Genomic DNA, 57671 nt, shown 5'->3' on the forward strand with positions numbered 1-57671 from the left:
ACGCACAGAAGAAAGCGGACGCCGAAAAGGCTGCGAAGGCAAAGGCCGCGCAGGCGCAGGCCGAAGCACAGGCGAAGAAGGTCGACACCGAGCGCCGCGCGCGTCTCGCGCAGATGCAGGGCATGGCCGGCGGCGAAGGCTCGACGGGCCAGGGCCTCGCGAAGAGCGGCACGGGCAGCGGCGCGGGCGGCAATGCGGCGTCGGCAGGTTACGCGGAGAAAGTGCAACGGCGTGTGCGTCCGAACATCGTGTGGGCCGGCGATACGCAGGGCCTCGAAACGGTCGTGGCCGTGCGCTGCTCGCCGACGGGTACATTGTTGAGCGCAACGATCACACGTGGCAGCAGCAACACCCAGTGGGACGATGCCGCCTTGCGCGCGGTCCAGCGTTCGGATCCGATGCCGCTCGACACGAATGGAAAAACGCCGGCCAGCTTTACGATTACGTTGCGGCCGGCAGGTTGATGGCAGACGCGCGCCCTTGTGCTGCAAGGAGCGCGCCCGGGAACGAATTGTGCAATTCCGGGTCTGTCTGCTGTCGTATTGTGGTAGAAATCCCGTTTTTGGAGAATCCATACAGCATGAGTTTGATGACCAAGTCAGGCCTGAGGGTGCTCCTGGCGTCGTGCCTGATCGCGGCGGGCAGCAGCGCACACGCGCAACTCAACGTACTCGTTACGGGCGTTGGGTCTACCCAGTTTCCGATCGCTACAGCGAATTTCGCTAACGAAGCGAATTCTCCCCAGCAGATCAGTACGATCGTGCGCCAGGATCTGCAGCGCAGCGGCAAATTCACCAACATCGATGCGGGTGCCACACCCGTAGCCGAAACCGATTCCGTCGACCTCGGCAGCTGGAAGGCCAAGGGTGCCGATGCATTCGTATCCGGCAGTGTGAACCACCTGTCGAACGGCCAGTACGAAGTGCGCTTCAAGCTCTACGACACCGTCAAGCAGCAGAGCCTCGGCGGCCTCGTGCTCGTGAGCCCCGAAAGCGGTCTGCGCATGAGCGCGCACAAGATCGCGGACTACATCTACGCAAAGCTGATGGGCTCACGCGGCGTGTTCGCCACGCGTCTGTCGTACGTCATCAAGACGGGCAACCGTTATCAGTTGCAGGTTTCCGATTCGGACGGCCAGGACGCGCACATCGCGCTCTCCAGTCCGGAGCCGATCATTTCGCCGGCGTGGTCGCCGGATGGCACGAAGGTCGCCTACGTGTCGTTCGAGAAGAAGAAGCCGATCGTCTACATTCACGATCTGCCTACGGGTCGCCGGATTATCGTCTCCGACCAGAAGGGCAACAACAGCGCGCCCGCGTGGTCGCCGGACGGTCGTACGCTCGCGATAGCGCTGTCGCGCACCGGCAACACGCAGATCTTCAGCGTCAACGCCGATGGCAGTGGCCTGCGTCGCCTGACACAGGGCAGTTCGATCGATACGGAACCCGCGTTCTCGCCTGACGGCCAGTGGATCTATTTCACGAGCGACCGCGGCGGCGCCCCGCAGATCTACAAGATGCCGGTTCAGGGTGAAAGCAGCGGTGCTGCGCAACGCGTCACGTTCTCAGGCAACTACAACACAAGTCCGCGCGTGAGCCCGGACGGCAAGGAACTCGCGTACATTTCGCGCGTGGGTGGTGCCTTCAAGCTGTATTTGCTGGATTTGCAGACCGGCGCGGCAACAGGGCTCACCGACACGACACATGACGAATCGCCCAGCTTCGCGGCGAACGGTCAGTACATTCTTTACGCCACTCAGGTGAACGGCCGTGGCGTGTTGGCCGCAGTGTCGACCGATGGTCGTACCCGACAGGTCCTGTCCGTTCAGGGCGGCAACGTTCGCGAGCCGTCCTGGGGCCCGTTTATGCAATAACGTTTATGCAATAACACACAAGGAGAGTAAAAAATGATGTCCAAACTTCGTATCGCATTTGCTGTATTGATGCTCGGCGCGCTTGCCGCCTGTCATTCGGGCGTGAAGCTCGATGAAAACGCCAACAAGGGGGGCGCGGTCAGCACTCAACCGAACCCGAACGCGGTTGCCCAGGTGAACGTCGATCCGCTGAACGATCCGAACAGCCCGCTCGCCAAGCGCAGCATCTATTTCGACTTCGACAGCTACTCGGTCAAGGACGACTACCAGTCGCTGCTGGGCCAGCACGCGCAATACCTGAAGAGCCATCCGGAGCGTCACGTGCTGATCCAGGGCAACACCGACGAACGCGGCACGAGCGAGTACAACCTGGCACTCGGCCAGAAGCGTGCTGAAGCTGTGCGTCGTTCGCTGTCGCTGCTGGGCGTGCCTGATTCGCAGATGGAAGCTGTGAGTCTCGGCAAGGAAAAGCCGCAGGCAACGGGTCACGACGAATCGTCGTGGGCGCAGAACCGCCGCGCAGACCTCGTGTACCAACAGTAACGGATGATGAGCAGAATGACGCATCGTTTCTCCTGGCTGCGGGTTACCGCAGCGGCCTGCGTCGCGGGGACGGCCTTGATGGCCGGACCGGCGCACGCTGGCATGTTTGACGACGATCAGGCCCGTCAGGCGATCCTCGATCTGCGTACCAAGACCGACAGCCTGTCGAGTCAGTTGTCCGCAGCACAGCGCACGATCCTCGATCAGTCCAACCGTCTCGACCAGCTGAACCAGCAGGTCGCTACGCTGCGTGGACAGAATGAGGACATGGCCAATCAGCTCGCGACTGTGCAGAAGCAGCAGAAGGACTACTACACCGACCTCGATGGCCGGCTGAAGAAGTTCGAGCCGCAGCAGCAGACAGTCGATGGCGTGCAGGGTGTGGTGCAGCCGGGTGAAACAGACGCGTTCAACGCCGCCTCGCAGCAGTTCCGCAGCGGCGATTTCAAGAACGCGGCTGCGTCGTTCCGCGCGTTCATCGCGAAGTATCCGCAGAGCCCTTATCAGCCGACCGCGCAGTACTGGCTCGGCAACGCGCAATATGCATTGCGCGATTACAAGGGCTCGACGGCGACGTGGCAAGGCGTCGTGAAGAATTACCCGCAGCATCCGCGTGCGCCTGAAGCGCTGCTCGCGATTGCAAACAATCAGCTCGAACAGGGACAGAAGGCAGCCGCCCGCAAGACCCTGGAGCAGATCGTCGCGCAATACGGCAGCTCGGACGTGGCGCAGTCGGCTCAAAGCAAGCTGTCGCAGATCAAGTAAAGACAGCTGCTCGCAGTACAGCGCGTAGTATCGGTATCTGTGTCATGCGACGCGCGCCTCTCGCTGAAAAGCCCGGAGCACCCAGTGCTCCGGGCTTTTCTCTTTGGCGCACCGGGGGCGCGGCAGGTTGACATGTGCGCCCCTCCATCGCTATAATCTCGCTTCTCTTTTGGGTCGTTAGCTCAGCTGGTAGAGCAGCGGACTTTTAATCCGTTGGTCACAGGTTCGAATCCCGTACGGCCTACCAAAGATTTAAAGGGCTCAGCGCAAGCTGGGCCCTTTTTCTTTGCTTCGTGGAAAACAGGCGTGCGCCGCATTTCGTGCGATTGCTCCTCGATACAGCATCTCGCCCTCGGCCCTCTTCCGAACGCCTCCTCGGATACCGCTCTCATCACGTCGCGCTCAAACAGCAACTCGTCGATGTCGTTCAGACTGTACTAAAACCCGGGATACCTGCGCATTGCACAGCCGAAAGCTCCAGCCGGAAAATCCCGGCTGCCACGTGGCGATCCTGCATTCTTCGTCGCGCGGATCTGAGGCGGCCAACCCAGCAACCTGACAACGCTTTCGCCATCTCGATTCGCGCCTTTGCGGTCAGACCGTCGAAGCCACGAGCGGCATCCTCGCGCGCGACCCACGTTGCGCCATCGCCCCATCCAGTCAATACGACAACTGATGTGCATTTCCCTGTTCGCGATCAAATTCCGCCTACGCGCTCTTTCGTAGAATCCGGCGGGATACGCACCTGAGTGCGTGGGTTGCGGGTTGCGAAGACAAGGCGAATTCCGCAAGGGCTCAATGAAAAGCAGGTGAATATGATGAACAAGGGAGTCCTTAAAACCAGGGTGCTGATACCCCTGGGGGGCGCACTGGCCACATGTCTTTCCGGGTGCGGCAAGCTCGACGTGCTCGACCCGAAAGGCAGCATCGGGGTAGCGGAAAAATCCCTGATTGGCACGGCGACCTTCACGATGTTGATCGTCGTCGTGCCCGTCATCCTGATGACACTATGGTTTGCGTGGCACTACCGTGCGAGCAACCATCGGGCGAAGTACGCGCCGAAGTGGGCGCATTCCACGGCGATCGAAGTCGTTATCTGGACGGTGCCGTCCATCATCATCCTGTGTCTCGGGGTGCTGACCTGGAAGACGACGCACGAACTCGATCCCTACCGGCCAATCGAGTCGGCGGTCAAGCCGATCAACGTTGAAGTGGTCGCGCTCGACTGGAAATGGCTCTTCATTTACCCGGATCTCGGCATTGCATCGGTCAATCAGCTGGCCTTCCCGGTCGGTACACCGGTGCACTTCATGATCACGTCCGATTCCGTCATGAACTCGTTCTTCATCCCGCAACTGGGCAGCCAGATCTACGCGATGGCGGGGATGCAGACGCAACTGCACCTGGTTGCGGACGAAGCAGGCGATTACGCCGGCGTGTCGGCCAATTTCAGCGGCAAGGGGTTTTCCGACATGAAATTCCGCGCGCTCGCCACCAGCCCCGAGCAGTTCAACGCGTGGGTGCAAACGGTCAAGGGGTCGTCCAGCCGGCTCGACATGAACGAATACAACACGGTCGCGCAACCGGGCGAGAAGGAGCCTGTGCGCTACTTCTCCTCGATCGACCCGCGACTGTTCCACAACATCATCGCGAAATACAACAACGGCAACGTTCTCGATTTGCAGAACAGCAATTGCAGTACGAAGGGGTAACACATGTTCGGAAAACTGACACTTTCGGCGATTCCGTTCGATCAGCCCATCATCATGGGCGCGGGCGCCCTGATGGCGATCCTCGTCATCGCCACGCTCGTCGCATTGACGTGGTTCGGCAAGTGGAAATGGCTGTGGAGCGAGTGGATCACCAGCGTCGATCACAAGAAGATCGGCGTGATGTACATCGTGGTCGCCGTACTGATGCTCGTGCGCGGCTTTGTCGACGCGGTAATGATGCGCCTGCAACTGGCGCTCGCCTACGATTCGCCGGGCTACCTGCCTCCGCATCACTACGACCAGATCTTCACGGCGCACGGCGTCATCATGATCTTCTTCATGGCGATGGCGCTGATGGTGGGACTGTTCAACCTGATCGTGCCGCTGCAAATCGGTGCCCGTGACGTAGCCTTCCCGTTCCTGAACTCGCTGTCCTTCTGGATGACGGCGATCAGCGCCATCCTGATGAACCTGTCGCTGGTGATCGGTGAGTTCGCACAGGTCGGCTGGCTCGCGTATCCACCGTTGTCGGAGCTGCAGTTCAGTCCAGGCGTGGGAGTCGACTACTACATCTGGAGCCTGCAACTGTCGGGCGTCGGCACGCTGATTACGGCAATCAACTTCTTCGTGACGATCATCCGCATGCGCGCACCCGGCATGTCGCTGATGAAAATGCCCGTGTTCACGTGGACCGCGCTGTGTTCGAACGTACTCATCATGGCGACGTTCCCGATTCTCACCATTGCGCTGGCGCTGCTCGGTCTGGACCGTTACCTCGGCATGCACTTCTTCACGAACGATGCCGGCGGCAACGCAATGATGTATCTGAACCTGATCTGGGCATGGGGTCACCCCGAGGTCTATATCCTGGTTTTGCCGGCGTTCGGCATTTATTCCGAAGTCATCGCAACGTTCGCAAAAAAGCCGCTGTTCGGCTACCGGACAATGGTGTACGCATCCTGCGTGATCACGGTGCTGGCGTTCCTCGTGTGGCTGCATCACTTCTTCACGATGGGCTCCGGCGCGGACGTCAACGCGTTCTTCGGCATTATGACGATGGTCATTGCCATTCCGACCGGCGTGAAAGTATTCAACTGGCTGTTCACGATCTATCGCGGCCGCCTCGAATTTTCTGCTCCGGTACTGTGGACGATCGGCTTCATGATCACGTTCACGATCGGCGGCATGACGGGCGTGATGATGGCGATTCCTGGCGCGGACTTTGTGCTGCACAACAGCCTGTTCCTGATCGCTCACTTCCATAACGCGATCATCGGCGGCGTGGTGTTCGGCTATCTGGCGGGGGTCCATTACTGGTTTCCGAAAGCGTTCGGCTTCAGGCTGAACGAGAAGCTCGGCAAGTGCGCATTCTGGTTCTGGTTCGTCGGCTTCTACGTGTCCTTCATGCCGCTCTATGTACTCGGCTTCATGGGCATGACGCGGCGTCTGAACCACTATGACAACCCGGCATGGCAGCCGTGGCTGATCGTCGCCGCGTGCGGCGTGGTGTTGATCGCGCTCGGTGTGGTGTGTCAGGTCGCCCAGGTGGTAGTGAGCGTGCGTAACCGCAAATTGCCGGAATACCGCGACCTGACGGGCGATCCATGGGGTGGCCGTACGCTTGAATGGGCCACGTCGTCGCCGCCGCCTGTCTACAACTTCGCGACCATTCCCGTGGTCCATGAACTCGACGCGTTCGCGCACATGAAGGAACACGGGCAGGGCCTCGGCAAGGATGCGGTATACGGTGCAATTCATATGCCGTCCAACACCAGTGCAGGGTTCCTGATCGGCATGTTCAGCCTTGTGCTGGGTTTTGCCGGTGTATGGCACATCACATGGCTCGCGGTCGTTGCGCTCGTTGCCATCATGGCTACCGTAATCGGTCGCAGCTTCGGCGACAACGACGGCTACACCATTTCCGTCGAAACGGTGCGGGCGATCGAAGAGAAACAAGGAGCGGCAATGCATGGGAAACGTGAAAGCGTGCGCGCTGCCGCGGAGGTCATCTGATGCTGCAAAAAACCAATCTCGCCACGCTGGCCGAACAGGAAAGCGAACACGCCCCCTCTCATTCGGTATTTGGCTTCTGGCTGTATCTCATGACCGACTGCGTGCTGTTCGCGTCGTTGTTTGCGGTGTTCGCCGTGATGGCGCATCAATTCGGGGGCGGTCCATCCGGCAAGGATCTGTTTGACATTCCGGGGGTGGCGCTGGAAACCGCGGTGCTGCTGCTGAGCAGCATCACCTACGGTTTTGCGATGCTCGGCGCGCACAGGCGCAAGTCGGGTGTCGTGCTGGGCTGGCTGGCCGTTACGTTTGTGCTCGGTCTCGCGTTTCTCTGGTTCGAACTGAATGAGTTTTCGCACATGATTGCCGAGGGCGCCGGTCCTGGCCGCAGTGCGTTTCTTTCGTCATTTTTCACGCTGGTCGGCACGCACGGCTTGCATGTGACGGTTGGCCTCATATGGATGATCGTGCTGGCCGTGCAGATCGTCCTCAAGCCCGAACTGTCGGAACGGGAAATTACGCGACTCACGTGCCTGAGTCTCTTCTGGCACTTTCTCGACATCGTGTGGATCTGTGTCTTTTCATTTGTCTATCTTGGGAGCGTGCTCTAAATGGCGCATACGCAATCGCTGCATGAAGAAGAGGGGCACGGCAGCCTTTCTGGCTATATCACCGGATTCGTCATCGCTGTGCTGCTAACGGCGGCGTCGTTCGGACTGGTCATGCGCGGCGCTTTGCCGCCGCAGTCGGCGATGCTTGTGCTGGCCGTGCTCGCACTCGTGCAGATCGTCGTCCATCTGGTGTTTTTCCTGCACCTGAACACGTCGTCCGGTCAACGCTGGAACGTGATGGCGCTGTGCTATACCGCAGTGGCCTCGGTCATCCTGATCGGCGGCACGGTATGGGTGATGCACAACGTCAGCATGAACATGATGTCCCGCTAAAGCCGCGCGTCTGGCTACCGCCGCTCAAAATAAAACGCCTGACGCTTCAACGAGAATTGCCTTGATGCTGGACAGGCGACCGGGAACGCCTGCCCTTCCCGGTCGACGAGGCACAATGCGAGTGCCAGACGCGCAGGCAGCGTGTGCCAGCGCGTTTGCGCGCATGCCCACAGCGAAAACGGCTGGCGCAAGCTGGAACACGGTGCTCCACGGCCCGTAACAGGGGCCCGCGCCGTCCGGTCACCGTGATTCCCTGGAATGATCCTTGCGGCGGCGCGCGCCGTCACCTATAACTTCCGAAGATATCGCTTTCCCGGATCTGCCCGTCGCGCACCGTCGGGCATTGTTTTGTGCGTCGCCCAGTATGCGTTTGCTGTCGTCAACAACATCGTTATAAAAGCAGACATGAACGGATCGCGGCGTTTGACCGGCTTGCCGGTCACGCAGGGTTGGGTTCACGCCGCGCATCGGTTGACCGATCGAATTAAAACAGGCCGTTCAACACAACCGAAACAAGCGAGGACACCGTGGATCTCGAAACCGTACGCGTATTCATCATGACCCGTGGCATCGACTTCGGCACGAAGGTGCTCGGAGCGATCGTGTTGTGGATTATCGGGCGCTGGGTCATCACGCTGATCACCGGGCTGCTGCGCAAGGTTCTCGCGCGTAACGGGCGCGTCGATCCGACGCTCGCGCACTACCTCGCCTCGATTCTCGGTGCCTTGCTGAACCTGCTGCTGATCCTCGCCGTGCTGCAGGTGTTCGGTGTGCAGACGACGTCGTTCGCCGCGCTGCTCGCCGGCCTCGGTCTTGCAATCGGCACGGCGTGGGGCGGTCTGCTCGCGCACTTCGCGGCGGGCATCTTCATGCAGGTGCTGCGGCCTTTCAAGGTCGGCGACTTCGTGACCGCCGGCGGCGTGACGGGCACGGTCAGCGAGCTTGGCCTCTTCGGCACGACGATCGTGACGCCGGACAACGTCACGACCATCATCGGCAACAACAAGATCTTCTCCGACACGATCTCGAACTACAGCGTGTTGCCCGTACGCCGTGTCGAACTGACGGCGAAGGTCGCGAACGGCGTCGATCCCATCGATGCGGCGAACCGCCTGCGCGCCGCGATCGCGAAGGTTCCGAACGTGGCGGAGACGCCCGCGCCGGATATCGAAGTGCTGTCGTTCACGCCGGAAGGGCCGCTGCTCTGCGTGCGGCCGTATGCGCATACAAACGACTACTGGCAGGTCTATTTCGACACGAACCGCGCGATCATCGAGACGTTCAGGGAAGCCGGCTATCCGACGCCCGAGACGCCCGTGGTGCGCCGCACGGCGACCTGACCGAACGCGCCGCCGGACGTACGCAACGCCGCCCCGTCGGGCGAGTGCGAGGGTCCAGGGGCGCAAGGCCAAAAAAACGGCGTCGCGGTTCACACTGCGACGCCGTTCCTTATTCCCACCGCGCTCGGCTGGCGAGCCGTGGCGTCAATGTCCGCCGGGCTTGCGCGCGGTGTTTACGGTTGAATCCCTGCGCATCATCTTCCACAGCGCGCCCAGCACGACCGGCACGATCGCGGCACCGATACCCACCAGCACGATCACGTTCAGATACTGGCGAATGAACGGAATATTGCCGAAGAAATAACCGAGCAGCACGAGCAGCAGCACCCAGAACAGCGCGCCCGCGAAATTGAAGAGCTGGAAACGTCGCGCGCTCATCGCCGACGCGCCCGCCACGAACGGCGCAAACGTGCGCACCACCGGAATGAAACGCGCGAGGACGATGGTCTTGCCACCATGCTTCTCGTAGAAGTCATGCGTCTTCTGAAGCGCTGCGCGATCGAGAAAGCGGTCGAGCCCCGGTATGTGGGTGTTGAACACCTTCGGACCGATAGCCCGGCCGATCATGTAGTTGACGGTATTGCCAAGCACTGCTGCAACGAGCAGCAGGCCGATCAGCAGCGGCAGGCTCATCTCGCCCGTCGCGCAGAACGCGCCGCCGATAAACAGCAGCGAATCGCCCGGCAGGAACGGCAGCACGACCAGCCCCGTTTCACAGAAGACGATCAGGAAAAGCACGGCATAGACCCACATGCCGTATTGATGGATGAACACACCCAGAAACTTGTCGATGTGCAGGACAAGGTTGAAGAACTGTAGCAGCGTGTCCAAAAAGCGTCCTTTATATGCAGAGTGAGACGGGCAGCGAAACTGTGCCCGAAACGGTGAAATTGACTGCGCCATGATACCGAAAGTGCCCGCCGGGCTGAATTAATTGGGTACGCGCGGCCACACCCGGAGGCTGAAAGAGGCACCGCGCGCCAAATCGCTATAATTTCGACATGTCCGAATTCTCCGAAAATCCCGGCGCGGCCGTGGCGCCCGCTACGTCCGCTTCACCCGTCCCGCGCCCGTTGCGCGCGATCCAGCCCCTGCCCGACCAGCTGATCAGCCAGATTGCCGCCGGCGAAGTGGTCGAGCGGCCGGCTTCGGTGGTGAAGGAATTGCTGGAGAACGCGCTCGACGCCGGCGCGACGACGCTGCGCATCGTGCTCGACGAAGGCGGCGTCAAGCGCATTTCGATCACCGACGACGGCTGCGGCATCCCCGAAAACGAGTTGCCGCTAGCCTTGCTGCGCCACGCGACGAGCAAGATCCGCTCGCTCGCCGAACTCGAAGCGGTCGCAACGCTCGGGTTTCGCGGCGAAGCGCTGGCTTCGATTGCATCGGTGGCGGAGATGTTCATCACGAGCCGCACGGCGAGCGCGCCGCACGCGGTGCGCATCGATGCGCAGACCGGCGCGCTGACGCCCGCGGCCGGCACGCAGGGCACCACCATCGAAGTGCGCGAACTGTATTTCAACACGCCCGCGCGACGCAAATTCCTGAAGAGCGAGCAGACCGAACTCGGTCATTGCCTTGAGATGATCCGCCGCTCGGCGCTCGCGCGGCCAGACGTCGCGATTTCGGTGCTGCATAACGGCCGCGCCATCGAGCACTGGAACGCCACCGATCCGGCGACGCGCGTCTCGAAGATTCTCGGCGAAACGTTCGCGACAGCGCATCTGCCGCTGGATGAATCGGCCGGGCCACTTGCGGTCTACGGATGCGCGGGGCTGCCGACCGCGAGTCGTGGCCGGGCGGACCAGCAGTATTTCTTCGTCAACGGCCGCTTCGTGCGCGACAAGCTGCTCACCCACGCGGCGCGCGCCGCGTACGAGGACGTGCTGCACGGCGACCGCTACCCGTCGTACGTGCTGTTTCTCGATCTGCCGCCCCAGGCCGTCGACGTGAACGTGCATCCGTCGAAGATCGAAGTGCGGTTCCGCGATTCGCGCTCGATTCACCAGTTCGTGTTTCACGCCGTGCAGCGCGCGCTGGCGCGACACGCGGGCGCTTCGCCGGAAACGACTGCGGGCGGTCACGCCGCCCATATCGCCCCGATGCCGATGCCCACGCCGAATCCCGCTTCGTTCGGCTCGACGCCGCTCGGCGGCGGCGGTCTGTCGGACGAAAACGGCGGCAATACGTGGCTGCGCCAGGCGCGCATGACGCAGGGCACGTTGCCGGTTGCTCAACCACTAGCGCTTTACGACGCACTCTTCGGCCGCAGGGACACGGGTGCCGGAACATCGTCGGGCACGACCGCGCTCGAAGCGCGCGACGCGGACGGTAACGGCAATGGCATGTCAGCGTTTTCATCCAGCTTTGCGGCCAGTGGCACGCAGGCGTTCGCACCGGCTTCAAACGGCAGCGACGAGCAGCCGCTCGGCTTCGCGCTTGGCCAGATCCACGGCATCTACGTGCTGGCGCAGAACGCGCACGGGCTTGTGATCGTCGATATGCACGCCGCGCATGAGCGCATCCTGTACGAGCAGTTCAAGCACGCATTGTCCGACCGGACGATTGCCGTGCAGGCGCTGCTCATCCCGCTGTCGATGCACGCCGATCCCGTCGAGATCGGCACCGTCGAGGAAGAACGCGCGACGCTCGATGCGCTCGGCTTCGATCTCGCCGTGCTGTCGCCGAACACGCTCGCGATCCGCGCCGTGCCGGCGCTGCTGAAGGACGCCGACCTGCAGGCACTCGCACGCGCGGTCCTCGCCGATCTGCACGCGTTCGGCGGCTCGCGCGTGTTGACCGAACGTCAGCACGAACTGCTCGGCACGCTCGCGTGCCACCACGCGGTGCGTGCGAACCGGCGTCTCACGCTCGACGAAATGAACGCGCTCCTGCGCCAGATGGAAGCGACCGAACGCGCGGACCAGTGCAACCACGGGCGGCCGACGTGGTATCAGCTGACGCTCTCCGACCTCGACCGGCTCTTCATGCGCGGCCAATGAGCGTGCGCTTCTTCACCCGCTCCCGCGCACGATACGTCCGATGCACTCGCCCATGACATCACGCGAAGCCACGCCCATCGCCTGCCTGCTCGGGCCGACCGCGTCAGGCAAGACGGCGGCCGCGCTGGCGTTCGCCGCGCGGCGGCCGGTCGAGATCATCAGCGTCGATTCGGCGCTCGTCTACCGCGGGATGGATATCGGCACGGCCAAACCCACCGCCGAAGAGCGCGCGCTCGCGCCGCATCATCTGATCGACATCGTCGATCCCGCCGACGCGTATTCGGCCGCCGATTTTCGTGCGGCTACGCTGCGGCTCGTCGGTGAAATCACGGCGCGCGGGCGCGTGCCGCTGCTGGTCGGCGGCACGATGCTGTACTACAAGGCGCTGACGCAGGGGCTGAACGATCTGCCCGGCGCCGACCCCGAGGTGCGCGCGACGCTCGACGCAGACGCGGCCCGGGAAGGCTGGCCCGCCCTGCACGCGCGCCTCGCGGCGGTCGATCCGGTCACAGCGGCGCGCCTTGCACCCAACGATTCGCAGCGCATCCAGCGCGCGCTCGAGGTGTGCCTGCTGACGGGCCAGGCGATGTCGACGCTGCTGGAAACACCGGCGCGCGTCGACGAAGCCGCACGCCCCTGGCGCTTCACGCCGGTCGCGCTGGAGCCTTCGGATCGCAGCGTGCTGCATGCGCGCATCGAACAGCGCTTCGACGCGATGCTCGCGGCGGGCCTCGTCGATGAAGTGCGGCGCCTTCGTGCCCGCGGCGATCTGCATCCCGGGTTGCCTTCGATGCGATGCGTCGGCTACCGGCAGGTCTGGTCGTATCTCGACGGCGAGACGGACTACGACACCATGCGCGACAGGGGTGTCTTCGCGACGCGCCAGCTGTGCAAGCGCCAGCTTACGTGGCTGCGCGCGATGCCAGAACGCGTGATGATCGATTGCTGCGCGCCCGACGCGGCCCAGCAGGCGCTTGCGGCGATTGAAAACATCGTCGGCGATATGGCGGCGCGATGACGGCGTAATAAAAAGCCGCCTGACACACACAGTCAGACGGCCTTTTTTACAGCGGGCAGATCACATCAATCAGATCAGACCACAACAGTCTGCGCCTCGCCTTCCCTGCTCTGACGCACGGTGCCGATCTTCCACACCTGCTCGCCCGCTGCGGACAGCAAGCCGATCGCCTGTGCGGCATCGTCAGCGGACACGATCACAGCCATCCCGATGCCGCAGTTGAACACGCGATGCATTTCCGCGTCCGCCACGCCGCCATGCTTCTGTAGCCAGCCGAAGAGCGGCGGCAACGGCCATGCGCGATGGTCCAGCTCGGCGGTCAGGCCTTCGCGCAGCACGCGCGGAATGTTCTCGACGAGCCCACCGCCGGTAATGTGCGCCATGCCCTTCACGGCCATGGTTTGCATCAGCGAAAGCAGCGGCTTCACATAGATATGCGTGGGCGCCATCAGCGCGTCGGCGAGTGAGCGGCCGTCGAAATCGGCGTTCAGGTCCGGATTCGCGCGCTCGATGATCTTGCGCACCAGCGAAAAGCCGTTCGAATGGATGCCGCTCGATGCCAGACCCAGCACCACATCGCCCGGGGCGATCGTGCTGCCGTCGATGATCTTGCTCTTTTCGACCGCGCCGACCGCGAAACCGGCCAGATCGTATTCGCCGTCCGGGTACATGCCCGGCATTTCCGCCGTTTCACCGCCGATCAGCGCGCAGCCGGCCAGCTCGCAACCCTGCGCGATACCTTTCACGACCGTCGCCGCGGTACCGACGTCCAGCTTGCCGCACGCGAAATAGTCGAGGAAGAAGAGCGGCTCGGCACCTTGCACGAGGATGTCATTGACGCTCATCGCGACCAGATCCTGGCCGACCGTGTCGTGCCTGTTCAACTGGAACGCCAGCCTGAGCTTCGTGCCGACGCCGTCGGTGCCCGAAACGAGCACCGGCTCCTTGTACTTTTTCGGCACTTCGAACAGCGCACCGAAACCACCGATGCCGCCCAGCACGCCGTCGCGCAAGGTCTTTTTGGCAAAGGGCTTGATCGCGTCGACAAGGGCGTCGCCCGCGTCGATGTCCACGCCGGCGTCGCGATACGACAGACCTTGGGCGTCAGGGGCGGATTTCGGTTGATTCATGGGGAAGAGCGAGAAGGTCGGTAAAATGCGATTTTACCCGATGCCGGCCGCCTGGCTGGAATTCATCCATTCGGACGATCCCTGGAAAACCCGCCTTGCAGCAGAATTCGCCTGTTCTGACGCCGTATCAGCGTCAAGCCTTCATCTGGGTCGCCATTGCGCTCGGGCTCGGCATCCTGTTGTGGCTGTTAAGTCCGGTCCTCACGCCGTTCCTGCTCGGCGCGATTCTCGCGTACATCCTGCAGCCGGGCGTCGCGTGGCTCGCGCGCCGGCGCGTGCCGCGCAGCCTCGCCGCGCTGCTGATGATGCTGATCTTCGCGTTGCTGATGACGGCGCTCGTGCTGCTTATCCTCCTCGTCGTGCAGAAGGAAGGTCCGCAACTGAAGCAGCAGGTGCCGCGGTTTTTCTCGCAGGCGCATGACTGGCTGCAACCGAAGGTCGCGCTGCTCGGCCTCACCGACACGCTCGATTTCGCGAGCGTGCGCGATCTGGTGATGGGCCAGCTGGAAGGCAGCGCGCAGACCGTCGCGCTCTACGCGTGGACCTCGATTCGCACCAGCAGCAACGTGATGATCTCGGTCATCGGTAATGTCGTGATGGTGCCGCTCGTGCTGTTCTATCTGCTGTACGACTGGAACGCGATGCTTGCCCGCGTCCAGCTCTTCATTCCGCGCCGCTGGTACGACAAGACAATCCAGCTCGCCACCGACATGGACCACATGCTCTCGCAGTACCTGCGCGGCCAGTTGCTCGTGATGGGCGTGCTCGCCGTGTACTATGCGCTCGCGCTCTTCATCGCGGGCTTCGAGATCGCACTGCCGGTCGGCATCTTCACCGGCCTCGCGGTATTTATCCCGTATATCGGCTTTGCGACCGGCCTGATTCTCGCGCTCGGCGCCGCCGCGCTGCAGTTCGGCGACTGGTACGGCTTCGGCGCGGTGGCGCTCGTCTACGGCGTCGGGCAGATCCTCGAAAGCTTCATCCTGACGCCGCGGCTCGTCGGCGAGCGGATCGGCATGCATCCGCTCGCGGTGATTTTCGCGCTGCTCGCATTCGGGCAACTGTTCGGTTTTTTTGGCGTGCTGCTGGCGTTGCCTGTCAGTGCGATCCTGTCGGTCGCATTGCGCGAAATGCGTGCCGGCTATCTGGCCAGCGCGCTTTACAAGTAACTGACTCCGGTTTTTATTGTGCTTCGTCAACTGACGCTCGATCTCGGCACCCCACCGCCATCGACATTCGACAATTTCTTCGCCGGCACCAACGCCGAACTGGTCACGCGCCTGCGTGAGCTCGAGGGCGCGCTCGCCGTCGGCCCGGTCGCCGACCGGACGTTCTACGTCTGGGGCGAAACCGGCAGCGGCCGCAGCCATCTGCTGAAAGCACTGGTCGAGAACGCGCAACCCGGGCTCGCACGTTTCGCGTGCCCACAAAGCGGCCTCGCGGCGTTCGCGTTCGACCCACGGGTCGCGCTCTACGCGATCGACGACTGCGACGGCCTGTCGGGCGCCCAGCAGATCGCGCTCTTCAACCTCTTCAACGAAGTGCGCGCGCACCCCACGAGCGCGCTGGTCGCGACTGGCAACGCCGCGCCGATGGGCCTCGCGGTACGCGAGGACCTGCGCACGCGGCTTGGCTGGGGCCTTGTCTTCCACCTCGCGCCGCTGCCCGACGAACGCAAGGCGGCCGTGCTCAAGCACGCCGCGCGCGAACGCGGCATCGCCCTCGCCGACGACGTCCCCACCTACCTGCTCACGCACTTTCGCCGCGACATGCCAAGCCTGATGGCGCTCCTCGACGCGCTCGACCGCTTCTCGCTGGAACAGAAGCGCGCGGTCACCCTGCCGCTTTTGCGCACCATGCTCGCATCGCCCGAAAGCGGGGCGGACCCCCGAACGGCTCCGTCGTCATCCGCTTCAAGTAAAATGGGCCCCCATGACTAACCTTGCACTCTTTGACCTCGATCACACGCTCATTCCCACTGACAGCGACCACGAATGGGGGCGCTTCATGGTGAAGCACGGCATGGTCGACGCCGAAAACTTCGCGCGTGAAAACGACCGCTTTTTTGCCGACTACAAGGCCGGGCGGCTCGACATTCACGCGTATCTGATCGCGATGCTCACGCCGCTGTCGAAGTACTCGCGCGCGCAACTGGCCGCGTTCCACCAGCAATACATGCACGAAGTGATCAAACCCGCGATCGTGCCGGCCGCGCTCGAACTCGTGCGCGTGCATCGCGATGCCGGCGACCTGTGCTGCATGGTCACCGCGACGAACGAATTCATCACCGGGCCGATCGCCGAAGTCTTCGGCGTCGACAACCTGATTGCGTGCGAAGCGGAAACCGTCGACGGCCATCCGCATTCGGACTACACCGGACGGCCGACTGGCACCCCGAGCTATAAAGAAGGCAAGATTGTCCGTACCGAAGCGTGGCTCGCTTCGCTCGGCAAGACATGGTCGGATTTTGAGCGCAGCTATTTCTACAGCGATTCGCACAACGACATCCCGCTGCTCGAAAAAGTCACCGACCCGATCGCGACCAATCCCGACGACATCTTGCGCGCCCACGCGCAGGCCAAAGACTGGCGCATCCTCGAACTCTTTCAACCCACGTGATCAAAAAATTCATTCGCAAGCTGTTCGGACAAGATCCGGCACCCGCTGACGCCCCGGACGCCGGTACCGCGCCGTCCGGCGCAGAAGAACCGGCTGGCACCCGCGCTGGCCGCAATGCCACGGGCGCCGCAGCCGGTCCGGCCACGAAGACACGCCGTAAACCGGCGCGCGCCACGGGCGCGAAGGCGGTGTCCGATCCGGACGTGCCCGTCATCATTTCGGCCGACATTCACGGCATCGATCCATCACTGATCTCGAAGAACGCGATCCGCGTGACCGAAGGGTTACAGCAGGCGGGCCACCGCGCGTTCATCGTCGGCGGCGCGGTACGTGACCTGCTGCTTGGCATCGCGCCCAAGGACTTCGACGTCGCGACCGACGCCACGCCCGATCAGGTGCAAAAGCTGTTCCGTCGCGCGCGCATCATCGGCCGTCGTTTTCAGATCGTGCATGTGCAGTTCGGCCAGGAAATCATCGAAACCTCGACGTTTCGCGCGCTGGTCGATCCGCCGGCCGCCGACGCCCCGCCGCCGCGCCGCCTGAAGCGCGACGAACTCGACCGCCGCACCCACGCAGTCGACGCCAGCGGGCGCGTGCTGCGCGACAACGTCTGGGGCGAGCAGCACGAAGACGCCACGCGCCGCGATTTCACGATCAACGCGATGTATTACGACCCGGCTACCGAAACGGTGCTCGATTACCACAACGGCATGGCTGACATGCGTGCGCGTCTCCTGCGCATGATCGGTGATCCGGCCACGCGTTTTCGCGAAGATCCGGTGCGCATGCTGCGCGTCGTGCGCTTCGCCGCGAAGCTCGGCTTCGAGATCGAGGACAGCACGCGCGCACCGATCGTCGAACTGGCCGACCTGATCAACAACGTGCCGGCCGCGCGTCTCTTCGACGAAATGCTGAAGCTGCTGCTGTCGGGTCATGCGCTCGCGTGTCTCACGCGTCTGCGCAAGGAAGGCCTGCATCACGGGCTGCTGCCGCTGCTGGACGTCGTGCTCGAACAGCCGCAGGGCGAGAAATTCATCACGCTCGCGCTCACCAATACCGACGACCGCGTGCGCGCCGGCAAGCCGGTTTCACCGGGCTTCCTGTTCGCCACGCTGCTGTGGCACGACATGCAGCAACGCTGGCAGCAATACGAGGCGAAGGGCGAGTTTCCGGTGCCCGCGCTGCACCGCGCGATGGACGACGTGCTCGACATGCAGACCGAGAAACTCGCGATCCACAAGCGCTTCTCGTCGGACATGCGCGAGATCTGGGGCCTGCAGTTGCGCCTCGAAAAGCGCTCGGGCCGCGGCGCGCTGAAGCTGCTGGAACACCAAAGATTTAGAGCAGGGTATGATTTCCTCCTGTTACGCTGCGAATCGGGCGAACTCGATGAGTCGGTCGGTCAGTGGTGGACGGATTTCATTGATGGAGACATCGCCGCGCGCGAAGCATTGCTCACGCAAGGCGGGAAGGACCGGGCACCCAGAAAACGACGGCGGCGCAGCAGTGGCGCCAGAAGCCGCAAGCCGGGTGACGGAATGGAGGGCGGCACGACCGCAGGAACGCGTGAAGCCAGCGATGCGAGCCCTGAAGGCTCGCACGAAGACTGACCGCTTCCGGCACGCGTCGTCGAACGTAAGTTGCAGGAAGCTATGCCATGACGGTTGCCTATCTCGGCCTCGGCGCGAATCTCGGGGACGCGCGCCAGACCCTGAAAGACGCTGTTGTGTGTCTCGCACAACAGCACACCATTGCCGTGCTCGCCAAGTCGAGCATGTATCGCACCGCCCCGATCGACGCAGGTGGAGACGACTATTTCAACTGCGTCGTGAAGATCGATACGACACTCCCCGTGCGCCATCTGCTCGCGCTGTGCCATACGATCGAGCATCACTTCGGCCGGGAGCGTCCCTTTCATAACGCACCGCGCACGCTCGATCTCGACATCCTGCTTTTCGGCGACCACTGCATGGACGAGCCGGATCTGATCGTGCCGCATCCCCGTCTCACCGAGCGCGCGTTCGTGCTCGTGCCGCTCGTCGAAATCGACCCGACGCTGATCATTCCGCAGCGCGGCCGCGCCGACGCCTTTCTTGAAGCCGTCGCGTCGCAACGCATCGAGAAGATGAATTCGCCCTGTCAGTGCCCGGTGCTTGGCGTGCTGACAGGCAGAAAAGCCGAATCGTCCGGAGGCGGTTGCCGATGAATTCCACGCCGCTCACCGTCGTCGCGCCGGATCTGCGCTCGCCGTTCCGCTATCTCGCGATCGAAGGCCCGATTGGCGTCGGCAAGACGTCGCTCGTGCACCGCCTCGCGGAGCGCTGGTCAATGCATGCGATCTACGAGCGGCCGCAGGAAAATCCGTTTCTCGAACGTTTTTACCGCGACACGTCGCGCTTCGCGCTACAGACGCAGCTTCACTTCGCGTTGCAGCGCGCGCAGCAGGTACGCGACATCGCGCAAGCGTGGTCGGCGGACACGCCGCTCATCGCCGATTTCATGACGCAGAAGAACGACGTGTTCGCGCGTCTCACGCTGCCGGACGACGAATGGCAACTGTATCGTGCGCTCGCTGCGCGCGTCGATGCGTCAGGGCCTGCACCGGACATGGTCGTCTATCTCCAGGCGAGCCCGGAGGTGCTGTTTTCGCGCATCCAGAAGCGCGCGCTGCCGATGGAGCTACAGATTTCCGATGCGTATCTGCGCGCGCTGTGTGACGCTTACAACGAATTTTTCTATCACTATGACGGCGCGCCCGTGCTCACGGTGAACGCTGAACATCTGAATCCGCTCGAATCGGACGCGGACCTTGCACTTCTGATCGGACGCATGGAATCGATGCGCGGTCGCAAGGAATTCTTTGTCAAAGGCACGTCGCTTTAAACGACGCGCTCTCCTTATTCCGACGGACTGTCATGACCTATTTGCAGGAAACGAGCCGCAACGCCGTTACTGTGCCGAAACTGCAGGCAATGCGCGAAGCCGGCGAGAGGATCGCCATGCTCACCTGCTACGACGCAAGCTTCGCGTCGCTGCTCGATCGTGCGGGTGTCGACGTGCTGCTGATCGGCGATTCGCTTGGCAACGTGCTGCAGGGTCATTCGACGACGCTGCCCGTCACGCTCGACGACATCGCGTATCACACGGCCTGCGTGGCACGGGCGAAGCCGTCCGCGCTGATCGTCGCCGATCTGCCGTTCGGCACGTACGGCACACCTGCCGAGGCGTTCGAGAGTTCCGTGAAGCTGATGCGCGACGGCGCGCAAATGGTGAAGCTCGAAGGCGGCGAATGGCTGGCGGATACCATACGCTTTCTGGTCGAACGCTCGATTCCGGTATGCGCGCACGTGGGGCTCACGCCGCAATCGGTACACGCGTTCGGCGGCTTCAAGGTGCAGGGCAAGACGGAAGCGGGCGCGAGCCAGTTGTTGCGCGATTCGCGTGCCGTCCAGGACGCAGGCGCGCAACTGATCGTGATCGAAGCAGTGCCGACGCTGCTCGCATCGGAAGTCACCAAACAGCTGAAAATTCCGACGATCGGTATCGGCGCGGGGCTCGACTGTTCGGGTCAGGTGCTGGTGCTGCACGACATGCTCGGCATTTTCCCCGGCAAACGGCCGCGTTTCGTGAAGGACTTCATGCAGGGCCAGACGGGGATTTTTGCCGCGGTCGAGGCGTATGTGCGGGCGGTGAAGGACGGCTCGTTCCCGGGAACCGAACATACGTTTTGACGGTGATGGCGGGTGCGGCTGGTTCGCATCCGCCTGGCAAGCCGTTACGCTTCTCGTTCCGGGATTTGGCGCTCAGCCTGCCAGCCTCGCCGCCACCGCTCCACGCAGCGCATTACACAGCAGCAACGCTTCCGCCCGCTCCACATCCTCGCGCACAAGAACCCGCTCGGTGGCCTGCAGCGCTGTGTCCTCGAGCAGCACGCCGCGCATCACGCCCGGCAGCACGCCCGATGACAGCGGCGGTGTCCACCAGCGCCCGTCGCACTTGACGAAGACTGTCGTGCGCCCGCCTTCGGTCAGTTCACCGCGGTCGTTGAAAAACAGCATGTCGAAGGCGCCCATCGACTCCGCTTCGTGCCATGCACGGTCATATTCCGCGCGACGCGTCGTCTTGTGATGCAGCAGCGCATCGCCCGCCCGCATCGCGCCGTAACCGTGATCGGACGCAAACAGCACGTCGACAACCCCGGTTTGCAGCGACGCCAGCAACGCGGCAGTCAGTTGCGTCGTGCCGCGCTTGCCGACCGACAGCCGCATGCGGTGCGGCGTTTTTGCCGCTAGTTGCGAACACTGCGCGACAATCTGTTCACGCGTTGCCGCTTCGTCGAACGCGAAGCCGAAATATTGCGCGCTCGCACCGATGCGCGCCAGATGGCGTTCCAGATGCCGCACGCCATTTTCGCGCGTCGCATACATCGTTTCGAATAGCTGGAAGCCCGGATCGGCCTCCGACAGAAACCGCGCTTTCAACCGGCACTCCGCGTATTCATCGGCGGCGACGCTGTCGAGCACGATGCCCGCGCCAATGCCGAGCTTGCCGTGGCGCGCGCCGCCCACCCCGGACGCGTCGAGCGTCAACGTACGAATCGCAACGGAAAGGCAGAAATCGCCGCAGACGTCTTCTGTGTCGTGAGCCGACGCAGCCGCCTCGTGCGAGGCCGGCACGGCGCTACCCGCGGAATTTACCGCGCCGATCGCCGGCGACGGCGACGGCGAAGGCGCATCGAGCCAGCCGATCGCGCCGGTATAAAGACCGCGTGGCGTGCTTTCGAGCGTATCGATCAACTGCATCGTGCGATGCTTCGGTGCGCCCGTGATCGAGCCGCACGGGAACAGCGCCCGGATGATATCGGCGAACGACGTATGCGCGCGTAACCGCGCTTCGACGCTCGACGTCATCTGCCACACCGACGCATAAGGCTCGACGGTGAAGAGCGCGGGCACTTTTACCGAGCCAGTCTCCGCGACCCGCGAAAGATCGTTTCGCAGCAGGTCGACGATCATCACGTTTTCAGCGCGATTCTTGGGGTCGTTCGCGAGGAATTCGGCGAGGTGTCGATCGGCCAGCGGATCCGGCGAGCGTGGCGCCGTGCCTTTCATCGGTCGCGCGTGCAGCGTACGGCCTTCTTTTTCGACAAACAGTTCCGGCGAGCACGACAGCACCCACCGGTCGTCGGGCAACGCGATCAGCGCGCCGTAGCGCACCGGCTGACGCGCCCGCAACCGTCGATACAGCGCAAGCGGCGTGCCGAACACGTCGAAATCGAGCCGGTACGTGTAGTTGACCTGATACGAGTCGCCGGCACGCAGCGCTTCATGGACGCCGGCAATGGCCTCTTCGAATTCCGCTTCATCGACACTCTCACGCATGCCGCCCACACCCGCCATCGACGGCTCCTGCGCGCCGCCATCGCGCGCCGCGAGCCACGTATCGACTTCATCGTGCGAGTGTTTTTCGCATCGTTCGAACAATAAAAAACGCAGCGTGGCATCGCCACGCTGCGTTTTTTGCGACCGGAGCGAATCCTGAAGAACCAGATTCCGGCCGAATTCATAGTCGCCGAGTACCACGGCGTGCAAGCCATCACGCAGATCCGCCGCGACAGCGTCGCACACCGTGTCGAGCGCACCGGCATCCACGCACGCGCGCTCGCGCACAAAACCCGTGTACAGACGACTCGTCCGATGTGCTGCCGTCGAATCGCAGTCGTCGAGCAACGCGAACACGGTGCCGCGTTCGTCAGTCACCATGGGTACCGCCAACTTCAGCCTTCCGTTAATCGAAGAAGCTCTTCACCCGGTCAAACCAGCTCTTGCTTTGCGGGCTGTGCCGCGCGCCGCCCTCGACGAGCGACTTCTCGAACTGCTGCAGGATCTCGCGCTGACCTTCGGTGAGCTTGACCGGCGTCTCGACCTGCACGTGTACGTAAAGATCGCCCGCGATGCTCGAGCGCAAACCCTTGATACCCTTCGCGCGCAGACGGAACGTCTTGCCCGACTGCGTGCCTTCCGGCACCGTGAAGCTCGCGCGGCCCGCCAGCGTCGGCACCTCGATTTCACCGCCCAGCGCCGCCGTCGTGAACGGAATCGGCATCTGGCAATGGAGGTCGTCGCCGTCGCGCTCGAACACCGTGTGCTGCTTGATGTGAATCTCGACGTACAGGTCGCCCGACGGACCACCGTTGATACCCGGCTCGCCGTTGCCGGCCGAACGGATACGCATGCCGTCGTCGATACCCGCCGGGATCTTCACTTCGAGCGTCTTGGTTTCCTTGGTCTTGCCTGCGCCATGGCAGTGTGTGCAAGGCTCAGGAATGTAGGTGCCGGTGCCATGACACTTCGGGCAGGTCTGCTGGATGCTGAAGAAACCCTGCGACATCCGCACCGCGCCCGAGCCGCTACAGGTCGGGCAGGTTTCCGGCTTGGTGCCCGGCTTCGCGCCGGAGCCATGGCAGATTTCGCACGAAACCCAGCTCGGCACGCGGATTTGCGTGTCGTAGCCATGCGCGGCCTGCTCGAGCGTGATTTCCATGCTGTAGCGCAGATCGGCGCCGCGATACACCTGCGGACCCGCGCGGCCACCGCCGCGTGCCGCACCGCCGGCCGCCTGGCCGAAGATGTCGCCGAAGATGTCGCCGAAAGCGTCGGCGAAGCCACCGAAACCCTGCTGGCCTCCGCCCATGTTCGGATCGACACCTGCGTGGCCGTACTGGTCGTACGCCGCACGCTTTTGCGAGTCCGAGAGCATTTCGTAGGCTTCCTTCACCTCCTTGAAATGCTCTTCCGCATCCTTGTTGCCCGGATTGCGGTCGGGGTGGTGCTTCATCGCGAGCTTGCGATAAGCCTTCTTGATTTCGTCGTCGCTCGCGTTCTTCGCGACGCCCAGAACCTCGTAGTAATCCCGTTTCGCCATTTCGGTTCAACGCCAGCCGCGCAATCCGGCGCGGCGGCTCCTTATGAATGCTGGAGTCTTCCGACTCGTCCGGCCGCGTTTTTATCCGTTACAACGGACAAAATCCACGCCCTCCATAAAACAAATGTGCCCGGAGAACCCAAAGGGCTCGCCAGGCGCGCTCATCATCGACTCGCGGTCACACGCCCGAGCGGGCGCGAACCGTTCTGCAGCCGGGCGGTGCATCGCTTCCGATGCACCGCCTTGAGGTTGATGTTCAACCCGGCCTAGTCCTTCTTCACTTCCTTGAACTCGGCGTCGACGACGTCGTCTTCCGGCTGGCTCGCGCCGCCTTGCGACTGACCCGCACCGGCTGCACCCGCCGCACCTTCCGCACCTTGCTGGGCTGCCTGCATGTCGGCGTACATCTTTTCGCCCAGCTTCTGCGACGACGTTGCAACCACTTCGATCTTCGCTTCGATCGCTGCCTTGTCGCTCGAACCGCTCTTCAGCGTTTCTTCGAGGTCCTTCAGTGCGGCTTCGATCTTTTCCTTTTCAGCGGCTTCGATCTTGTCGCCGTACTCGGTCAGCGCCTTCTTCGTGCTGTGAACGAGTGCGTCGCCCTGGTTACGGACATCGGCCAGCTCACGCAGCTTATGGTCTTCTTCCGCGTTCGCTTCCGCGTCCTTCACCATCTTTTCGATTTCAGCCTCGGACAGACCCGAGTTCGCCTTGATCGTGATACGGTTTTCCTTGCCGGTCGCCTTGTCTTTCGCGCCGACGTGCAGAATGCCGTTCGCGTCGATGTCGAAGCTCACCTCGATCTGCGGCACGCCGCGCGGTGCCGGCGGGATGCCTTCGAGGTTGAACTCGCCGAGCAGCTTGTTGCCCACTGCCATTTCGCGTTCGCCCTGGAACACCTTGATCGTCACGGCGCCCTGATTGTCGTCAGCCGTCGAGTAGACCTGCGCATGCTTGGTCGGGATCGTCGTGTTCTTGTTGATCATCTTCGTCATCACGCCGCCGAGCGTTTCGATGCCGAGCGACAGCGGGGTCACGTCGAGCAGCAGCACGTCGGTGCGGTCGCCCGACAGAACCTGCCCCTGAATCGCAGCGCCCACGGCGACGGCTTCGTCCGGGTTCACGTCACGACGCGGCTCCTTGCCGAAGAACTCCTTCACCTTTTCCTGCACCTTCGGCATACGCGTCATGCCGCCGACGAGAATCACGTCGTCGATTTCGCCGACCTTCACGCCTGCGTCCTTGATCGCCGTGCGGCACGGTTCGATCGTGCGTTCAATCAGCTCTTCAACCAGCGCTTCGAGCTTCGCACGCGTAATTTTCAGGTTCAAGTGCTTCGGACCCGACGCGTCGGCCGTGATGTACGGCAGGTTGATTTCGGTCTGCGCGCTCGACGACAGTTCGATCTTCGCCTTTTCAGCCGATTCCTTCAGGCGTTGCAGCGCGAGCACGTCCTTCGACAGATCGACGCCCTGCTCTTTCTTGAATTCGCCAATGATGTAATCGATGATGCGCTGGTCGAAGTCTTCACCGCCGAGGAACGTATCGCCGTTCGTCGAGAGCACTTCGAACTGCATTTCGCCGTCAACGTCGGCGATTTCGATGATCGACACGTCGAACGTACCGCCGCCGAGGTCGTACACGGCGATCTTGCGGTCGCCCTTTTCGGCCTTGTCCAGACCAAATGCGAGCGCGGCTGCGGTCGGTTCGTTGATGATCCGCTTCACTTCCAGGCCGGCGATGCGGCCTGCATCCTTGGTAGCCTGACGCTGGCTGTCGTTGAAGTACGCGGGAACCGTGATCACGGCTTCGGTGACCGGCTCGCCGAGGTAGTCTTCAGCGGTCTTCTTCATCTTGCGCAGCGTTTCCGCGGAGATTTGCGGCGGAGCGAGCTTCTGGTCGCGCACTTCGACCCATGCATCGCCGTTATCGGCTTTCATGATCTTGTACGGCATCAGAGCGATGTCTTTCTGCACTTCCTTTTCTTCGAAGCGGCGGCCGATCAGGCGCTTGACGGCGTACAGCGTGTTCTTCGGGTTCGTGACCGACTGACGCTTGGCCGGTGCGCCGACGAGAATCTCGCCGTCTTCCATGTAAGCGATGATCGACGGCGTGGTGCGCGCGCCTTCCGAGTTCTCGATCACCTTGACCGAGTTGCCTTCCATGATCGCCACGCACGAGTTCGTGGTGCCGAGGTCAATACCGATGATTTTGCCCATTTTTCCTGATCTCCTGAACTTTGATCGCAGCGAAAGGCGCGCCCCGTCTTGAGGATTGGCGGCGCACTTCGCCTTCAATTCATACCTGCACTCAAAATAAGTGCATCCGCATCGTTTTCAAGACCCTGAATGCAATGCGGTCATTAATATTTTTCAATCGCCCGGCCCGGCCATGCGGTTTTCCAGTGTGGCACCACCTTCATCCGTCACAGCGGCGACGATTTTCGCCCGCGTCGCCGCGACGGCGGCCTCGAACTGGCCGATGCCATGCCAGCCGGTTGCCCGGCCAAGGCGTTTGCCACGGTGGAAGAAAAACCACGTCGGCACGCCGTGCAGCAAGAAGCGACGGCCCAGTTCGCGGTGCTCGTAGACGTTGCAGTGGAACCATTTGAGCCCGAGCGCGCGGATCGCGTCCGGCTGCGTCAGCATCGCCTTCTTCGCGATTTCGCAGTTAAAGCACTCGAAACCCCAAAAGAAGACGACCGCCAGTTCATCTCCGGCCGAAACAAGGCCGGCGTCGAACGTTTCGGCGCTCAGCTCCTGCATGTCGAAGACGGAGAACGCGGTGGCATCGACGGGAATGCTGGTCATGACAACAATGCTACGGGCGGGACCGGACGACTGACTGCCGCGCTTACTTCGGCGCCGCGACGGTCACGAGTGCCGGACGCAGCACGCGGTCGGCAATCACGTAACCCTTTTGCAGCACAGCGACGACCGTGTTCGCTTCCTGCTCGGCCGGCACCATCGAAATGGCCTGGTGGCGATGCGGGTCGAACTTCTCGCCGACCGGGTTCAGAGCAACGACGCGCCCCTTCTCCAGCGCGCCCGTCAACTGGCGCAGCGTGAGCTCGACGCCTTCGCGGACCTTTGCCAGGTCGTCCGAGTTGTGCGCGAGCGCGGCTTCGAGGCTGTCGAGCACCGGCAGCAGATGTTCAGCGAAGCTCTCGATCGCGAACTTGTGTGCCTTCGCGACGTCGTCCTGGCCGCGGCGGCGCACGTTCTCCGTCTCGGCCTTCGCGCGCAGGAAGCTCTCCTGCAGTTCGACAATCTTCGCCTGCGCTTCAGCGAGTGCCGTATCAGCAGACTCAACCTGTGCCGTTCCTTCCGGCTGGGCCGTAGCCGTAGCGGCAGCAGTGGCATCAGCGGCCGCGCGACCGGTTTCGTCCGCGGGCGTGGGATTCTGGCTGGTCGGATTCTCTTGCGTGTTTTCCATGTCGCTGAAAGTCGTTAAAAAATAAAAGGCACGGCGGCGTCTTCATTCCATGCGCGCCCTGACGAGCGTTGCACGGACACAACAAGCCGCCGCTTGTCGATGGTGCAAATGGGGTCCGCACTGGCGTTTTCAAGTCCATTCACACCCCGGTTCGCACCCGGAACGTGCGGTGAAACTGGCCGTTACAACAATCACACGACCGTCATCAGATTGAGATTGAGCCCGATGCGCGACTGTCCTAAACTCCACTCAGACGTCCGAAAAGACACGTTTACCCTAACAGTCGTAATCTTCTTTCCGGATCGCTGCTGTTTTCACTGCTGTCACTGTCGTTATTGCCTTACCACCTGGCCAGAACGCCGTTTCAATCCCGCATCTTTCAGGGGAGTACCGTGAAACTGACCCTTGCAATTTCGGTGGTCGCCCTGGTACTCATCGCGGGCACCACGACCATATGTATGTCTGGCGCCGTCAACGAAAGCACGACGGAATACGGTGGCGTGCATCAGACAATGGAAAAACTTTTCAATCCGCACCTGAAAGTTTGTCGATAACGCGCCGGTCGCGTTTGGTCGGCCGGCCGTGCATGCTGGCGGCCGGTTCGCGATACGTCTTGCGCCGGTCCTGTTCCGCCAGCCGTTTTTCCCTGCCTTCAGCTGTTTCAGCGTAGAGCGTCTGCGCGACGCTCGCCGGGCCGCGCACGTCGCAGATGCCCAGCACTTCCAGTTGCCACAGAACCTGCTCGATCTGGATCTCGACCGGGTCGCCCACCCGCACGTCCTTCGACGGCTTGACCGTCGCGCCGCCGATCCGCACACGTCCTTTCTCGACCGCGTCCGCCGCGAGCGAACGCGTCTTGAAGAAGCGCGCGGCCCACAGCCATTTGTCGATCCGCAGACGCGCACCGGGCCCGGTATCAATTCTGTAGTTCATTGAAGCTCTTCCAATCCTGATCAATTATTCAGCCTGTTTCCGACCCGTTCCCCGTTCGTTGTCGACCATCACGCCTGGGCCACCGCGGCGCCCTGCGCAGGCGCCGGCTGAATGACCGGCCAGCCTTGCAGATGTTGCGCGACGATCTCGCCCAGCGCCGCGATCCACGGCGAAGAAGCATTGACGCACGGGATACGGTGAAACTCCTTGCCGCCCGCGTGCAGAAATTCGTCGCGCACTTCAAGGCCGACTTCCTCGATCGTCTCCAGACAATCAGCTGTGAAACCGGGGCAAAACACGTCCGCGCGCCGCACGCCTGCCTGCCCAAGCTCCTTCAGCGTGGGCGCGGTATAGGGCTGCAGCCACTCGGCGCGCCCAAAACGCGACTGGAACGTGATGCGGCACTCCACCGGCGACAGGTGCAGCGCGTTCATCAGCAGCGCGCCGGTCTGCTGGCATTGCTCGTGATACGGATCGCCGAGATCGAGCGTGCGTTTCGGCACGCCGTGAAAACTCAACACCAGCTTGTCGCCATTCGCGAAATCCGGCTGGCCGTGCGTCTGCCAGTAGTGCCGCACCTGCGCGGCGAGCGCGGCGATATATGCCGGATGGTCGCAATAGTGACGCACCGTGCGCACTTCCGGCTGGTTGCGCATGCGCCGCAACGCAACGAATGCGTCGTCGAATGCCGTGGCCGTGGTGGACGACGAATACTGCGGATACATCGGCATCAACAGCACCCGCTCGGCGCCCGACAGTTTCAACTGCTTCAGCATCGCGGGAATGCCCGGTGTGCCATAGCGCATCGCGTAATCGACGATCACCTGATAGTCGTTCAGATGCAGCAGATGGCGCAGCGCCTCCACCTGCTTTTCGGTGTGGACACGCAGCGGCGAACCCTCCGGCATCCATACGGCCGCGTACTTCTTTGCCGACGCCCGACCACGAAACGGCAGGATCAACAGACGCAGGATCACCTGCCAGATCGCGGCCGGAATCTCGACCACGCGCGGATCGGACAGGAACTGCGCGAGGTAGCGACGCACGGCACGCGGCGTTGGAGCATCCGGCGTGCCGAGATTGATCAGCAACACCGCGACACGATGTGACGTGGCGGACTGCGAAGGCCGCTCGAGATCGAAACGCATATTCAGTTGGCCCGGTGGCGTGCTGCAGGAAATCGGTTCAGGTGGAGCCCATTATAGCGGCCCGGTTTTCCACCGATAGCTGGCCATCCGGCCAGTTGGCGCGGTGCGCGCGGTCGCGCATCATGTGTCTCATGCGATGCGCGACGTGCGGTGCACGCGGGGTGTTACTGCTGGCTGAGGCTCATCGAAAGCAGCCGTGCGGTGATGTCGACGATCGGAATGACACGGTTGTAGGCCATGCGCGTCGGCCCGATCACACCGAGCGTGCCGACGATCTTTCCATTCACCTCGTACGGCGCGGTCACCACGCTCATTTCCTCGATCGGCACCAGATTCGATTCACCGCCGATGAAAATCTGCACGCCCTGCGCGTGACTCGATACGTCGAGCAATTGAAGGAGGCTGGTCTTCTGGTCAAACACATCGAAAAGCTTGCGCAGCCGCGCCATGTCCGACGAAAGGTCGGCGACTTCGAGCAGGTTGCGCTCGCCCGAAATCAGCACGGTCTCGCCCGTGTCGGTGTCGTCGGTGCTGGCGGTCACGGCCGCGTGCATCAGCGTGGTCATGTCGCCGCGCAACTCGTCGATCTCGTCGCGCAGGCGCCGGCGTACCACGTCGAACGAAAGGCCCGCGAAGTGCGCGTTGATGTAATTGGAGGCTTCCACGAGCTGCGACGGCGAGAAGTCGCGCTGGGTGGCCATGATGCGGTTCTGCACGTCGCCTTCGGGCGTCACGATGATAAGCAGGATGCGCTTGTCGGACAGGCGCATGAATTCGATCTGCTTGAATACGTGGCTGCGCCGCGGCGTCAGCACGACGCCCGCGAACTGCGACAGGCTGGAGAGCACGCTCGCCGCCGCCGCGACGATTTTCTGCGGCTCGCCGCCCTGGAGCGTGGTCTTGACCGTGCGCATGACCGCTTCTTCGTCAGCGGCGGATTCGACGGTCAGCATCGTGTCGACGAAAAGACGATAGCCGCGCGGCGTCGGAATGCGCCCGGCCGAGGTGTGCGGGCTGATCACAAGACCGAGATCCTCGAGGTCCGACATCACGTTGCGGATGGTCGCCGGGCTGAGCTCGAGGCCGGAATAGCGGGAAAGCGTGCGCGAGCCGACCGGCTGACCTTCGGCGATATAGCGCTCGATCAGCGTTTTGAGGAGGGTTTGTGCGCGAGGATCTAGCATGAGGGAAAATTTTAGCTCAACGGCGATACTTCAGGGAGCGATCACAAAACGTTTCGCTACAGTCGCGGGTTCGTCGCGTCTGGCGTCCGGCGGCACGCCGCCGGGCGGCCTGTCGTCAGTGGCGGTTCACCATTCTAGCGACAAACCCACACCGGCCGCGCAGCCGCGCCCGCCAGCGGGCAAAGTAGCGGCAGGCGCCACCACTCACGGCGCGTTGCCAGGTCCGCCGTCCTGCGCGCTGTTGCGACAGCAGGTGAAAGGTTCTTTTCGACACACAGCTATGGTGTAATGCCGGCATGCAAGTTACCAGCCAGTTCAAGACCGTTGCGCTAGTCGGGCGCAGCCACACGCCAGGCATCGGCGAGCCGCTGACGGAGCTCGCGTCGTGCATCGCGCGGCGCGGCTTCGACGTCGTGTTCGAAGCGGACACCGCCCAGGAAATCGGCGTGACCGGCTATCCGGCACTGCGTCCCGACGAGATCGGCGCACGTGCGGACGTCGCGGTGGTGCTGGGTGGTGATGGCACCATGCTCGGCATCGGGCGTCAGCTCGCGCCCTACCGCACGCCGCTGATCGGCATCAACCATGGCCGGCTGGGCTTCATCACGGATATTCCGATTTCGGACATGCGGGAAATCGTCCCCCAGATGCTGGCGGGCAGTTTCGAGCGGGAAGAACGGACGCTGCTCGAAGCCCGCATCATGCGCGACGGCGAGCCGATCTATCACGCGCTGGCTTTCAACGACGTGGTGGTCAACCGGAGCGGCTTCTCGGGGATGGCGGAACTGCGCGTCTCTGTCGACGGGCGTTTCATGTACAACCAGCGCTCGGACGGCCTGATCGTCGCCACGCCGACCGGGTCGACCGCATATGCGCTGTCGTCGGCGGGGCCGATCCTGCATCCGCGGCTACAGGGTCTCGTGCTCGTGCCGATTGCGCCGCACGCGCTGTCGAACCGCCCGATCGTGATTCCGGACGACTCGGCGGTCAGCATCCAGATCATTTCGGGTCGCGACGTCAACGTGAATTTCGACATGCAGTCGTTCACGGCGCTGGAACTGAACGACACGATCGACGTACGCCGCTCGCGCCACACCGTGCCGTTCCTGCATCCGGTCGGCTACAGCTATTACGCGACGCTGCGCAAGAAGCTTCACTGGAACGAGCACCCGTCGCTCGCGGACGATCCGCCGACGTGAACCATCCGCATACCGTTCACCGGTCGACTCGACTCGCGTGAGCGGGCAGCCGACAGATTGACCTGCATGGCCGCGCAACTGCGCAACCCGACAACCACACAGGAAGCAAAACGCAAGGACACGCAGTGTCACCCGCGCATCGAATTTGCCGCTAAAACAGCTAACCAGACCAGACTCCATGCTTCGCCATCTCTCGATACGCGACTTCGTGATCGTCGCCGCGCTCGATCTCGAATTCGACAGCGGCTTCACGGTTTTCTCCGGTGAAACGGGCGCGGGCAAGTCGATCCTGATCGACGCGCTCGCGCTGACGCTGGGTGCCCGCGCCGACGCAAACGTCGTGCGCACCGGTGAATCGCGCGCTGACATCACGGCTGAATTCGCGACGCACGCGCAGGTCGAACAGTGGCTCGACGAACAGGCGCTCAGCATCGAAGCCGACCCCGCCGACGCGATGCATGGCAGCACAGTGATGCTGCGCCGGGTGATCGATTCGAACGGCCGCTCGCGTGCCTTCATCAACGGCACGCCGGCCACGCTCACGCAGCTGCGCGAAGTCGGCGAAATGCTCGTCGATATTCATGGGCAACACGCGCACCAGTTGCTGATGCGCCCCGACGCGCAACGCGAACTGTTCGACACGCATGCCGGGCTGCTCGACACGGCGTCCAGCGTCACGCGCGCATGGCGCGGCTGGCGCGAAGCGGCGCAGGCGGTCGAAACCGCGCAGACACGCGATCGCGAACTGCAGCTCGAACGCGAGCGGCTTGCCTGGCAGCTCACCGAACTCGACAAGCTCGCGCCGCAACCAGGTGAATGGGAAGAGGTCAACGCCGAACATCATCGGCTGTCGCATTCGGCGAGCCTGATCGAAGGCGTGCAGGGCGCGCTTGGCGCGCTGTCGGAATCCGACGAGGCGATGATCACGCACCTCGGCGCGATCATCTCGAAGGTGCGCGGTCTCGCGGAGATCGATCCCGCGCTCAACGATACGCTCGCCGCGCTCGAGCCCGCCGAAATCCAGTTGCAGGAAGCGGCCTATTCGCTCTCGCATTACGCGCAGCGGCTCGAACTCGATCCCGAGCGGCTCGCCCAGGTCGAGAAGCGCCTTGAAGCATTGCACTCGATGGCGCGCAAATTCCGTCTTCAGCCGCAAACGCTGCCCGAAGAACACGAAACCCGTCGTGCGCAACTCGCCGCACTCGATGCCGCAGCCGATCTCGACAGCCTGCGCGCTGCCGAATCGAAAGCGAAAGACGTGTACTTCGCCGAAGCAAAGGTACTGTCGAAGGCGCGCGCGAAAGCAGCCAAAGCGCTCGGCTCGGCGGTGACGACAGGCATGCAGGAACTGTCGATGACCGGCGGCAGCTTCGAGGTGGCGCTCGTGCCGCTAGCGGAAGGTGGCGCACACGGCACGGAGCAGATCGAGTTTCGCGTCGCGGGTCACGCGGGCGTTCCGCTGCGACCGCTCGCGAAAGTCGCCTCGGGCGGCGAACTGGCGCGGATCAGCCTCGCGCTTGCCGTGATCGCGAGCGCGGCGAGCCTCACGCCGACGCTGATCTTCGACGAAGTGGACACGGGGATTGGCGGCAGCGTCGCGGAAGTCGTCGGGCGGCTGCTGCATCAGCTCGGGCGCGACCGTCAGGTGCTGTGCGTCACGCATTTGCCGCAGGTGGCGGCGCGCGGCGACCATCACTTTCAGGTGGCGAAGAGCGGCAACGGCAAGGGCGGCACGACCAGCAGCGTCACGCCGCTCGACAGGTCGAGCCGCATCGAGGAAGTCGCGCGGATGCTCGGCGGCATCGAGATCACCGCGACCACCCGCAAGCACGCAAAGGAAATGCTGACGGCGTGAGCGGTGCCGCCCGGCGCCCGCGCGCCATGCCGTTCATCACCCGAACACGCGCTTCCACAACCCCAGCACCGCGTCGCGTTCGGCGTGCACCCGCTCCGGCTCGACCCGCGCCTTTTCCATGCCGTCGAGCCGCAGCCGGTGTTGCAGCTTGCGATACGTCCGGTACGCCGCCCCGACCGTCTCCGCCTCTTCCTCGCTCATCAGCCCGAATCGCGACACCTCGCGCAAGAGCGCGATGTTCCCCGTGTTGCGGATCAGTTCGGGGTCGCGCGCGGCGTGCAGCAGCACCCAGTATTGAACGGTGAACTCGATATCGACCATCCCGCCGCGATCGTGTTTCAGATCGAAGAGCTCGGTGCGGTTCGGGTGCCCGGCTTCGACGCGCTGGCGCATCTCGACGATCTCCGCGGCGAGCGGCGCGGCATCGCGCGGCGTCGTCAGCACCTGGGTGCGGATCGCTTCGAAGCGCGCGCCGATCTCCGCGTCGCCAGCGCAGTAACGGGCGCGTGACAGCGCCTGGTGCTCCCACACCCACGCGGTGTTCGCCGCGTCGCCTTCGCGCAGCTGGTAACGCCGGAACGCGTCGAGATCGGTCACCAGCAGCCCCGATTCGCCGTTCGGCCGCAGACGCAGGTCGACGTCGAACAGCGTGCCCGCGCCCGTCGCCATCGTGAGCCATGTGATGAGGCGCCGCGTGAACGTGGCATAGACGTCGGCGGCTGCGTCGTCGGGGTCGTCGTACAGGAAGATCACGTCGAGGTCCGACGCGTAGCCAAGCTCCTTGCCACCGAGCTTGCCGTACGCGATCACCGCGAAGCGCGGCACCTCGCGATGGCGCTTCGCCACCGTCTTCCAGACCGCTTCGAGCGTCACGTCGAGCACGGCGTCAGCGAGTTCGGAGAGCCGGTCACTCACATGCTCGACGCTCAGATGGCCGGCCAGGTCGATCAGCAGGATGCGGAACACCTCCGCCTGGTGCGCGTGGCGCAGCAGGTCCATCTGCTGCTCCACGCCATCGGCCGCGGCGATCCGCGCGCGCAACGACCGCTTGAACTCGGGCCAGTCGAACGGACTCGCGATGGCTTCGTCGTCGAGCAGTTCGTCGAGCAGCTGGGGATGCCGGATCAGATAGCCCGCCGCCCAGCGCGAACCGCCCAGCACCGACAGCACACGGTGCAGCGCCACCGGATATTCCGTCAGCAGCGCGAGGTATACGCCGCGCCGGCTCACTGCTTCGAGCAGATCGAAGAAGCGCGCGATCGTGTCGCCGCGCCGGCCGGCCGGCTCCAGCGTGCGGGCCGCCTCGAGCGCGCGCTGCGCGACGATGTCAAAGCGCTGCCGGCTACGCTCGGCGAGCCCCGCGTAACGCGACGAACGCCAGACGGCACGTAGCCGGTCCAGCAGCTCGCCCGGCTCCTCGACGCCCAGTTCGACGATGCGGGCCCGCAGCGCTTCATCGGCGCTTTCGTCATCGAGCGCGCTGCTCCACACCCAGGCCGCCGCGCCGTCTTCCTGCGCGCCGCAGCCGTTCTGGCCGCTCACCTTGTCGGCGAAAATTTCGTCAAACTGCCGCTCGACGCGTTCGCGATGCCCGTCGAGCGCCGTCATCAGCGCGGCGTAATCGTCGAAACCCATTGTTGTTGCAAGCTGCGCGCGTTCTTCCGGGTCGACCGGCATCGCGTGGGTCTGCGCGTCGTTGCGGTATTGCAGACGGTGTTCGAGGTCGCGCAGAAACCGGTAGGCCTGCGCGAGTTCGGCACACACAGCCGGCGCGATCAGCCCGTGCGCCGCCGCGTGCCGCAGCACCTTCAGCGTGGGCCGCACGCGAAAGCCCGCATCCTGCCCGCCGCGAATCAGCTGGAACACCTGCGCGCTGAACTCGATCTCGCGAATGCCACCACGACCGAGCTTGATGTCGTCGGCCTTGTCGGGACGCATCGAGGCACGGCGCTGCGCCTCCTGGCGAATCTGCAGATGCAGCGAGCGGATCGCCGCGATCACGCCAAAGTCCAGATACCGGCGGTAGATGAACGGCGTGACGATCGCGTCGAGCTGCTTCGACAGACGCTGCGCCGCCTCACTCTCGCCTTCCGAGACGAGCCGGCCCTTGATCCACGCGTAGCGCTCCCATTCGCGGCCCTGCACGTAGAAATACTCTTCGAGCATGCCGACGCTGCACACGAGCGGTCCCGAATCGCCGTTCGGCCGCAGCCGCATGTCGACGCGAAACACGTAGCCGTCGGCGGTGACTTCGGCGAGCGCGGCGATCAACCGCTTGCCAAGACGCGCGAAGAAATCCTGCGTCGCGATTCCCGGGCGCTGGCCGCCGGCCGTCTCGCCGTCCTCTTCGTACAGAAAGATCAGATCGATGTCGGACGATACGTTCAGCTCGCGCCCACCCAGCTTGCCCATGCCGACCACGCCGAGCGTGAGCCGCTCGCCATCGGGGCCGCGCGGCTCGCCATAGAGCGCTTCGAGATCGGCGGACAGCACCGCGAGCGAGCGCTGGATCGTCGCCTCGGCGAGATCGGTCATCGTGCCGGTGACTTCGGCGACGTCCGCGCGGCCCGACAGATCGCGCTCCATGACCGCGCAGAACACCTCGGTGCGCAACTGGCGCAGCGCCTTTTTCAGTGCATCTTCGGTGAGCGGTGCAGTGGACGCCAGGCCGCCCGCGCCGGTCAGTTCGTCGAGCCGCGCGTCGATCTGCGCGCGGGTGACGGGCGCCGCCGCGAGCGCCGTCACGCGTGCCGCGAGTTCGGGTCGGGCCGCCGCGGCGCGCGCCGCGTAGTGCGACCAGGCGGAACTCATCAGGGTGGAATCAGTCATCTAAGGTCTGGCTCGCTCGTTGCTTCATCGATTACGACGCACGGGGCACGCAACAGCCGCGCAGGACGGATCCGGCGAAGTCGCCAGCCGGGCGCTCCGGATCACTTCAGCGTACTGTCCTGTTGCGTCGCAAGGCTTGCTGGCCGGACGTTTCACCGAGTGCCCGTAGCCGTTGGCCTGTGTGTTACATTTCGTCGTCAGACCGCAAAACTACCATACGCCCACCCGCCGCCGCATGTCCGAGCGAAACGAATCCGCCGACCCGCACGAGGCCGGACACGCCAGGCCCAGCAGCGGGAGCGACCATGTGGTGCTGCGCCATACGCTGCGAGTCGTTCTCGCGATCGCGCTGGTGCTGTACTTCATCGTGGTGGGCCTCTTTCTGGGTTTGCGCTACGCGGTCCTGCCGCACGTCGATGCGCTCCGTCCGCGCATCGAGGCCGCCGTCTCGTCGAAGTTGCACGCGCAACTGGACATCGGCCAGTTGACGCCGCACTGGACAGGTTTCCAGCCCGGCATCGATATCGCCAACGTCACGATCCGCGACCGCGACGGCAACACCGCACTCACCATTCCGCACGCCACCGCGACGCTGTCGTGGCGCTCGCTCGTGCAGTTCGAGCCGGTGATGTCGAGCCTGGTCGTCGACCAGCCCGACGTCCTGATCGCACGCGGCACCGACGGCGTGCTTTCGGTGGCCGGCGTACCGCTACCCACCCGCCATACCGGCAACGATGCGTTCACCACCTGGCTGCTTCGCCAGCAGGCGATCGTGCTTCGCGGCGGGACGCTGCGCTGGCGCGACGCGCGTCACGACGCACCCGAGATCAGGCTGCACGATATCCGCCTCGCGATCCTCAACGACGGCTACGAGCATCGTTTCGCCCTGCAGGCGCCCGCCGAGGGCACCGTGCTGCACGGCCCGCTCGACTTCCGCGCGCACTTTCGCCACGCGCCGCTCTCGGCGGTCGGCAAGCCGGTCAACTGGAAAGGTCAGGCGTATCTGTCGACCGGCCCGGTCGATCTGCCGACGCTCGCGCGTTATATGGATTTCCCGGTCGAGACCTACGCGGGCCGCATCGACAACGCCATCTGGATCGACTTCGCCGAAGGCCGGATGACATCCGCGGGCGGGCATCTGGCCGGCACCGACGTGTCGATGCGCGTGCATCCGACGCAGCCGAGGCTCGACGTGCCAGTCGCCGATTTCACATGGCACGTCGATCTGGCGAGCCGCGACTTCACGCTGCAACTGCGCGACCTGCACGCCGAGCTCGGCCAGCCGCCGCTCGATGACGGCACGCCGGTCACGCGCACGCTCACGCTCGCGACGCTGAACGCACGTTACCGGATGCCGAGCATCCAGCACGGGCAACTGATCAGCGTCAACGGCGATCGCGTCGACCTCGGCATCCTCGCGGAATTCAGCCGGGCACTGCCGTTGCCGCGCAGACTGCTGAACAACCTCGTGCGCTTCAATCCGCGCGGGCTGGTCGCCAATTACGTGATCGAAATCGAACGGGACAAGCCCGATGCTGGCGAAGCCGCCGCCGAGCAGCGTTCGGCGGGTGCCGAGCCGATCGTGCACTACCGCTTCAAGGGCGATCTGCAGGGCATCAGCGTGGCCGCGCAGGAACCGCCGCCCGGTCTCACGAAACTGAACCACCCACGCGCGGGTATTCCGGGCGTCGAGAACCTGTGGGGAAGCGTCGATGCCGATGAGAACCACGGCTCCATCACGCTCGACACCGAGAAGGTCGCCGTCACGCTACCTGGTGTATTCGACGACCCACGCCTGACGTTCGACCGGATGACCGGCCACGGCCAGTGGGAAATCAAGCCGGCCCCGCCGGGCGAACAGCACAAGGCGTTCACGTTCAGGATGTCCGATTTCGCGGTCGCGAACGCGGACGCCGCCGCGAAGCTCACCGCGAACTACACGAACCCCGGCCACGGGCGCGGCTCGCTCGATCTGACCGCCGTGTTCGACCGCGCCGCCGTGTCGCGAATCCCACGCTATCTGCCCACCAGCATCAGCGAGAAGCTGCGCCTGTATCTCGGCCACGGTCTGCAGGCCGGCACGTCGCACGGGGGAACAATCGATGTGCATGGCAATCTCGACAAATTCCCCTACTCGCGCGACCCGACCGCAGGCGTCTTTCGCATCGTCGCGCCGTTTCGCGGCGGCCGCTTCGAGCCGTCGCCGTTTCCGCCGCGCAAGCTGAAGGACGGCACACCGAGCGTCTGGCCCGCGCTCGACGGCATCGACGGCAAGTTCGAACTGAAGGAAAACGTGCTGCGCTTCGATGTCGACCATGCGCATTACAGGCGCGTCGCGCTCGGCAAGGTTTCCGGGAAGATCGACGATCTCGGCACCAAGGCGTCGAACTTCGTCATCGTGGGCGACGCGCACGGCCCGCTCGCCGACATGCTCGACTACGTGAACCACAGCGCGCTCGGTGGCATTTCGAAACACGCCGGCGAAAAGCTGCATGCCGAGGGTCCGGCGACGCTCGCGCTCAAACTGACGCTGCCGCGCACGCCGATGCCGCACGTTGCCATCGAAGGCGCGCTCGGATTCCAGAACAACCAGCTCGCGATGGAGAAGTTGCCGCCGCTCTCGCAGATCAACGGCAAGCTGCATTTCACGGAGCACACCGCCCGGACCGACCGGCTGTCCGCGCGCTTTCTCGGCGGCGACGTCCGTGCGAACGGCGGATACCGGCAGGACGGCACCTACGCGTTCGACGTCGCCGGCCACATCAGCGTCGACGCCGCGCGCGGGCTGAACCTGCGCGGCCCGGCCACCCAGGTGCTCGCGCACATGAGCGGCAGCGCGCCGTACCAGATGAACATTCACGGCGCGAAGGGCCGCCTGCCGGACGTCACCATGAATTCCGATCTGACCGGCCTCGCGCTGGACCTCCCCGCGCCGTTCAACAAGCCGATGGGCGAGCCGATGCCGCTGCGCTTCACGCTCCGGCCACCAGCGGATACTTCGCCGGCGGGCGCGCCGGTGGCGCCCAGACCGGCGGGGAAAGCGGGCGAGCCCCCTTCGTCCGCGGGAACCGCGGAAACACCCGCCCCCGGCGACGCCAGCCTGCAACGCGCCGACCTCACCTTCGGCCCGATCACCGCGACTTACCTGCTGCGCCACGACCCGAAAGCGCCGCTGACGGTCGTACGTGGCGCGATCGGCATCAACAAGCCGGCCGATCTGCCGTCTGAGGGCGTCACCGCAGCAGTCGACGTCGAACATTTCGACGCCGACGCGTGGCGCGCGCTCGTCGCGCAGATGCGCAGCGGCAGCAAGGACGCCATGCAACCCGGCGTTCCGAACGCGACGGCGCAGCAGTTCCTGCCGACCCGCTTCGCGGTCCACATCGGCACGCTCACGCTCCTCAAGCGCCACTGGGACAACCTGGTGGTCGGCGCCTCGAGCCAGGCCGGCAAGTGGCAGGCCAACATCGGCTCGAGCCAGGTGTCGGGCTACGTGTCGTGGCTGCCGGGCGCGACGAAAGGCTCGCCCGGTACCTTGCAGGCGCGCTTCGCGAAACTCGTGATTCCGTCGGCGAGCGAAAAGGATCTGTTCAGCCGCGCGATGTCGGTGCCGGCGCAGAACATGCCGTCGGTCGATCTGATCGTGAACGAGCTGATCGTGCGCGAGCGCAATCTCGGCCGGCTGGAAGTCGACGCGCACAATTTCGACGAGGACGGCGTGCCCGTCTGGCAACTGGACAAGCTCGACCTCAGCAACCCGGCCGCGACCCTGAGCGCGACCGCGAAGTGGCGCACCGACGAAACAATCGCCGGCAGCACCGAGGAAGCCGTGCCCCGCCGCACGGCGGTCGATTTCAAGCTCGACATCAGGGACGCGGGCGCGCTGCTCGAACGCGCCGGCGTCGCCCATGCGGTCAAGTACGGCTCGGGCACGTTGTCGGGCCAGCTCGCGTGGATCGGCGGCCCGACCGCGATCAATTACCCGACGCTCGGCGGCACGCTCGCCCTCGACCTGCGTCACGGACAGATCCTGAAGGTCGATCCGGGTGTCGCCAAGCTGCTCGGCGTGGTGAGCCTGCAAAGCTTCGCGCGCTTCGCCACGCTCAATTTCCGCGACGTGATCGGCGAAGGCCTGCCGTTCGAGCGCGTGACGGGCGCCGCGAAGATCGACGAAGGCGTCGGCCGCACGGACAACTTCGAGATGGTCACCGCACCGGCGCGCGCCGACATGAAGGGCACCGTCGACCTCGCCCACGAAACGCAGGACCTGCGCGTGCACATCACGCCGACGGTGAGCGCGGGCGCCGGCGTGATCGCCGCGGCGATCATCAACCCGCTGTTCGGTCTTGGCGCGCTGGTCGCTGACTTCGCGCTATCGCAGTCGATCAGCCACGCGTTCGCGATGGACTACGCGATCACCGGCCCGTGGTCCAAACCGCATGTCGAGCGGGTCCATGACGATCGCGGTAAGATGGCCGAGCCGGCTCCGACCGCCGTCCACTGAACGCCGATCCGGCCCCAGGCACTGCCGCTGCGCCGTGGCAGGCAGGGTCGGCGGTGGTGCCATGAATTGTCCCGGCGTGTGTCCCGTTCCGCGAGGTGTGCGGAACCGGAACGCGCGCCGCCCAGCCGGGAGTCTTTCGAAACGCCCATGAGCGATCAACACGCCGCTTCACAGTCTGCCCCTGCGTCGTTCCGGGTCGCCGCGCTCCAGATGGTGAGCACACCGGATCGCGACCGCAACCTCGCCGAAGCCGGCCGCCTCATCGCCGAAGCGGCCGCCGACGGCGCGCAGCTCGTGCTGCTGCCCGAATACTTCTGCTTCATGGGTTTCAGGGACACGGACAAGCTCGCCGTGCGCGAAGCGTGGGGCGACGGTCCGATCCAGCGCTTTCTCGCCGACGCGGCGCGCCGCCACAAGGTCTGGGTCATCGGCGGCACGCTGCCGCTGACCGCGCCGGAAGCCACCCGCGTGCTGAACACGACGCTCGTCTTCGACCCGCAAGGCCGCGAGGCGGCCCGCTACGACAAGATTCACCTCTTCAACTTCGAAAAAGGCGAGGAATCGTTCGATGAGGCGCGCACGATCCGCCCCGGCGACGAAGTCCGCACCTTTGACGCGCCGTTCGGCCGGGTCGGCCTGTCCGTCTGCTACGATCTTCGTTTTCCGGAGCTGTATCGCCGGATGGGCGATTGCGCGATGATCGTCGTGCCGTCCGCGTTCACGTACACCACGGGCCGTGCGCACTGGGAAATGCTGCTGCGCGCACGCGCCGTCGAAAACCAGTGTTACGTGCTGGCCGCGGCCCAGGGCGGCAAACACGAGAACGGCCGCCGCACGTGGGGCCACAGCATGCTGATCGATCCGTGGGGCGAGATCGTGGCCGTGCGGGACGAAGGCGCGGGCGTCGTGACCGGTAATCTCGAACGCGCGCGCATCGATGAAGTTCGCCAGAGCCTGCCCGCCTGGCGGCATCGCGTGCTGACATGAGCGGACCTTAGCCGACATCCCATCGCCGACCAGACTGACCTTGAAAGCGCCGCGCCGAAGATCCATCTGACACCTGACATCGACGCACGCTCCGACCGAATCCTTTGCATTGAAAAGACCAGACCTCGCATGAATATCATCGAACCCGGCATTCGCAACCTCGCAACCGCCAAGGACGTGCTCCTCACGCCGTATGGCCTCGACGAAGGCGTTCTCATCCGCACCCTCGGGGAGATCTTCACGCACCGCATCGATTACGCCGACCTGTATTTCCAGGCGACGCGCAGCGAAGCGTGGAGTCTCGAGGAAGGCATCGTCAAATCGGGCAGCTTCAGCATCGATCAGGGTGTCGGCGTGCGTGCCGTGTCGGGTGACCGGACGGCGTTCGCCTATTCGGACGACCTGTCGCCCGAGGCGATCCGCCAGGCGGCGCTCGCCACGCGGTCGATCGCAAAGGCCGGCGGCGGCAAGCAGAAGATCAAGGTGGCGTCGTCGCTGACCGGCATTGCCGGGCGCGATCTGTACCTGCCGTCCGATCCGCTGCATTCGCTCGACGCGACCGCCAAGGTCAAGCTGCTGGAGCGCATCGAGGAAATGGCGCGCGGCCGCGATCCGCGCATCAAGCAGGTGATGGCGGGCCTCGCCGGCGAATACGACGTCGTGCTGGTCGCGCGCAGCGACGGCGCGCTCGCCGCGGACATCCGTCCGCTCGTGCGCGTGTCGGTCACCGTGATCGCCGAGCAGAACGGCAGGCGTGAAATCGGCAGCGGCGGCGGCGGCGGACGCTTCGACTACGGTTATTTCACCGACGCAATCCTGTCGGGCTACGTCGACGACGCGGTGCACGCCGCGCTCGTGAACCTCGACGCGCGTCCCGCGCCGGCCGGCGCGATGACCGTCGTGCTCGGACCGGGCTGGCCGGGCGTGCTGCTGCACGAAGCGATCGGCCACGGTCTCGAAGGCGACTTCAACCGCAAGGGTTCGTCGGCATTCGCCGGACGGATCGGCGAGCAGGTGGCGGCCAGAGGCGTCACGGTCGTCGACGACGGCACGCTGCCGAACCGTCGCGGCTCGCTCAATATCGACGACGAAGGCAACCCGACGCAGTGCACGACACTGATCGAGGACGGCATCCTGAAGGGCTATATCCAGGACACGCTGAATGCGCGTCTGATGAAGATGCCGGTCACCGGCAACGCGCGCCGCGAATCGTACGCCGCGCTGCCGATGCCGCGCATGACCAACACGTACATGCTGAACGGCGACAAGGATCCACAGGAAATCATCAAATCGGTGAAGAACGGCCTGTATGCGGTGAACTTCGGCGGCGGCCAGGTCGATATCACGAACGGCAAGTTCGTGTTCTCGGCGTCCGAGGCGTACATGATCGAGAACGGCAAGATCAGCTATCCGGTCAAGGGCGCGACGCTGATCGGCAGCGGTCCGGAATCGCTCAAGTTCGTGAGCATGATCGGCAACGACATGAAGCTGGATACCGGCGTCGGCGTGTGCGGCAAGGAAGGCCAGAGCGTGCCGGTCGGCGTCGGCCAGCCGACGCTGCGCATCGACCGCATGACCGTCGGCGGCACGGCCTGATTTGAGCTTCAATGCACGTTTCGTGCGCAAATTGCACGAAACGTGCGGAATATCCGCATTTTTAGTGCCTGATGCTTGTCAGGCGCGCTTGAGCAGGTTATAAAGCCACTCACCCTTTTTCGATGAGCAACGCTTTTTCGCCATGTCTTTCGCCAGGTTTTACTTTTATTTTTTCTGGTATCTCAGACCGCTGGCGGATCGAGAGGGGTGTTAGTGCACGAAACACCGAGAATTCCCGAAAAACCGCCAGCGAGTCTGGCGGTTTTTTTTCGCCTGTCCGCTTCTACCCATTAGCCGTTGAACACCTTTGAGTTTCGTTTGCCGCGGTCTTGAGATCCTTCCCGCGCGAACACGCTACGAACTGAATCCTGGAGAACCAGCATGCCCCCGCACAACACCGACGATGTCCGCATCCGGGAACTGAAAGAACTGACGCCGCCGGCGCACCTGATCCGCGAATTCGCGCTCGACGAAAACGTGTCGAACACGATCTACAGCGCGCGCCAGTCGATGCATCGCATCCTGCACGGCATGGAAGACCGTCTGATCGTCATCATCGGGCCGTGCTCGATTCACGACACGAAGGCCGCGCTCGAATACGCCGGCCGCCTGGTCGAGCAGCGCAAGCGCTTCGCGGGCGAGCTTGAAATCGTGATGCGCGTGTACTTCGAAAAGCCGCGCACGACTGTCGGCTGGAAGGGGCTCATCAACGACCCGTACATGGACAACAGCTTCAAGATCAACGACGGCCTGCGCACCGCGCGCGAGCTGCTGCTGAAGATCAATGAACTCGGCCTGCCGGCCGGCACCGAATACCTCGACATGATCAGCCCGCAGTACATCGCCGATCTGATCTCGTGGGGCGCGATCGGCGCGCGCACGACCGAATCGCAGGTTCACCGCGAACTGGCGTCGGGCCTGTCGTGCCCGGTCGGCTTCAAGAACGGCACGGACGGCAACGTGAAGATCGCCGTCGACGCCATCAAGGCCGCCTCGCAGCCGCACCATTTCCTGTCGGTGACGAAGGGTGGCCATTCGGCGATCGTGTCGACCGCGGGCAATGAGGACTGTCACATCATCCTGCGCGGCGGCAAAACGCCGAACTACGACGCCGAAAGCGTGAACGTTGCGTGCGCCGACATCGGCAAGGCCGGCCTCGCGGCGCGTCTGATGATCGACGCGAGCCACGCGAACAGTTCGAAGAAGCACGAGAACCAGATTCCGGTATGCGCGGACATCGGCCGCCAGATCGCTTCGGGCGACGAACGGATCGTCGGCGTCATGGTGGAATCGCATCTGGTGGCGGGCCGTCAGGATCTGCAGGAAGGCTGCGAACTGACGTACGGCCAGAGCATCACCGACGCGTGCATCGGCTGGGACGAAAGCATCGCCGTCCTCGAAGGGCTCGCCGAATCGGTCAGGCAGCGACGCATCGCGCGCGGCAGCGGCAATTAAGCGCGGGTTGCGCGCGATTTATCCTGGCTGGGCGGGCTCGCTTGAGCCCGCTTCTGGCGATCCATGCCGCCCGGTTGAAGAGACCCGGCGGCATTTCTTTTGCGCGCGCCGCCCGGCGTGCATACATCGGATTCATGACGCTTTCAGGCGCCCATTCCTTTCATTTCGCTACTTCGCCCGCGCTTTTACCCAGGATTCGTCCTACGCCGAAAAGCCTGTTGCGACGCAACAGAAATTGATTGAGTATCTGGAGTGCTGTCTCGCTGCACCGGCTCTGCCCGGTACGGCTGCGCGGCTGTTTTTTGCCTGATCGAATCTCGCCCTGCGCATCCCGCATCGCCTGCGCGACGCGCTCCCCCGAACCCTGTTTTCGGAGATCTCATGAAAATCGAAGAAGTCCGCGAAACCGCATTCTCGATGCCGCTGACGAGCCCCGCTTACCCGATCGGACCGTACCGGTTCGTCAATCGCGAATTCATGATCATCACGTATCGCACGGATATCGAAAAGCTGCGCGCGCTTGTGCCGGAGCCACTCGAGGTCTATACGGATCTCGTGCACTACGAGTTCATCCGCATGCCGGATTCCACCGGCTTCGGCGACTACACGGAGAGCGGCCAGGTCATCCCGGTCAGGTTCAACGGCAAGGCGGGCGCCTATACGCACGCGATGTATCTGGACGATCATCCGCCCATCGCGGGCGGGCGCGAGCTGTGGGGTTTTCCGAAAAAGCTGGCGTCGCCGAAACTGGAAACGCATATCGACTCACTGGTCGGCACGCTGGATTTCGGCCCGGTGCGCATCGCAACGGCCACGATGGGCTACAAGCACACCACGCTCGACGCGGAAGCCGAACGCGTGAAGATGAGTGGCGACAACTACCTGCTGAAGATCATTCCACACGTGGACGGCACACCGCGCATCTGCGAGATCGTTCGCTATCATCTGAAGGACATCACCGTCAAAGGTGCGTGGGGCGGTCCGGCTTCGCTCGCGCTGTCTTCGCATGCGCTCGCACCCGTGGGCGATCTGCCCGTGCTGGAAATCGTCGAGGCACGGCACATCATCGCCGATCTCACGCTGGCGCTCGGTGAAGTGGCGTTCGATTACCTGTCGGCCGATCCGCAGAACCGCTAGAACCAGCCGTACCGGAATCCACCCCGCCGGGCCTGCCCGGCGTGCTTCATCACGAGGCTAGAAAATGGCAACCCAGTCTGATCAGAATCCGCGCCCGCCGCTCAGTGAAATCGTCTCGCAGCACTATGAAACCGTGGCGCTCGTGCTGCAGGGGGGCGGTGCGCTCGGCTCGTATCAGGCCGGCGTCTATGAGGGGCTCGCCGAGGTCGGTATCCATCCGGACTGGGTCGCGGGTATCTCGATCGGAGCGTTGAACACCGCGATTATCGCGGGCAATGCGCCGGAGAAACGCGTCGATGCGCTCAAACAGTTCTGGGCCACGATCTGCCAGCCCGCTTCGCCGCTGAGCTTCTGGCCAGCGGCACTGGAAACCCGGCTCTTCGGCATTTCCGACTCGTTTCGCCAGGTGTTTTCGTCGTGGTATGCGACCCGCGCGCTGCTGGATGGCCAGAAGGGCTTTTTCACGCCGCGCTTTCCGCCGCCGGTCGGGCCGCGAACGCTCGATGTGACCGAAGCCAGCTATTACGACACCCGCACGCTCAAGGGCACGCTGGAGCAGTTCGCCGATTTCGACCGTATCAATCACGGCGGCATGCGCGTGTGCGTCGGCGCGGCGAACGTCGCAACGGGCAACCTCACGTTCTTCGACAACGCACACCTCACGTTGCGGGCGGAACACTTCATGGCATCCGGCGCGTTGCCTCCGGGTTTTCCAGCTGTGGAAGTGGATGGCCAGTTTTACTGGGACGGCGGGCTTATCTCCAACACGCCGCTTTCGGAAATACTCGGACAAACGCCACGGCGCGACACGCTCGCGTTCCAGGTCGACCTGTGGAGCGCACAGGGCACGCTGCCGTCGAACATGGGACAGGTCGACGATCGCGCGAAAGATATCCAGTATTCCAGCCGGACGCGGGCTGTCACGAATAACGTGCGGCGCACACAACTGCTACGCCGCACGCTTCGAGAGGTACTGCGCCATGTGAGTCCGGAGACGCTTGAAAACGATCCGTGGTGCAAGATCGCCGCACGTATGTCGACAGACAAGCGCTACAACGTCGTGCAGTTGATCTACAAAGACAAGCCGTACGAAAACCAGTTCAAGGATTTCCAGTTCGGCTACAACACGATGCTGGATCACTGGGCGACGGGGCTTGCCGATATCCGCGAAACGCTCGCTCATCCGGAATGGCTTGACCCGCCGCAGAACGAGGCGGGTTTCGCATCACGCGACGTGCACGCACCGGGCAGCAGCGACGGGCTCGGCCCAAAGACAGGCGCGGAGCGCGAGGCCGGTGTCTAGCGGTCGTGCTGCCATAGCACGTCCGTGCCGCCTTCGGCGCGATTCAGCACGCGCGCGAGCACGAACAGCAGGTCTGACAGCCGGTTCATGTACTGACGTGGCGCGGCGTTGACGGTCTCGATCTGGCCGAGCGCGACGATCGAGCGCTCGGCGCGGCGGCACACCGTCCGGCACACGTGCGCGACGGCTGCGGCGCGCGAGCCGCCGGGCAGGATGAACTCCTTTAGCGGCGGCAGCGTTGCGTTGTATTGTGCGAGCCACGCGTCGAGTTGCGCGAGCTGCGCGTCGGCGATCATGGTGTGGCCGGGAATGCAGAGCTCGCCGCCAAGATCGAACAGATCGTGCTGGATCGCGACGAGCGCCTGCCGCACATCGTCGGGCAACGCTTCGCATAGCAGCACACCGAGGTTCGAATTCAGCTCGTCGACGTCGCCGATCGCGGCGATCCGCGCGCCATCCTTGCGCACGCGGCTGCCGTCGCCGAGGCCGGTGGTGCCGTCGTCGCCGGTTCGGGTGGCGATTTTGCTCAGGCGATTGCCCATGATGATTCCTTTAAGTGATGACGACGCGGCAACACACGGTTCATGCCATGCCATGCCAGTGCCGTGCCCATCGCACGCTTGCGATTCGCTGGAAAGGGCTCGTGTCGCGCGCAGCATCTGCGGCGAGGCCATCGCGCCATTATAGGTTTGTCAGGCGCGACCCGCGCCAGGCGGGCGATCAGCGTAAAATGGACGTCAACAATCGAATCATTCGAACATCGTCCGCTTTCAGGAGACACGCGTGAATCATCCTGTGCCACCGGCACCGCTGCGCCGTCCGTTCGCCGCTGAACTGCTGGTCGCGCTGAAGGCCGCATTCGCCGATCGCGTTTCGACATCCGATGCCGTGCGCGCCCATCACGGCCGCGACGAATCCCCGTTCGATCCGCAATTGCCGGACGCCGTCGTCTACGCCCGCACGACCGAAGAAGTGCAGAGCATCGTCAGGCTCTGCGCGCAGTACGACGTGCCCGTCATTCCGTACGGCAACGGATCGTCGCTCGAAGGACATCTGCTTGCGGTCCAGGGCGGCGTGTCGATCGATCTGTCGGAGATGAACCGCGTGCTGGCGATCAACGCGGAGGACCTCACCGTCACCGTGGAGCCCGGTATCTCGCGCAAGCAGTTGAACGAAGCGTTGCGCGACACCGGCCTCTTCTTCCCGATCGACCCAGGCGCGGATGCCAGCATCGGCGGCATGTCGGCGACGCGCGCGTCGGGCACCAACGCCGTGCGCTACGGCACGATGCGCGAGAACGTGCTTGGCCTGACCGTCGTACTCGCCGACGGCCGCATCATCAAGACCGGCACGCGTGCGCGCAAATCGTCCGCGGGCTACGACCTCACGCGCCTCTTCGTCGGCTCGGAAGGCACGCTCGGCGTCATCACCGAAATCACCGTGCGGCTCTATCCGCAGCCTGAAGCGGTGTCGGCGGCGGTGTGCACATTTCCGTCGATGGGCGACGCGGTGCGCGCCGTCATCGAAACGATCCAGATCGGCGTGCCGATTGCCCGCGTCGAGTTTGTCGATTCGCTCGCGATCCGCTCGATCAACCGGCATTCGAACCTGACGCTGCGCGAAGCGCCCACGCTGTTCTTCGAGTTCCACGGCACCGAAGCCGGCGTGAAGGAACAGGCCGAACTCGTTCAGGACATCGCTTCGGAGAACCACGGCGAAGGCTTCGAGTGGGCGACGCGACCGGAAGACCGCAGCCGCCTCTGGAACGCGCGGCACAGCGCCTACTTCGCGATGCTGCAGCTAAAGCCGGGCTGTCGCGCGGTGACGACCGACGTGTGCGTGCCGATTTCGCGTCTTGCGGAATGCGTCGTCGAGACCGAACAGGACCTGAAGGAATCGCCGCTGCCCTGCCCGATCGTCGGTCATGTGGGCGACGGCAATTTTCACGTCGCGATCCTGATCGACCCCGACAAGCCGGAAGAACTCGTCGAAGCCGAACGGCTCAATCACCGGATCGTCGAGCGCGCGCTGCGCATGGACGGCACGTGTACCGGCGAGCATGGTGTCGGGCTGCACAAGATGGGATTCCTCGTCGAGGAGCACGGCGAAGACACGGTCGACACGATGCGCGCGATCAAGCACGCGCTCGACCCGCGCAATCTGATGAACCCGGGCAAGATTTTTTCCTGGGCGGCATGACCCGACAGGCGAACCGGCATTCCACGACCGCGCGCCCGAAGAAGGAGGAGACATGAACGCACCTGGCGAACTTTCGCCTGAAGTTCTCGCCCAGCGCCAGCGCGAAGTCGTGCAGGCGCTGATGGCCGTACTGCCGACGCACTGCCTGCTGTATCGCGAAGAAGATACCGTCGCCTACGACTGCGACGGCCTCGCCGCATATCGCCGGCTGCCGCTCGCGGTTGCGTTGCCGGAAACGGAGTCGCAGGTGCAGCGCATCGTGCAGATCTGCCATCGGCTAGGCGTGCCGATCGTGCCGCGCGGCGCCGGCACCGGCCTGTCCGGCGGCGCGCTGCCGATCCGCCATGGCGTTGTCGTGTCGCTCGCGCGCTTTCGCAAGATCGTCGAAGTCGATTCCTATGCGCGCACCGCGACTGTCCAGCCGGGCGTGCGCAACCTCGCCATTTCGGAAGCCGCGGCGCCGTACGGCCTTTACTACGCGCCCGATCCTTCCTCGCAGATCGCCTGCACGATCGGCGGCAACGTCTCGGAAAATTCCGGCGGCGTGCATTGCCTGAAATACGGCCTCACCGTGCACAACGTGCTGCGCGTGCGAGCCGTCACGATGGAGGGCGAGATCGTCGAGTTCGGCTCGCTCGCGCCCGACGCACCCGGCCTCGATCTGCTCGCGGTGCTGATCGGCAGCGAAGGCATGTTCGCGATCGTCACCGAAGTTACCGTCAAGCTGATCCCGAAACCGCAAACCGCGCAGGTCATCATGGCCAGCTTCGACGACGTCGTGAAAGGCGGCGACGCGGTTGCCGGCATCATCGCGGCGGGCATCATTCCGGCCGGCCTCGAAATGATGGACAAGCCAGCGACGCGGGCCGTCGAGGAATTCGTCAACGCCGGCTACGATCTCGACGCGGCCGCCATCCTGCTATGCGAGTCGGATGGCACCCCGGAAGAAGTTTCCGAGGAAATCGTCCGCATGACGGCGGTGCTGCGTGAATGCGGCGCGACGCGCATCCAGATTTCGCGCACGGAAAGCGAGCGGCTCAAGTTCTGGTCGGGCCGCAAGAACGCGTTCCCGGCCGCCGGACGCATCTCGCCCGACTACTACTGCATGGACGGCACGGTGCCGCGCCGCAGTATCGGGCCACTGCTGTCGCGCATCAGCGAGATGGAGAAAAAATACGCGCTGCGCTGTATCAACGTGTTCCACGCGGGCGACGGCAACATGCATCCGCTGATCCTCTTCAACGGCAACGATCTCGACGAATGGCACCGGGCCGAAGCGTTTGGCTCGGACATCCTGGAATGCTGCGTCGAGCTGGGCGGAACGGTGACGGGCGAACACGGTGTGGGCATCGAGAAGATCAACTCGATGTGCGTACAGTTTTCGCCCGAGGAGCGCGACGCGTTTCACGCGGTCAAGCGTGCATTCGATCCGCCCGGCCTCCTGAATCCCGACAAAGGCATCCCAACGCGTGCCCGCTGCGCCGAATACGGCCGGATGCATATTCGCGGCGGCTTGCTGCCGCATCCGGATTTGCCGAGGTTCTAGCGCGGTCTGCACCGTCGCAAGCTGGACGCCCCACCGGCGCCGGGCTGCTGCGCCGCGCCACTCGCGCAGCCCGTATGGGCAAACCCGGGGTCGCCCCCGGCTTGCCAGCGCCGCCCCGCCCGGTACAATCGGACGAAACACAACGAAGCAGGACGACATGGAAGAGGACGACATCGTCGCCGTTTGGTCCGAACGTATCCGTTCGGCCAGCGCTGAAGGACGCGCGGTGCGCATTCGCGGCGGCGGCACGAAAGACTGGTACGGCCAGAGCCTGGAAGGCGACATCCTCGACACGCGCGCGCATCGCGGCATCATCGCTTACGATCCGGCGGAGCTCGTGATCACGGCGCGCGCCGGCACGCCGCTCCTCGAAATCGAAGCGACGCTAGCAGAACACCGGCAGATGCTGGCGTTCGAACCCCCGCACTTCGGCCCACAGGCAACGTTGGGCGGCTGTATCGCGGCCGGCATTGCCGGGCCGCGACGCCCTTCGGCCGGCGCCGCGCGCGACTTCGTGCTCGGCGCGGTCATCATGAACGGTCACGGAGAAACGCTGCATTTCGGAGGCCAGGTCGTGAAGAACGTCGCGGGCTATGACGTGTCGCGCCTCATGGCCGGCTCGCTCGGCACGCTCGGGCTGATACTCGAACTGTCGGTGAAGGTGCTGCCGCTTCCGGTCGCCGAGGCGACGCTCAAGTTCGACATGAACGGCACCGACGCCGTGCGCAAGCTCAACGAATGGGCCGGCCACCCGCTGCCCATCACCGCGAGCGCATGGCGCAACGGCACGCTTGTCATGCGCCTGGCCGGCGCCGAAGCCGCGGTCAAATCGGCGCGTACGTCGCTCGGCGGCGAAGTGGTCGATGCGGTCGAGGCCGAACGCTTCTGGGCGGGGCTGCGCGAACAGACCGACCCGTTCTTCTCCGCGATCGCGCCGGGCGCCGCGTTGTGGCGCCTCGCGTTGCCGTCGATTACCGAGCCCTTGCAACTGCCGGGGGCGCAACTGATGGAATGGGGCGGCGCGCAGCGCTGGTGGATCACCGACACCGACGCGCAGACCGTGCGCATCAGCGCCAAACAGGCCGGCGGCCACGCGACCATCTTCCGCACCGGACACGGCTTCGACCGCAGCGCAGGCGTGTTCACGCCGCTGCCCGCGCCGCTGATGAAAATCCATCGCGGCCTGAAGGCCGCATTCGACCCGGCCCGCATCTTCAATCGCGGCCGGCTCTACCCCGACTTCTGAGCGCGCGATGCAAACCAACCTCGCGGACTTCATTCGCAATACGCCCGACGGCGATGAAGCCGATTCCATCCTGCGCAAATGCGTGCATTGCGGCTTCTGCACGGCGACCTGCCCCACGTACCAGCTACTCGGCGACGAGCTCGACGGACCACGCGGCCGCATCTATCTGATCAAGCAGATGGTGGAAGGCGCACCCGTCACGCGCAGCACGCAGATGCACCTCGACCGTTGCCTCACGTGCCGCAACTGCGAATCGACCTGCCCCTCGGGCGTGCAGTACGGACGCCTTGTCGAAATCGGCCGCAAGGTGGTCGAGGAGCATGTCAGGCGGCCTCCCGGCCAGCGCCTGCTGCGCCGTATTCTGGCGAGCTTCCTGCCAAACAGCGCGCTCTTCACGCCTGCGATGCGGCTCGGCCAGCACGTGCGCCCGCTCCTGCCGAAAAAACTGCGCGACAAGGTGCCTGCCCGGCAACCGCTGCTCGAATGGCCGACGGCCCAGCACCCGCGCAAGATGCTGATGCTCGCCGGTTGCGTGCAGCCTTCGATGATGCCGAACGTCAATATCGCGACAGCGCGTGTGCTCGACGCGCTCGGCGTCGAGACCATCGTCGCGCCGGAAGCCGGCTGCTGCGGCGCGATCCGCCTGCACCTCGGCTATAACGACGAAGCACTCGACGACATCCGCGCCAACATCGACGCATGGTGGCCGCACGTCGAAGCCGGCGCCGAAGCGATCGTGATGAACGCGTCCGGTTGCGGCGCGACGGTACGCGAATACGCGCACCTGTTGCGCGGCGACCCGGCGTATGCGGACAAGGCACGCCGTATCGTCGAGCTCACCCGCGACATCTGCGAAATCCTGCCCGATTTCGAGGAGTCGCTCGCAGCACTCGCGCGCCGCCGCGCCGTGCATACGGTCGCCTTCCACCCGCCGTGCACGCTGCAGCACGGCCAGCAGGTGCGCGGGCGCGTCGAGCATCTGCTCACCGCGCTCGGCATCGAAGTGCGCCTGCCCGCCGACAGCCACCTGTGCTGCGGTTCGGCCGGCACCTATTCGCTCACGCAACCGACGCTTTCCTACACGCTGCGCAACCAGAAGCTCGAACGGCTGCGCGCGCTGGAACCGCAGCTGATTGTTTCGGCCAACGTGGGTTGTATCGCGCATCTGCAAAGCGGCACGTCGATTCCGGTCAAGCACTGGATCGAACTGGTTGAGCATATGCTTTCGGCCTGACGTTTTTCACCTGGCCGTTCGGATGACCCGGCGGCGAGGAATGGCGTCCGTATAATTCATTCCATCGCCTTGCTGTGTGTCCAACTGTCCGATGCCCGATCTCATTCATCACCTCGACGCGGTGCGTCAGCGCATCGCGCTGGCCGCTCGCGGCGCCGGTCGCGACCCGCGTTCGGTCGAACTGCTCGCGGTTTCGAAAACGTTTCCCGCTGAAGACGTGCGCGCGGCGCACGCCGCCGGACAACGCGCGTTCGGCGAAAACTACGTGCAGGAAGCCGTCACGAAAATCGAAGCGCTGGCCGACCTGCGCGCGGATCTCGAATGGCATTTCATCGGCCCGCTGCAATCGAACAAGTCGAAACCCGTCGCGGAAAATTTCGACTGGGTTCACTCGGTCGATCGCCTGAAGATAGCCGGGCGCCTGTCCGCGCAGCGGCCGGACGATCTGCCTCCGCTCAATGTCTGCCTGCAGGTGAATGCAAGCGGCGAAGCATCGAAGAGCGGCATTGCGCCCGGCGAAGCGCTGGAACTCGCCCGCGCCGTCGCCGCGTTGCCCCGGCTGCGGCTGCGTGGCCTGATGTCGATTCCCGAGCCCGCGGGCGACATCGAGGCACAACGCGCGCCGCATCGTCTGGTGCACGCGCTCTTCGAACAGCTTCGTGCGGAAGGGCTCGAACTCGACACGTTGTCCATGGGCATGTCGGGCGATCTCGAAGCGGCCGTCATCGAAGGTGCGACGATCGTGCGCGTCGGCACGGCGATCTTCGGCGCACGCGACTACTCAAACTGAACAGAACACTTCACGGAACATCATGAAAATTGCTTTCATTGGCGGCGGCAACATGGCTGCGGCACTTATCGGCGGTCTCATCAAACGTGGTGTGGCGCCGGCCGACCTGTATGCGATCGATCCCAACGAAGAAGCGCGCGCGCGCAATGCGCAGCAATTCGGCGTGCGCACCGGCGCTGCGGCTGACGCTGTGCTCGCTTCGTTCGACGCCATCCTGCTCGCGGTCAAGCCGCAGATCCTGAAGAGCGTCGCTGCGGGCCTGGCGCCGTTTCTGCGGGCGGAGCAGCTCGTCATCAGCATTGCCGCGGGCATTCGTGCCGACGATCTGTCGCGCTGGCTGAACGGCCATGCGCGTGTCGTGCGCACGATGCCGAATACACCGGCGCTGATCGGCATGGGCGCGACGGGCCTGTTCGCAACGCCGGGCGTCGACGAAGCGGGCTGCGCGCTCGCCACCAGGGTTCTCGGCGCGGTGAGCAACACAGTATGGTTCGACGACGAAGCAAAGATCGATGCCGTGACCGCCATTTCAGGCAGCGGCCCGGCATACGTGTTCTATTTCATCGAAGCGCTGGAAGAAGCCGCGCGCCAGCTCGGCATGGACGCGGCGCAAGGGCGCGCGCTTGCCGTCGCGACGTTCACGGGCGCAGCGCAACTGGCGGCGCAGTCCGACGCGTCGCCCGCCGTGCTGCGCGAACGCGTGACGTCCAAAGGCGGCACGACGGCGGCGGCGCTTGCATCGTTCGATGCATCGGGTGTCAAGGATGCGATCGTGCGCGGCGCGCTGGCCGCGGACGCGCGGGCAAAAGCGATGGGCGACGAATTCGGCAAACAGTAACGGACGGAGCCGCTTCGGGTCGCCGGCTGCGGTCATCCGGTTGACTGTAACCTGCGTGATGCAGCGGCCTTGCCGGTGGCGAGCGCGACTATCCCCGCTGGCCGTGTGCAGCACCTGTGGCGTTAGAACGCTCCAGCGGCATAGTGCGCCGCGATCCCCACGAACAGCATGCCGCCCAGCCAGTTGTTATGGCGAAACGCCGCAAAGCACGACATGCGCTCGCGGTTGCGGATGAGCGTGTAGTGATAGACCGCGCATCCGGCCGCCGCCGCCCAGCCGAGCCAGTACAGCGCGCCGAAACCCAGCACGATGCCAATGCCGACGTAGATGCCAAGCGTCATCGCGTAGCAGAGCATGATCGCGAGCACATCGAAGCGACCGAAGGTGAGCGCGGAAGTACGGATGCCGATCTTGATGTCGTCGTCGCGATCGACCATCGCGTACTCGGTGTCGTACGCAACCGACCAGAACACGTTGGCAAGCAGCATTACCCACGCGAGCACCGGCACCTGGTTCTGGATTGCAGCGAAGGCCATCGGAATGCCAAAACCGAACGCGATGCCGAGATAAGCCTGCGGAATCGCGAAGAACCGCTTCGTGAACGGGTACGAACCGGCGACAAAAAGCGCTGCCACCGACAGTTCCTTCGTCAGCGTATTGAGCGGCAGGATCAGCAGAAACGCGATCAGCGACAGCCCGGCGGCGAGCGCCACGGCCTCCCACGCCTTGATCTTGCCTGACGTGATCGGCCGGTTTTCGGTGCGCTTCACATAGCGGTCGAAATCGCGGTCGGCGTAATCGTTGATCGCGCAGCCGGCCGAGCGCATCAGGATCGTGCCGACCACGAAAATCACGAGCAGGGAAAACGACGGATGGCCGTCCGACGCGATCCACAAGGCGTTGAGCGTCGGCCACAGCAACAGCAGACTGCCGATGGGCTTGTCCATGCGGACAAGGCGGAGATAGAGCGGAAGTCGGGCGAACATGGGAAGCCGGGTAAGAACAATTCCGACATTCTAGAGCAGCATGGCAAGCGGTGACCCGCGACCGCCGCCTGCGCCCGTTTCGCCGGTGCGCGAGGCCAGCCACAGGTTGATGCGCCGCCGGAAAATTCAGCCGGATCACGGCCACATGTAAAAACAGCCCACCAGGTGCTAACCTGGCAGGCCGTTCCGTCCTGCTTTCTCACCGGCGCCGCGCATCGCAATCGTCGCCCGGCACGAACCGGACGGGATCTGACCAGCCGCAGCGCCGGTTCACTGCCGAACCATTAACTATCAGGCCAGCATCGAACGCAGCATCCACGCGGTCTTTTCGTGCGTCTGCATACGTTGCGTCAAGAGATCGGCGGTCGGCTCGTCATGCGCTGCTTCGGTCGACGGGAAGATTTCGCGCGCCGTGCGCACCACCGCTTCCTGGCCCTCGACGAGCTGGCGAATCATGTCTTCGGCGGCCGGCACACCGTCGGCTTCCGGAATCGACGAAAGCTTCGCGAATTCCTTGTAGCTGCCCGGTGCATGCACGCCCAGCGCGCGGATACGTTCGGCGATCAGATCGACGGCCATCGCGAGTTCGGTGTATTGCGTCTCGAACATCAGATGCAACGTGTTGAACATCGGGCCCGTCACGTTCCAGTGGAAGTTGTGGGTCTTCAGGTACAACGTGTACGTATCGGCGAGAAGACGCGACAGCCCTTCCGCGATCTTCTTGCGATCCTTGTCGCTGATACCGATATTGACGTGCTGTACTGCTGCTTTTTTGGCCATGACGACTCCTTTTTAAGAGTGATACGAACCGGTCGGCAGGTTCAGGATCGCATGCGCGAGCCCGAGCGCTGGATGCCCGACAGTGTAGCCTGGGCAACCCCGCACGCGCGCGGGCGAACGGTCGCGCCCGCGCCTGTCAGCCGCCGAAAGCATGCTGCAGAACCTGTGCGGCGATCACGGCAAGACCGCTCGTGACGATCGCGAGTCCCACCATCTTTCTCGCAACCGTCGCAGCGTGCGTGTGCGCGACGTAACGCGCGCCGCCCGTTGCGCGGACACCGTTCGTACGGTTCATTGCATGCTGCACTGTCCGGTTCATGATGCTTCTCCTTCGATTCAAACCCGGCGGTGCACAGATGCGCACCGCCATACCGCCTGACTTCAATTACCGCTTGCGTCCTGCTGTGCGAGCTTTGCGATCGCCGCGACGACGCCTTCGGCATACGCCGGATCGATGCGCCTGAAGTGCTCGATCTGACGCGCGACGATCTCGTCCGGCACGCCGTTGATGTGCCGCGCGATGTTGCCGAACAGTCGCTCGCGTTGTGCTGCATCGAAAATCCGGAACAGCGCGGCCGGCTGGCTGTAGTAGTCGTCGTCTTCCCGA

At 64.0% G+C, this 57671-nt stretch carries 48 protein-coding genes and 1 tRNA gene (2 of these 49 cut by a window edge); 33 read left to right on the forward strand and 16 right to left on the reverse strand.

All coding sequences use genetic code 11. The features are described 5' to 3' along the window. The 10 genes from tolA to LPA34_RS03515 form a co-directional block, all read left to right on the forward strand. Window positions 1-464 carry the 3' end of a cell envelope integrity protein TolA gene (gene tolA, locus LPA34_RS03470; RefSeq protein ID WP_228974963.1) on the forward strand. The gene continues 550 nt to the left of window position 1, outside the view, so 464 of the gene's 1014 nt are visible here — the last part of the coding sequence; its start codon lies beyond the left edge, outside the window; its stop codon occupies window positions 462-464. A gap of 116 nt (window positions 465-580) precedes the next feature. Then, complete coding sequence (gene tolB / locus LPA34_RS03475; protein WP_228974966.1) at window positions 581-1873, forward strand: Tol-Pal system beta propeller repeat protein TolB; 1293 nt, start codon at window positions 581-583, stop codon at window positions 1871-1873. A 33-nt stretch (window positions 1874-1906) separates the two neighbouring features. Further along, window positions 1907-2416: a peptidoglycan-associated lipoprotein Pal gene (gene pal / locus LPA34_RS03480; RefSeq protein WP_090532324.1), complete on the forward strand. Its 510-nt coding sequence runs from the start codon at window positions 1907-1909 to the stop codon at window positions 2414-2416. Window positions 2417-2431: 15 nt separating this feature from the next. Beyond that, window positions 2432-3181: a tol-pal system protein YbgF gene (gene ybgF, locus LPA34_RS03485; RefSeq protein WP_228974968.1), complete on the forward strand. Its 750-nt coding sequence runs from the start codon at window positions 2432-2434 to the stop codon at window positions 3179-3181. A gap of 171 nt (window positions 3182-3352) precedes the next feature. Next, window positions 3353-3428, forward strand: a tRNA-Lys gene (locus LPA34_RS03490). 571 nt (window positions 3429-3999) lie between these two features. Next, window positions 4000-4893 (forward strand): ubiquinol oxidase subunit II, encoded by an 894-nt coding sequence (cyoA, locus tag LPA34_RS03495; RefSeq protein WP_407672493.1) that lies wholly within the window; start codon window positions 4000-4002, stop codon window positions 4891-4893. A 3-nt stretch (window positions 4894-4896) separates the two neighbouring features. Beyond that, window positions 4897-6906, forward strand: a complete 2010-nt coding sequence (cyoB, locus tag LPA34_RS03500; protein WP_228974972.1) for a cytochrome o ubiquinol oxidase subunit I — start codon at window positions 4897-4899, stop codon at window positions 6904-6906. After that, a complete protein-coding gene (gene cyoC / locus LPA34_RS03505; protein ID WP_228974974.1) occupies window positions 6906-7514 on the forward strand; it encodes a cytochrome o ubiquinol oxidase subunit III in 609 nt (202 codons plus the stop codon). The genes cyoB and cyoC overlap by 1 nt, the downstream gene beginning before the upstream one ends. After that, on the forward strand, window positions 7515-7847 hold the full coding sequence (gene cyoD / locus LPA34_RS03510; protein ID WP_228974975.1) for a cytochrome o ubiquinol oxidase subunit IV: 333 nt from the start codon (window positions 7515-7517) through the stop codon (window positions 7845-7847). 527 nt (window positions 7848-8374) lie between these two features. Next, window positions 8375-9187 (forward strand): mechanosensitive ion channel family protein, encoded by an 813-nt coding sequence (locus LPA34_RS03515; RefSeq protein WP_228974977.1) that lies wholly within the window; start codon window positions 8375-8377, stop codon window positions 9185-9187. A 144-nt stretch (window positions 9188-9331) separates the two neighbouring features. Here the strand turns inward: LPA34_RS03515 and LPA34_RS03520 are convergent, their stop codons facing one another. Next, window positions 9332-10018, reverse strand: a complete 687-nt coding sequence (locus LPA34_RS03520) for a DedA family protein (RefSeq protein ID WP_228974979.1) — start codon at window positions 10016-10018, stop codon at window positions 9332-9334. Window positions 10019-10188: 170 nt separating this feature from the next. Here LPA34_RS03520 and mutL point away from each other — a divergent pair, with 170 nt between their 5' ends. Both mutL and miaA read left to right on the forward strand, forming a co-directional pair. After that, on the forward strand, window positions 10189-12189 hold the full coding sequence (gene mutL / locus LPA34_RS03525) for a DNA mismatch repair endonuclease MutL (protein ID WP_228974982.1): 2001 nt from the start codon (window positions 10189-10191) through the stop codon (window positions 12187-12189). A gap of 52 nt (window positions 12190-12241) precedes the next feature. Further along, entirely contained in the window at window positions 12242-13207 is a 966-nt protein-coding gene (gene miaA / locus LPA34_RS03530; protein WP_228974984.1) for a tRNA (adenosine(37)-N6)-dimethylallyltransferase MiaA, read from the forward strand. A gap of 74 nt (window positions 13208-13281) precedes the next feature. Here miaA and purM read toward each other — a convergent pair whose 3' ends face one another. Further along, window positions 13282-14337 carry a phosphoribosylformylglycinamidine cyclo-ligase gene (gene purM / locus LPA34_RS03535; protein ID WP_228974986.1) on the reverse strand — a complete coding sequence of 352 codons (1056 nt, stop codon included), beginning with the start codon at window positions 14335-14337 and terminating at the stop codon, window positions 13282-13284. A 95-nt stretch (window positions 14338-14432) separates the two neighbouring features. Here purM and LPA34_RS03540 point away from each other — a divergent pair, with 95 nt between their 5' ends. From LPA34_RS03540 to panB, 7 genes are read left to right on the forward strand one after another with little or no spacing between them, the layout of a single operon-like run. Beyond that, entirely contained in the window at window positions 14433-15506 is a 1074-nt protein-coding gene (locus LPA34_RS03540; RefSeq protein ID WP_228974988.1) for an AI-2E family transporter, read from the forward strand. Between the two features lie 18 nt (window positions 15507-15524). Beyond that, window positions 15525-16277 carry a DnaA regulatory inactivator Hda gene (hda, locus tag LPA34_RS03545; RefSeq protein WP_228974990.1) on the forward strand — a complete coding sequence of 251 codons (753 nt, stop codon included), beginning with the start codon at window positions 15525-15527 and terminating at the stop codon, window positions 16275-16277. Next, window positions 16270-16956, forward strand: a complete 687-nt coding sequence (locus LPA34_RS03550; RefSeq protein ID WP_228974992.1) for a histidinol-phosphatase — start codon at window positions 16270-16272, stop codon at window positions 16954-16956. Before hda ends, LPA34_RS03550 begins: the two co-directional genes overlap by 8 nt. Continuing rightward, window positions 16953-18566, forward strand: a complete 1614-nt coding sequence (gene pcnB / locus LPA34_RS03555) for a polynucleotide adenylyltransferase PcnB (RefSeq protein ID WP_228974994.1) — start codon at window positions 16953-16955, stop codon at window positions 18564-18566. Before LPA34_RS03550 ends, pcnB begins: the two co-directional genes overlap by 4 nt. 47 nt (window positions 18567-18613) lie before the next feature. Further along, complete coding sequence (gene folK / locus LPA34_RS03560) at window positions 18614-19162, forward strand: 2-amino-4-hydroxy-6-hydroxymethyldihydropteridine diphosphokinase (RefSeq protein ID WP_228974996.1); 549 nt, start codon at window positions 18614-18616, stop codon at window positions 19160-19162. Continuing rightward, on the forward strand, window positions 19159-19839 hold the full coding sequence (locus LPA34_RS03565; protein ID WP_228974999.1) for a deoxynucleoside kinase: 681 nt from the start codon (window positions 19159-19161) through the stop codon (window positions 19837-19839). The genes folK and LPA34_RS03565 overlap by 4 nt, the downstream gene beginning before the upstream one ends. A gap of 32 nt (window positions 19840-19871) precedes the next feature. Continuing rightward, window positions 19872-20687: a 3-methyl-2-oxobutanoate hydroxymethyltransferase gene (gene panB / locus LPA34_RS03570; protein WP_228975002.1), complete on the forward strand. Its 816-nt coding sequence runs from the start codon at window positions 19872-19874 to the stop codon at window positions 20685-20687. Between the two features lie 72 nt (window positions 20688-20759). Here panB and LPA34_RS03575 read toward each other — a convergent pair whose 3' ends face one another. The 8 genes from LPA34_RS03575 to hrcA all read right to left on the reverse strand — a co-directional run bounded on the left by LPA34_RS03575 (window position 20760) and on the right by hrcA (window position 30580). Beyond that, window positions 20760-22718: a chorismate-binding protein gene (locus LPA34_RS03575; RefSeq protein ID WP_228975004.1), complete on the reverse strand. Its 1959-nt coding sequence runs from the start codon at window positions 22716-22718 to the stop codon at window positions 20760-20762. A 25-nt stretch (window positions 22719-22743) separates the two neighbouring features. Continuing rightward, window positions 22744-23880: a molecular chaperone DnaJ gene (gene dnaJ, locus LPA34_RS03580; RefSeq protein ID WP_228975005.1), complete on the reverse strand. Its 1137-nt coding sequence runs from the start codon at window positions 23878-23880 to the stop codon at window positions 22744-22746. A gap of 266 nt (window positions 23881-24146) precedes the next feature. Further along, complete coding sequence (dnaK, locus tag LPA34_RS03585) at window positions 24147-26099, reverse strand: molecular chaperone DnaK (RefSeq protein ID WP_228975008.1); 1953 nt, start codon at window positions 26097-26099, stop codon at window positions 24147-24149. A gap of 153 nt (window positions 26100-26252) precedes the next feature. Beyond that, window positions 26253-26690: a thioredoxin family protein gene (locus tag LPA34_RS03590; RefSeq protein ID WP_228975009.1), complete on the reverse strand. Its 438-nt coding sequence runs from the start codon at window positions 26688-26690 to the stop codon at window positions 26253-26255. Window positions 26691-26733: 43 nt separating this feature from the next. Next, window positions 26734-27315, reverse strand: coding sequence for a nucleotide exchange factor GrpE (grpE, locus tag LPA34_RS03595; RefSeq protein WP_228975012.1), 582 nt, complete (start codon window positions 27313-27315; stop codon window positions 26734-26736). A 525-nt stretch (window positions 27316-27840) separates the two neighbouring features. After that, window positions 27841-28248, reverse strand: coding sequence for an RNA-binding S4 domain-containing protein (locus LPA34_RS03600; protein WP_228975013.1), 408 nt, complete (start codon window positions 28246-28248; stop codon window positions 27841-27843). A gap of 68 nt (window positions 28249-28316) precedes the next feature. Next, complete coding sequence (hemH, locus tag LPA34_RS03605) at window positions 28317-29396, reverse strand: ferrochelatase (protein WP_228975016.1); 1080 nt, start codon at window positions 29394-29396, stop codon at window positions 28317-28319. A 164-nt stretch (window positions 29397-29560) separates the two neighbouring features. Next, window positions 29561-30580, reverse strand: coding sequence for a heat-inducible transcriptional repressor HrcA (gene hrcA, locus LPA34_RS03610; protein WP_228975019.1), 1020 nt, complete (start codon window positions 30578-30580; stop codon window positions 29561-29563). A 296-nt stretch (window positions 30581-30876) separates the two neighbouring features. Between hrcA and LPA34_RS03615 the strand changes: the two genes are divergently transcribed. Continuing rightward, the gene (locus tag LPA34_RS03615) at window positions 30877-31779 is read left to right on the forward strand and encodes an NAD kinase (RefSeq protein WP_228975021.1); all 903 of its coding nucleotides are present in this window, start codon (window positions 30877-30879) and stop codon (window positions 31777-31779) included. A gap of 178 nt (window positions 31780-31957) precedes the next feature. Continuing rightward, a complete protein-coding gene (gene recN / locus LPA34_RS03620; RefSeq protein ID WP_228975022.1) occupies window positions 31958-33634 on the forward strand; it encodes a DNA repair protein RecN in 1677 nt (558 codons plus the stop codon). Window positions 33635-33670: 36 nt separating this feature from the next. On the opposite strand, the gene glnE is transcribed toward recN, so the two are convergent. After that, entirely contained in the window at window positions 33671-36463 is a 2793-nt protein-coding gene (glnE, locus tag LPA34_RS03625; RefSeq protein ID WP_228975024.1) for a bifunctional [glutamate--ammonia ligase]-adenylyl-L-tyrosine phosphorylase/[glutamate--ammonia-ligase] adenylyltransferase, read from the reverse strand. A 235-nt stretch (window positions 36464-36698) separates the two neighbouring features. Here glnE and LPA34_RS03630 point away from each other — a divergent pair, with 235 nt between their 5' ends. The 6 genes from LPA34_RS03630 to LPA34_RS03655 all read left to right on the forward strand — a co-directional run bounded on the left by LPA34_RS03630 (window position 36699) and on the right by LPA34_RS03655 (window position 47445). After that, entirely contained in the window at window positions 36699-40967 is a 4269-nt protein-coding gene (locus LPA34_RS03630) for a YhdP family phospholipid transporter (RefSeq protein WP_228975027.1), read from the forward strand. 147 nt (window positions 40968-41114) lie between these two features. Then, the gene (locus LPA34_RS03635; protein ID WP_228975029.1) at window positions 41115-41954 is read left to right on the forward strand and encodes a carbon-nitrogen hydrolase family protein; all 840 of its coding nucleotides are present in this window, start codon (window positions 41115-41117) and stop codon (window positions 41952-41954) included. 129 nt (window positions 41955-42083) lie between these two features. Further along, window positions 42084-43550, forward strand: a complete 1467-nt coding sequence (gene tldD / locus LPA34_RS03640; RefSeq protein WP_228975030.1) for a metalloprotease TldD — start codon at window positions 42084-42086, stop codon at window positions 43548-43550. A 381-nt stretch (window positions 43551-43931) separates the two neighbouring features. Beyond that, window positions 43932-45005: a 3-deoxy-7-phosphoheptulonate synthase AroG gene (aroG, locus tag LPA34_RS03645; protein WP_228975031.1), complete on the forward strand. Its 1074-nt coding sequence runs from the start codon at window positions 43932-43934 to the stop codon at window positions 45003-45005. Window positions 45006-45386: 381 nt separating this feature from the next. Further along, complete coding sequence (locus LPA34_RS03650) at window positions 45387-46142, forward strand: acetoacetate decarboxylase (protein WP_228975032.1); 756 nt, start codon at window positions 45387-45389, stop codon at window positions 46140-46142. 64 nt (window positions 46143-46206) lie between these two features. Next, window positions 46207-47445: a DUF3734 domain-containing protein gene (locus LPA34_RS03655; RefSeq protein ID WP_228975034.1), complete on the forward strand. Its 1239-nt coding sequence runs from the start codon at window positions 46207-46209 to the stop codon at window positions 47443-47445. On the opposite strand, the gene LPA34_RS03660 is transcribed toward LPA34_RS03655, so the two are convergent. After that, window positions 47442-47987, reverse strand: coding sequence for a cob(I)yrinic acid a,c-diamide adenosyltransferase (locus LPA34_RS03660; RefSeq protein WP_228975036.1), 546 nt, complete (start codon window positions 47985-47987; stop codon window positions 47442-47444). The two genes, LPA34_RS03655 and LPA34_RS03660, sit on opposite strands and share 4 nt — an antisense overlap. Before the next feature lie 241 nt (window positions 47988-48228). Between LPA34_RS03660 and LPA34_RS03665 the strand changes: the two genes are divergently transcribed. From LPA34_RS03665 to proC, 6 genes are all read left to right on the forward strand, one after another. Then, window positions 48229-49644, forward strand: a complete 1416-nt coding sequence (locus LPA34_RS03665) for an FAD-linked oxidase C-terminal domain-containing protein (RefSeq protein ID WP_228975038.1) — start codon at window positions 48229-48231, stop codon at window positions 49642-49644. A gap of 52 nt (window positions 49645-49696) precedes the next feature. Beyond that, window positions 49697-51190, forward strand: a complete 1494-nt coding sequence (locus LPA34_RS03670) for an FAD-linked oxidase C-terminal domain-containing protein (protein ID WP_228975043.1) — start codon at window positions 49697-49699, stop codon at window positions 51188-51190. 157 nt (window positions 51191-51347) lie between these two features. Next, window positions 51348-52436 (forward strand): glycolate oxidase subunit GlcE, encoded by a 1089-nt coding sequence (glcE, locus tag LPA34_RS03675; RefSeq protein ID WP_228975044.1) that lies wholly within the window; start codon window positions 51348-51350, stop codon window positions 52434-52436. A 7-nt stretch (window positions 52437-52443) separates the two neighbouring features. Beyond that, window positions 52444-53670, forward strand: coding sequence for a glycolate oxidase subunit GlcF (glcF, locus tag LPA34_RS03680; protein WP_228975046.1), 1227 nt, complete (start codon window positions 52444-52446; stop codon window positions 53668-53670). Window positions 53671-53761: 91 nt separating this feature from the next. Beyond that, a complete protein-coding gene (locus tag LPA34_RS03685) occupies window positions 53762-54460 on the forward strand; it encodes a YggS family pyridoxal phosphate-dependent enzyme (protein WP_228975048.1) in 699 nt (232 codons plus the stop codon). A gap of 22 nt (window positions 54461-54482) precedes the next feature. Continuing rightward, window positions 54483-55298, forward strand: a complete 816-nt coding sequence (proC, locus tag LPA34_RS03690; RefSeq protein WP_228975050.1) for a pyrroline-5-carboxylate reductase — start codon at window positions 54483-54485, stop codon at window positions 55296-55298. A gap of 122 nt (window positions 55299-55420) precedes the next feature. On the opposite strand, the gene ubiA is transcribed toward proC, so the two are convergent. The 4 genes from ubiA to LPA34_RS03710 form a co-directional block, all read right to left on the reverse strand. Next, window positions 55421-56284, reverse strand: coding sequence for a 4-hydroxybenzoate octaprenyltransferase (gene ubiA / locus LPA34_RS03695; protein WP_228975052.1), 864 nt, complete (start codon window positions 56282-56284; stop codon window positions 55421-55423). 291 nt (window positions 56285-56575) lie between these two features. After that, a complete protein-coding gene (locus LPA34_RS03700) occupies window positions 56576-57064 on the reverse strand; it encodes a Dps family protein (protein WP_228975055.1) in 489 nt (162 codons plus the stop codon). Between the two features lie 136 nt (window positions 57065-57200). Then, window positions 57201-57383: a hypothetical protein gene (locus LPA34_RS03705; RefSeq protein ID WP_228975056.1), complete on the reverse strand. Its 183-nt coding sequence runs from the start codon at window positions 57381-57383 to the stop codon at window positions 57201-57203. 62 nt (window positions 57384-57445) lie between these two features. After that, window positions 57446-57671 carry the end of a catalase gene (locus LPA34_RS03710; RefSeq protein WP_228975058.1) on the reverse strand. 1235 nt of this gene lie beyond the right edge of the window, so the window shows 226 of its 1461 coding nt (coding positions 1236-1461); its start codon lies beyond the right edge, outside the window — the gene reads right to left on this strand; it ends in the stop codon at window positions 57446-57448.

Origin of the sequence: Paraburkholderia gardini, assembly GCF_907164575.1 — a bacterium.
GTDB lineage: Bacteria > Pseudomonadota > Gammaproteobacteria > Burkholderiales > Burkholderiaceae > Paraburkholderia > Paraburkholderia gardini.

Coding starts and splice junctions, on each gene's coding strand:
- cyoB (WP_228974972.1), top strand. CDS start 4,897: ATGTTCGGAAAACTGACACTTTCGGCGATTCCGTTCGATCAGCCCATC.
- glcE (WP_228975044.1), top strand. CDS start 51,348: ATGGAAGAGGACGACATCGTCGCCGTTTGGTCCGAACGTATCCGTTCG.
- glcF (WP_228975046.1), top strand. CDS start 52,444: ATGCAAACCAACCTCGCGGACTTCATTCGCAATACGCCCGACGGCGAT.
- hrcA (WP_228975019.1), bottom strand. CDS start 30,580: ATGCTAGATCCTCGCGCACAAACCCTCCTCAAAACGCTGATCGAGCGC.
- mutL (WP_228974982.1), top strand. CDS start 10,189: ATGTCCGAATTCTCCGAAAATCCCGGCGCGGCCGTGGCGCCCGCTACG.
- dnaJ (WP_228975005.1), bottom strand. CDS start 23,880: ATGGCGAAACGGGATTACTACGAGGTTCTGGGCGTCGCGAAGAACGCG.
- LPA34_RS03550 (WP_228974992.1), top strand. CDS start 16,270: ATGACTAACCTTGCACTCTTTGACCTCGATCACACGCTCATTCCCACT.
- LPA34_RS03700 (WP_228975055.1), bottom strand. CDS start 57,064: ATGGCCAAAAAAGCAGCAGTACAGCACGTCAATATCGGTATCAGCGAC.
- LPA34_RS03705 (WP_228975056.1), bottom strand. CDS start 57,383: ATGAACCGGACAGTGCAGCATGCAATGAACCGTACGAACGGTGTCCGC.
- glnE (WP_228975024.1), bottom strand. CDS start 36,463: ATGACTGATTCCACCCTGATGAGTTCCGCCTGGTCGCACTACGCGGCG.
- miaA (WP_228974984.1), top strand. CDS start 12,242: ATGACATCACGCGAAGCCACGCCCATCGCCTGCCTGCTCGGGCCGACC.
- tldD (WP_228975030.1), top strand. CDS start 42,084: ATGAATATCATCGAACCCGGCATTCGCAACCTCGCAACCGCCAAGGAC.
- LPA34_RS03655 (WP_228975034.1), top strand. CDS start 46,207: ATGGCAACCCAGTCTGATCAGAATCCGCGCCCGCCGCTCAGTGAAATC.
- proC (WP_228975050.1), top strand. CDS start 54,483: ATGAAAATTGCTTTCATTGGCGGCGGCAACATGGCTGCGGCACTTATC.
- aroG (WP_228975031.1), top strand. CDS start 43,932: ATGCCCCCGCACAACACCGACGATGTCCGCATCCGGGAACTGAAAGAA.
- ybgF (WP_228974968.1), top strand. CDS start 2,432: ATGACGCATCGTTTCTCCTGGCTGCGGGTTACCGCAGCGGCCTGCGTC.
- pal (WP_090532324.1), top strand. CDS start 1,907: ATGATGTCCAAACTTCGTATCGCATTTGCTGTATTGATGCTCGGCGCG.
- LPA34_RS03590 (WP_228975009.1), bottom strand. CDS start 26,690: ATGACCAGCATTCCCGTCGATGCCACCGCGTTCTCCGTCTTCGACATG.
- LPA34_RS03660 (WP_228975036.1), bottom strand. CDS start 47,987: ATGGGCAATCGCCTGAGCAAAATCGCCACCCGAACCGGCGACGACGGC.
- LPA34_RS03685 (WP_228975048.1), top strand. CDS start 53,762: ATGCCCGATCTCATTCATCACCTCGACGCGGTGCGTCAGCGCATCGCG.
- purM (WP_228974986.1), bottom strand. CDS start 14,337: ATGAATCAACCGAAATCCGCCCCTGACGCCCAAGGTCTGTCGTATCGC.
- LPA34_RS03670 (WP_228975043.1), top strand. CDS start 49,697: ATGAACGCACCTGGCGAACTTTCGCCTGAAGTTCTCGCCCAGCGCCAG.
- LPA34_RS03575 (WP_228975004.1), bottom strand. CDS start 22,718: ATGGTGACTGACGAACGCGGCACCGTGTTCGCGTTGCTCGACGACTGC.
- cyoA (WP_407672493.1), top strand. CDS start 4,000: ATGAACAAGGGAGTCCTTAAAACCAGGGTGCTGATACCCCTGGGGGGC.
- folK (WP_228974996.1), top strand. CDS start 18,614: ATGACGGTTGCCTATCTCGGCCTCGGCGCGAATCTCGGGGACGCGCGC.
- tolB (WP_228974966.1), top strand. CDS start 581: ATGAGTTTGATGACCAAGTCAGGCCTGAGGGTGCTCCTGGCGTCGTGC.
- LPA34_RS03565 (WP_228974999.1), top strand. CDS start 19,159: ATGAATTCCACGCCGCTCACCGTCGTCGCGCCGGATCTGCGCTCGCCG.
- LPA34_RS03635 (WP_228975029.1), top strand. CDS start 41,115: ATGAGCGATCAACACGCCGCTTCACAGTCTGCCCCTGCGTCGTTCCGG.
- panB (WP_228975002.1), top strand. CDS start 19,872: ATGACCTATTTGCAGGAAACGAGCCGCAACGCCGTTACTGTGCCGAAA.
- ubiA (WP_228975052.1), bottom strand. CDS start 56,284: ATGTTCGCCCGACTTCCGCTCTATCTCCGCCTTGTCCGCATGGACAAG.
- dnaK (WP_228975008.1), bottom strand. CDS start 26,099: ATGGGCAAAATCATCGGTATTGACCTCGGCACCACGAACTCGTGCGTG.
- LPA34_RS03630 (WP_228975027.1), top strand. CDS start 36,699: ATGTCCGAGCGAAACGAATCCGCCGACCCGCACGAGGCCGGACACGCC.
- cyoD (WP_228974975.1), top strand. CDS start 7,515: ATGGCGCATACGCAATCGCTGCATGAAGAAGAGGGGCACGGCAGCCTT.
- recN (WP_228975022.1), top strand. CDS start 31,958: ATGCTTCGCCATCTCTCGATACGCGACTTCGTGATCGTCGCCGCGCTC.
- LPA34_RS03615 (WP_228975021.1), top strand. CDS start 30,877: ATGCAAGTTACCAGCCAGTTCAAGACCGTTGCGCTAGTCGGGCGCAGC.
- LPA34_RS03600 (WP_228975013.1), bottom strand. CDS start 28,248: ATGAACTACAGAATTGATACCGGGCCCGGTGCGCGTCTGCGGATCGAC.
- hemH (WP_228975016.1), bottom strand. CDS start 29,396: ATGCGTTTCGATCTCGAGCGGCCTTCGCAGTCCGCCACGTCACATCGT.
- grpE (WP_228975012.1), bottom strand. CDS start 27,315: ATGGAAAACACGCAAGAGAATCCGACCAGCCAGAATCCCACGCCCGCG.
- LPA34_RS03650 (WP_228975032.1), top strand. CDS start 45,387: ATGAAAATCGAAGAAGTCCGCGAAACCGCATTCTCGATGCCGCTGACG.
- cyoC (WP_228974974.1), top strand. CDS start 6,906: ATGCTGCAAAAAACCAATCTCGCCACGCTGGCCGAACAGGAAAGCGAA.